Origin of the sequence: Kribbella sp. NPDC003557 (genome assembly GCF_040610805.1) — a bacterium.
GTDB lineage: Bacteria > Actinomycetota > Actinomycetes > Propionibacteriales > Kribbellaceae > Kribbella.
In genome coordinates this window covers 337723-393397 of sequence record NZ_JBEXMY010000005.1, presented here as the reverse complement: position 1 = coordinate 393397, position 55675 = coordinate 337723, and the positions used below count along the sequence as shown (strand labels likewise).

54 protein-coding genes, 1 pseudogene and 2 riboswitches (2 of these 57 running past the window's edge) are annotated in these 55675 nt (G+C 71.1%); of the genes and pseudogenes, 41 read left to right on the top strand and 14 right to left on the bottom strand.

Going from position 1 to position 55675, the window contains the following annotated elements; genetic code table 11:
- Nucleotides 1-1996, bottom strand: the 5' portion of a protein-coding gene (locus ABZW60_RS22530) for a BTAD domain-containing putative transcriptional regulator (RefSeq protein WP_355479719.1). The gene continues 749 nt to the left of window position 1, outside the view; the window shows 1996 of its 2745 coding nt (coding positions 1-1996); the start codon lies at nt 1994-1996; its stop codon lies beyond the left edge, outside the window.
- An 86-nt stretch (nt 1997-2082) separates the two neighbouring features.
- Between ABZW60_RS22530 and coaE the strand changes: the two genes are divergently transcribed.
- From coaE to uvrB, 6 genes are all read left to right on the top strand, one after another.
- On the top strand, nt 2083-2712 hold the full coding sequence (gene coaE / locus ABZW60_RS22525; RefSeq protein WP_355479717.1) for a dephospho-CoA kinase: 630 nt from the start codon (nt 2083-2085) through the stop codon (nt 2710-2712).
- 201 nt (nt 2713-2913) lie between these two features.
- Nucleotides 2914-4050, top strand: coding sequence for a PrsW family glutamic-type intramembrane protease (locus tag ABZW60_RS22520; protein ID WP_355479715.1), 1137 nt, complete (start codon nt 2914-2916; stop codon nt 4048-4050).
- Nucleotides 4047-5144 carry a hypothetical protein gene (locus ABZW60_RS22515; protein WP_355479713.1) on the top strand — a complete coding sequence of 366 codons (1098 nt, stop codon included), beginning with the start codon at nt 4047-4049 and terminating at the stop codon, nt 5142-5144. The genes ABZW60_RS22520 and ABZW60_RS22515 overlap by 4 nt, the downstream gene beginning before the upstream one ends.
- Nucleotides 5141-6103 (top strand): hypothetical protein, encoded by a 963-nt coding sequence (locus ABZW60_RS22510; RefSeq protein ID WP_355479711.1) that lies wholly within the window; start codon nt 5141-5143, stop codon nt 6101-6103. Before ABZW60_RS22515 ends, ABZW60_RS22510 begins: the two co-directional genes overlap by 4 nt.
- Before the next feature lie 31 nt (nt 6104-6134).
- Nucleotides 6135-6968: a hypothetical protein gene (locus ABZW60_RS22505; protein WP_355479709.1), complete on the top strand. Its 834-nt coding sequence runs from the start codon at nt 6135-6137 to the stop codon at nt 6966-6968.
- Nucleotides 6969-7049: 81 nt separating this feature from the next.
- The gene (uvrB, locus tag ABZW60_RS22500; protein WP_355479707.1) at nt 7050-9152 is read left to right on the top strand and encodes an excinuclease ABC subunit UvrB; all 2103 of its coding nucleotides are present in this window, start codon (nt 7050-7052) and stop codon (nt 9150-9152) included.
- Nucleotide 9153: 1 nt separating this feature from the next.
- Here uvrB and ABZW60_RS22495 read toward each other — a convergent pair whose 3' ends face one another.
- Nucleotides 9154-10041: a carbon-nitrogen hydrolase family protein gene (locus tag ABZW60_RS22495; RefSeq protein ID WP_355479705.1), complete on the bottom strand. Its 888-nt coding sequence runs from the start codon at nt 10039-10041 to the stop codon at nt 9154-9156.
- Nucleotides 10042-10086: 45 nt separating this feature from the next.
- Between ABZW60_RS22495 and ABZW60_RS22490 the strand changes: the two genes are divergently transcribed.
- Together ABZW60_RS22490 and ABZW60_RS22485 are read left to right on the top strand one after the other, a co-directional pair.
- Nucleotides 10087-10443, top strand: a complete 357-nt coding sequence (locus tag ABZW60_RS22490) for an MmcQ/YjbR family DNA-binding protein (RefSeq protein ID WP_355479703.1) — start codon at nt 10087-10089, stop codon at nt 10441-10443.
- A 278-nt stretch (nt 10444-10721) separates the two neighbouring features.
- Nucleotides 10722-11867 (top strand): TerC family protein, encoded by a 1146-nt coding sequence (locus tag ABZW60_RS22485; RefSeq protein ID WP_355479702.1) that lies wholly within the window; start codon nt 10722-10724, stop codon nt 11865-11867.
- Nucleotides 11868-11931: 64 nt separating this feature from the next.
- Here the strand turns inward: ABZW60_RS22485 and ABZW60_RS22480 are convergent, their stop codons facing one another.
- Genes ABZW60_RS22480 through ABZW60_RS22470 form a run of 3 tightly spaced genes read right to left on the bottom strand, consistent with a single transcriptional unit; the run spans nt 11932 to nt 14683 of the window.
- Nucleotides 11932-12798, bottom strand: coding sequence for an NlpC/P60 family protein (locus tag ABZW60_RS22480; protein WP_355479700.1), 867 nt, complete (start codon nt 12796-12798; stop codon nt 11932-11934).
- Nucleotides 12795-13859 carry a dipeptide epimerase gene (locus ABZW60_RS22475; protein WP_355479699.1) on the bottom strand — a complete coding sequence of 355 codons (1065 nt, stop codon included), beginning with the start codon at nt 13857-13859 and terminating at the stop codon, nt 12795-12797. Before ABZW60_RS22475 ends, ABZW60_RS22480 begins: the two co-directional genes overlap by 4 nt.
- Nucleotides 13856-14683, bottom strand: a complete 828-nt coding sequence (locus ABZW60_RS22470; protein ID WP_355479697.1) for a serine hydrolase — start codon at nt 14681-14683, stop codon at nt 13856-13858. The genes ABZW60_RS22475 and ABZW60_RS22470 overlap by 4 nt, the downstream gene beginning before the upstream one ends.
- Nucleotides 14684-14727: 44 nt before the next feature.
- Here ABZW60_RS22470 and ABZW60_RS22465 point away from each other — a divergent pair, with 44 nt between their 5' ends.
- The 6 genes from ABZW60_RS22465 (at nt 14728) to ABZW60_RS22440 (ending at nt 22768) form a co-directional block, all read left to right on the top strand.
- A complete protein-coding gene (locus ABZW60_RS22465) occupies nt 14728-15660 on the top strand; it encodes a cobalamin biosynthesis protein (RefSeq protein WP_355479695.1) in 933 nt (310 codons plus the stop codon).
- Nucleotides 15651-16331 carry a phosphoglycerate mutase family protein gene (locus ABZW60_RS22460; RefSeq protein ID WP_355479694.1) on the top strand — a complete coding sequence of 227 codons (681 nt, stop codon included), beginning with the start codon at nt 15651-15653 and terminating at the stop codon, nt 16329-16331. Before ABZW60_RS22465 ends, ABZW60_RS22460 begins: the two co-directional genes overlap by 10 nt.
- Nucleotides 16322-17290: a DUF3500 domain-containing protein gene (locus ABZW60_RS22455; protein WP_355479692.1), complete on the top strand. Its 969-nt coding sequence runs from the start codon at nt 16322-16324 to the stop codon at nt 17288-17290. The genes ABZW60_RS22460 and ABZW60_RS22455 overlap by 10 nt, the downstream gene beginning before the upstream one ends.
- 14 nt (nt 17291-17304) lie before the next feature.
- Nucleotides 17305-17419: riboswitch (cobalamin riboswitch) on the top strand.
- Between the two features lie 25 nt (nt 17420-17444).
- Nucleotides 17445-21146, top strand: coding sequence for a cobaltochelatase subunit CobN (gene cobN / locus ABZW60_RS22450; protein ID WP_355479690.1), 3702 nt, complete (start codon nt 17445-17447; stop codon nt 21144-21146).
- A gap of 12 nt (nt 21147-21158) precedes the next feature.
- Complete coding sequence (gene surE, locus ABZW60_RS22445) at nt 21159-21914, top strand: 5'/3'-nucleotidase SurE (RefSeq protein ID WP_355479689.1); 756 nt, start codon at nt 21159-21161, stop codon at nt 21912-21914.
- Nucleotides 21911-22768 (top strand): alpha/beta hydrolase, encoded by an 858-nt coding sequence (locus tag ABZW60_RS22440; RefSeq protein ID WP_355479687.1) that lies wholly within the window; start codon nt 21911-21913, stop codon nt 22766-22768. The genes surE and ABZW60_RS22440 overlap by 4 nt, the downstream gene beginning before the upstream one ends.
- Here ABZW60_RS22440 and ABZW60_RS22435 read toward each other — a convergent pair.
- Nucleotides 22751-23440 carry a 3-keto-5-aminohexanoate cleavage protein gene (locus ABZW60_RS22435; protein ID WP_355479686.1) on the bottom strand — a complete coding sequence of 230 codons (690 nt, stop codon included), beginning with the start codon at nt 23438-23440 and terminating at the stop codon, nt 22751-22753. The genes ABZW60_RS22440 and ABZW60_RS22435 overlap by 18 nt on opposite strands.
- An 88-nt stretch (nt 23441-23528) precedes the next feature.
- Nucleotides 23529-23608, top strand: a riboswitch (cobalamin riboswitch).
- A 92-nt stretch (nt 23609-23700) separates the two neighbouring features.
- Between ABZW60_RS22435 and ABZW60_RS22430 the strand changes: the two are divergent.
- The 10 genes and pseudogenes from ABZW60_RS22430 to ABZW60_RS22385 all read left to right on the top strand — a co-directional run.
- Nucleotides 23701-24699: pseudogene (locus ABZW60_RS22430) on the top strand (ATP-binding protein); the annotation flags it as partial.
- A gap of 342 nt (nt 24700-25041) precedes the next feature.
- Entirely contained in the window at nt 25042-25860 is an 819-nt protein-coding gene (locus ABZW60_RS22425; protein WP_355480496.1) for a VWA domain-containing protein, read from the top strand.
- A gap of 1 nt (nt 25861) precedes the next feature.
- On the top strand, nt 25862-26476 hold the full coding sequence (gene cobO / locus ABZW60_RS22420) for a cob(I)yrinic acid a,c-diamide adenosyltransferase (protein ID WP_355479685.1): 615 nt from the start codon (nt 25862-25864) through the stop codon (nt 26474-26476).
- Nucleotides 26470-27861, top strand: coding sequence for a cobyrinate a,c-diamide synthase (locus ABZW60_RS22415; RefSeq protein ID WP_355479683.1), 1392 nt, complete (start codon nt 26470-26472; stop codon nt 27859-27861). The genes cobO and ABZW60_RS22415 overlap by 7 nt, the downstream gene beginning before the upstream one ends.
- Complete coding sequence (gene bluB / locus ABZW60_RS22410; RefSeq protein ID WP_355479681.1) at nt 27858-29252, top strand: 5,6-dimethylbenzimidazole synthase; 1395 nt, start codon at nt 27858-27860, stop codon at nt 29250-29252. The genes ABZW60_RS22415 and bluB overlap by 4 nt, the downstream gene beginning before the upstream one ends.
- Complete coding sequence (locus tag ABZW60_RS22405; RefSeq protein WP_355479679.1) at nt 29249-29845, top strand: hypothetical protein; 597 nt, start codon at nt 29249-29251, stop codon at nt 29843-29845. Before bluB ends, ABZW60_RS22405 begins: the two co-directional genes overlap by 4 nt.
- A 169-nt stretch (nt 29846-30014) precedes the next feature.
- The gene (locus ABZW60_RS22400) at nt 30015-31082 is read left to right on the top strand and encodes a hypothetical protein (RefSeq protein WP_355479678.1); all 1068 of its coding nucleotides are present in this window, start codon (nt 30015-30017) and stop codon (nt 31080-31082) included.
- 8 nt (nt 31083-31090) lie between these two features.
- Nucleotides 31091-32026: an ABC transporter ATP-binding protein gene (locus ABZW60_RS22395; RefSeq protein ID WP_355479676.1), complete on the top strand. Its 936-nt coding sequence runs from the start codon at nt 31091-31093 to the stop codon at nt 32024-32026.
- Complete coding sequence (locus tag ABZW60_RS22390; protein WP_355479674.1) at nt 32013-32939, top strand: ABC transporter permease; 927 nt, start codon at nt 32013-32015, stop codon at nt 32937-32939. The genes ABZW60_RS22395 and ABZW60_RS22390 overlap by 14 nt, the downstream gene beginning before the upstream one ends.
- A gap of 4 nt (nt 32940-32943) precedes the next feature.
- Nucleotides 32944-33774 (top strand): putative RNA methyltransferase, encoded by an 831-nt coding sequence (locus tag ABZW60_RS22385; RefSeq protein WP_355479672.1) that lies wholly within the window; start codon nt 32944-32946, stop codon nt 33772-33774.
- Between the two features lie 38 nt (nt 33775-33812).
- Here the strand turns inward: ABZW60_RS22385 and ABZW60_RS22380 are convergent, their stop codons facing one another.
- On the bottom strand, nt 33813-34481 hold the full coding sequence (locus tag ABZW60_RS22380; RefSeq protein WP_355479670.1) for an NAD(P)H-dependent oxidoreductase: 669 nt from the start codon (nt 34479-34481) through the stop codon (nt 33813-33815).
- Between the two features lie 125 nt (nt 34482-34606).
- Here ABZW60_RS22380 and ABZW60_RS22375 point away from each other — a divergent pair, with 125 nt between their 5' ends.
- A complete protein-coding gene (locus ABZW60_RS22375; RefSeq protein ID WP_355479668.1) occupies nt 34607-35155 on the top strand; it encodes a MarR family transcriptional regulator in 549 nt (182 codons plus the stop codon).
- A gap of 668 nt (nt 35156-35823) precedes the next feature.
- On the opposite strand, the gene ABZW60_RS22370 is transcribed toward ABZW60_RS22375, so the two are convergent.
- Entirely contained in the window at nt 35824-36474 is a 651-nt protein-coding gene (locus ABZW60_RS22370) for a response regulator transcription factor (RefSeq protein WP_355479666.1), read from the bottom strand.
- Nucleotide 36475: 1 nt separating this feature from the next.
- On the bottom strand, nt 36476-37768 hold the full coding sequence (locus ABZW60_RS22365) for a histidine kinase (RefSeq protein ID WP_355479664.1): 1293 nt from the start codon (nt 37766-37768) through the stop codon (nt 36476-36478).
- Between the two features lie 385 nt (nt 37769-38153).
- Between ABZW60_RS22365 and ABZW60_RS22360 the strand changes: the two genes are divergently transcribed.
- From ABZW60_RS22360 to ABZW60_RS22300, 13 genes are all read left to right on the top strand, one after another.
- The gene (locus ABZW60_RS22360; protein ID WP_355479662.1) at nt 38154-39179 is read left to right on the top strand and encodes an ABC transporter substrate-binding protein; all 1026 of its coding nucleotides are present in this window, start codon (nt 38154-38156) and stop codon (nt 39177-39179) included.
- Nucleotides 39180-39200: 21 nt separating this feature from the next.
- Nucleotides 39201-40043: an ABC transporter ATP-binding protein gene (locus ABZW60_RS22355; RefSeq protein WP_355479661.1), complete on the top strand. Its 843-nt coding sequence runs from the start codon at nt 39201-39203 to the stop codon at nt 40041-40043.
- Complete coding sequence (locus tag ABZW60_RS22350) at nt 40040-40834, top strand: ABC transporter permease (RefSeq protein ID WP_355479659.1); 795 nt, start codon at nt 40040-40042, stop codon at nt 40832-40834. The genes ABZW60_RS22355 and ABZW60_RS22350 overlap by 4 nt, the downstream gene beginning before the upstream one ends.
- Nucleotides 40831-41919 carry an Ldh family oxidoreductase gene (locus tag ABZW60_RS22345; protein ID WP_355479657.1) on the top strand — a complete coding sequence of 363 codons (1089 nt, stop codon included), beginning with the start codon at nt 40831-40833 and terminating at the stop codon, nt 41917-41919. The genes ABZW60_RS22350 and ABZW60_RS22345 overlap by 4 nt, the downstream gene beginning before the upstream one ends.
- Nucleotides 41919-42314 (top strand): RidA family protein, encoded by a 396-nt coding sequence (locus ABZW60_RS22340; RefSeq protein WP_355479655.1) that lies wholly within the window; start codon nt 41919-41921, stop codon nt 42312-42314. The genes ABZW60_RS22345 and ABZW60_RS22340 overlap by 1 nt, the downstream gene beginning before the upstream one ends.
- Nucleotides 42315-42354: 40 nt before the next feature.
- The gene (locus ABZW60_RS22335) at nt 42355-43188 is read left to right on the top strand and encodes a fumarylacetoacetate hydrolase family protein (RefSeq protein WP_355479654.1); all 834 of its coding nucleotides are present in this window, start codon (nt 42355-42357) and stop codon (nt 43186-43188) included.
- A complete protein-coding gene (locus ABZW60_RS22330) occupies nt 43185-43883 on the top strand; it encodes a GntR family transcriptional regulator (RefSeq protein ID WP_355479652.1) in 699 nt (232 codons plus the stop codon). Before ABZW60_RS22335 ends, ABZW60_RS22330 begins: the two co-directional genes overlap by 4 nt.
- Nucleotides 43880-44602 (top strand): SDR family NAD(P)-dependent oxidoreductase, encoded by a 723-nt coding sequence (locus tag ABZW60_RS22325; RefSeq protein ID WP_355479650.1) that lies wholly within the window; start codon nt 43880-43882, stop codon nt 44600-44602. Before ABZW60_RS22330 ends, ABZW60_RS22325 begins: the two co-directional genes overlap by 4 nt.
- A 15-nt stretch (nt 44603-44617) precedes the next feature.
- Nucleotides 44618-46177, top strand: coding sequence for an FAD-dependent monooxygenase (locus ABZW60_RS22320; protein ID WP_355479648.1), 1560 nt, complete (start codon nt 44618-44620; stop codon nt 46175-46177).
- On the top strand, nt 46174-46563 hold the full coding sequence (locus ABZW60_RS22315) for a cupin domain-containing protein (RefSeq protein WP_355479647.1): 390 nt from the start codon (nt 46174-46176) through the stop codon (nt 46561-46563). The genes ABZW60_RS22320 and ABZW60_RS22315 overlap by 4 nt, the downstream gene beginning before the upstream one ends.
- 1 nt (nt 46564) lies before the next feature.
- The gene (locus ABZW60_RS22310; RefSeq protein WP_355479646.1) at nt 46565-47464 is read left to right on the top strand and encodes an amidohydrolase family protein; all 900 of its coding nucleotides are present in this window, start codon (nt 46565-46567) and stop codon (nt 47462-47464) included.
- A gap of 82 nt (nt 47465-47546) precedes the next feature.
- On the top strand, nt 47547-48464 hold the full coding sequence (locus ABZW60_RS22305; RefSeq protein ID WP_355479645.1) for a zinc-binding alcohol dehydrogenase family protein: 918 nt from the start codon (nt 47547-47549) through the stop codon (nt 48462-48464).
- A 123-nt stretch (nt 48465-48587) separates the two neighbouring features.
- Entirely contained in the window at nt 48588-49277 is a 690-nt protein-coding gene (locus ABZW60_RS22300) for a GntR family transcriptional regulator (RefSeq protein ID WP_355479644.1), read from the top strand.
- Here ABZW60_RS22300 and ABZW60_RS22295 read toward each other — a convergent pair.
- The 3 genes from ABZW60_RS22295 to ABZW60_RS22285 are packed head-to-tail and all read right to left on the bottom strand — an operon-like array spanning nt 49243 to nt 50976.
- A complete protein-coding gene (locus ABZW60_RS22295) occupies nt 49243-49980 on the bottom strand; it encodes a PIG-L family deacetylase (RefSeq protein ID WP_355479642.1) in 738 nt (245 codons plus the stop codon). The two genes, ABZW60_RS22300 and ABZW60_RS22295, sit on opposite strands and share 35 nt — an antisense overlap.
- The gene (locus tag ABZW60_RS22290) at nt 49980-50444 is read right to left on the bottom strand and encodes a PPOX class F420-dependent oxidoreductase (protein WP_355479640.1); all 465 of its coding nucleotides are present in this window, start codon (nt 50442-50444) and stop codon (nt 49980-49982) included. The genes ABZW60_RS22295 and ABZW60_RS22290 overlap by 1 nt, the downstream gene beginning before the upstream one ends.
- Before the next feature lie 4 nt (nt 50445-50448).
- Nucleotides 50449-50976, bottom strand: a complete 528-nt coding sequence (locus tag ABZW60_RS22285) for a hypothetical protein (protein ID WP_355479638.1) — start codon at nt 50974-50976, stop codon at nt 50449-50451.
- Between the two features lie 76 nt (nt 50977-51052).
- Between ABZW60_RS22285 and ABZW60_RS22280 the strand changes: the two genes are divergently transcribed.
- Entirely contained in the window at nt 51053-51871 is an 819-nt protein-coding gene (locus ABZW60_RS22280) for a hypothetical protein (protein WP_355479636.1), read from the top strand.
- Nucleotides 51871-53478 carry a DNA polymerase Y family protein gene (locus tag ABZW60_RS22275; RefSeq protein WP_355479635.1) on the top strand — a complete coding sequence of 536 codons (1608 nt, stop codon included), beginning with the start codon at nt 51871-51873 and terminating at the stop codon, nt 53476-53478. The genes ABZW60_RS22280 and ABZW60_RS22275 overlap by 1 nt, the downstream gene beginning before the upstream one ends.
- A gap of 1 nt (nt 53479) precedes the next feature.
- Here the strand turns inward: ABZW60_RS22275 and ABZW60_RS22270 are convergent, their stop codons facing one another.
- On the bottom strand, nt 53480-54091 hold the full coding sequence (locus ABZW60_RS22270) for a GNAT family N-acetyltransferase (RefSeq protein WP_355479633.1): 612 nt from the start codon (nt 54089-54091) through the stop codon (nt 53480-53482).
- Nucleotides 54092-54150: 59 nt separating this feature from the next.
- On the opposite strand from ABZW60_RS22270, the gene ABZW60_RS22265 reads away from it, so the two are divergent.
- Entirely contained in the window at nt 54151-54537 is a 387-nt protein-coding gene (locus ABZW60_RS22265) for a VOC family protein (protein WP_355479631.1), read from the top strand.
- A gap of 10 nt (nt 54538-54547) precedes the next feature.
- Here the strand turns inward: ABZW60_RS22265 and ABZW60_RS22260 are convergent, their stop codons facing one another.
- Nucleotides 54548-55675: the 3' portion of a glycosyltransferase gene (locus ABZW60_RS22260; protein ID WP_355479629.1), read on the bottom strand. It continues 183 nt past the right edge of the window; only the last 1128 of its 1311 coding nucleotides appear in the window; its start codon lies off the right edge, out of view; the stop codon is at nt 54548-54550.

Genomic DNA, 55675 nt, shown 5'->3' with positions numbered 1-55675 from the left:
GCCCGAGCCGGTACGCCGCGCGGTCGTGCCCCTGCGCGACCGCCGTGCGCATCGCGGCGACCAGACCCTGCCGTTCCGCGGTGAACCAGTCGACGGCCTGTCGCGCGGTGCCGAAAACCATCGGCTCGACACCGGCGGACGGGTGCCCGAAGTCGAGGAGCGGTTCCGACTTCTCCATTGCCACTTTGCCGTTCAGCGCCGAATGCGCGTACCAGTCCAGCAGCCGCCCCCGGGCAGCGCTGACGTCGGCCGGGTCGTCGACCTCGTGGACGAGCCGGCCGGCGTACTCGGCCAGCAGGTCGTGCAACTGGTACCTCTCGCCGGGCTGCTCGAGCAGATGAGCGCCGACCAGCTGGCCCAGGGGCTGCCGGGCCTCTTCACGCGGTACGGCGAGCAGCGCGCCGACGGCCTCCAGGCTCGTGTCCGGACCCGGATGCAGCCCGAGCACACGGAAGGCGCGGGCCGACTGTGCCGAGAGGACGTCGTACGACCAGCCGAAGACCGCTCGCAGCGCGCCATCCGCGTCCTCCCCGACGTCCAGCAGCGCCAGGCGGTCCGGATGTTGCTCGAGCTCCGCGGAGAGCGCGCGGACGGTGCCCTCCGGCTCCCGGGTGAGGCGCTCTGCGGCGATGGCCAATGCCAGCGGCAGATGTCCGCACAGCCGCGTCAGCTCGGCCAGCTCCTCGGCGTCGTGCCGGACGTCGTACGCAGCCAGGGTCTGCTTGAGGTACTCCGCCGCATCGTCCGAGCTGAACGGTTCCAGCGGCACGCGCTGCGCACCGTCCCGGGCAGCCAGCGACCGCAGCTGACTGCGGCTGGTGACCAGGACCAGCCCTGCCGAGCCTGGCATCACCGCACGGACCTGGTCGGCGTCGCGCGCGTTGTCGAGCACGATCAGCACCTCGCGGTCAGCCAGGACGCTGCGGAGCAGAGCTGCCCGTGCTTGCCGGCCGTGGGGGATCTGAGCGCCGGGAACGCCAAGTCCACGCAGCAGCAGATCCAGCGCGGCTTCGGGTTCAAGTGGCCTGTCAGGTCCGTAGCCCTGCAGGTTCAGGTACAGCTGGCCGTCAGGGAACCGGTCAGCTGCCCGGTGCGCCCAGTGCAGAGCCAGAGCCGTCTTGCCCACTCCGCCCGGCCCGTGCACGGCGATGACGGTCGGTCGCGCTGCAGCGCTCAGCCGATCGAGCTGAGCGAGCGCAGTCGCCCGGCCCGTAAACCCGGGCGGAGCCGGTGGCAGCTGACGAGGGACCATGACGGACGACGCCGGACGCGTCTGTGTTGCCGCCAGCAGTTCGGCGTGCAGGGCGCGCAGCTGTGCATCCGGATCGGTCCCCAGCTCGTCGGCGAGCCGACTGCGCAGCTCTTCGTACTGCGTGAGCGCTTCCGCCGGACGGCCGCACTTGTCGAGCACGGTGAGCAGCCGGAGCCAGAGCGACTCCCGCAGCGGATGAGCCGCGGCGAGCTCGCGCAGTTCCGGTAGCGCCTCCTCGTGCCGGCCCGCGGCGACATCGAGGTCGATCCGGCGTTCGACCGCGGTCAGGTACGTCTCGGTCAGCCTGGGAGCTTGGAGCTGGTGCAGCCATTCCGAGTCGACACCGTCGAACGGCTCGCCGCGCCACAGCGCGAGGGCGGCGGTGAGCAGGTCCCGTTGCCCGTCCGCGTCGTCGGTCCGCGCGGCCGCGTCCACGAGCTCCCGGAAGCGCCACGCGTCCACCTGCTCCGGAGCGATCCGCAGGGCGTAGCTGCTGCCGACGTACTCGACGGGTGCCTCCGGGCCGAGCACGCGGCGAAGCCGGAACACCAGCGACTGCACGCTCGGCCGCAGGTTCTCCGGCGGCTCGTCGCCCCAGACACGACGGCCGATGGCATCGGCCGTGACCGGCTCCGGCGCGGCGAGCGCGAGCACCGCCAGCAGGGCCCGCGGGCGCCCGGACAGGCGCGCGACCGGCACACCGTCCCGGATCACCTCGACCGGTCCCAGCAACCGGATCTCCACGCCGCGCTCCCTCGGTAGCCTGCGTTCCGATTGTCCGCCGCCGTGGGCTCACCAGCTGTCCGGAGGCGGGTCGGTAGGCTGCGACGGTGCTGAGAGTGGGACTGACGGGTGGCATCGGCGCCGGGAAGAGTGCGGTGTCGTCGCGGCTGGCCGCGCGCGGCGCCGTGGTGATCGACTCCGACGTGCTCGCGCGCGAGGTCGTCGCGCGCGGGACGGACGGTCTGGACGAGGTGGTCGCGGCGTTCGGCCCCGGCGTACTGACGGCCGATGGTGAGCTGGACCGGCCGGCGCTCGGGACGATCGTGTTCGGCGACGAGGCCGCCCGGCGGAAGCTGGAGGCGATCGTCCATCCCCGGGTCCGGGCGCGGGCCGCGCAGATCGAGGCCGGCGCCGCGGACGACGCGATCGTGGTGCACGACATCCCGCTGCTGGTCGAAACCGGCCAGGCGGGCGGGTTCGACGTGGTGCTCGTCGTCGACGTACCGGTCGAGGTCCAGGTCCGGCGGCTGACCGCGCAGCGCGGAATGGCTGACGAGGAAGCCGAACGGCGGATCGCCAGCCAGGCGTCGCGCGAGGACCGGCTGGCGGTCGCGGACCTGGTGGTCGACAACTCGGGCACGCTCGAGGACCTGGACCGCCGCCTGGACGAGGTGTGGGTCACACTCGAACACCGCCGGGAAGAGCGCTCAGGGCACGGTCCGGACACGAAAAGGTGACCCCCGCGCGGGAAATGATGCTTCCGGGACCGGCTGTACGAGAATCTGTCCCGGTTCGGCCCGGTGGATCCGGGACCGGCCACCGACGGCGCGCCCCGCGCCGGTCCGGACGTCCGAGGTTGGGAGGATGGCGTGGTCTGTCCGCGCTGCAGCTCTGACGTCCCCGAGGTCTCGCACTATTGCCACCACTGTGGCAACGACATGCGTACCGGGGACGCCGAGCGGAAGAACGCGTACGCCGCCAGGCCCGATGAGCCCGTGGCGTCGTTCAAACTGGTCTCGACGATCATGCCGCAGGGATCGGGCAAGCAGCCCTACACCTACAAGGTCGCGCTCGGCATCGCCCTGCTGCTGACCGTGGTGACGGCGGCGCTCGGCGCGCTGCCGGTGGCGATCATGATCGCGGCCTTCGCCGTCCCGATCGTCTACATCATCTACTTGTACGACGTGAACCTCTGGGAGGACGAGCCGATCCCGGTGGTCGCCGCGGCCTTCGTGCTGACCGGCGTCCTCGCGGCCGTCTTCACCTGGCTGTGGAAGGACAAGCTGGCGCTGTCGCTGGACACGATCGGCGCCAACAGCGCCGGGCCGTCCGCGCGCGACCTGCTCATCCTGCTCCTGCTGGTGCCGGTGGTGTCCGAGCTGATCCGTCAGATCGGCCCGCTCTACCTCGCGTCCCGGCCGCGGTACGACGACCTGATGGACGGCTTCACGTTCGGCGTCGTCGCCGGTGTCGGCTACGCCTGCTTCGAGACCCTGGTGCTGCACTGGGGCTGGATCAGCGGTGGCTTCGCCGGTCCGGGTAGCAGCGCCGGCACGTGGATCTCGATCGTGCTGCTGCACGGCTTCATCAAGCCGCTCGTGTACGGCTCGGCCACCGGTCTGGCGGGTGCTGAGTTCTCCGGCCTCGGCGAGGGATACGACGGCTTCACGCCGCGCTGGGTGGCTGCGCTGATCCAGGCGATGGTGGTGAACGCGCTGTTCCAGGGCGGCGTCTACCTGCTCGGCTTCGTCGGTGGTCACGGCTCGACGATCGGCGCGGTCCTCGGTGTGGTCTGGGGCCTGTTGCTGCTCGGCGCGCTGATCATCAGGGTCCGGACGGTGCTCCACAAGGGTCTGCTCGAGGCGGCGCTGGAGTCGGCCGCCCGGGGCGGGTCCAACCACGCGTCCGGTGACCTGGCGTTCTGCTCGCGCTGTGAGATGCCGCTGCTCCCGCATTCCGACTTCTGCTCGGCCTGCGGCAACTCGGTGCGGTCCGTGCCGAAGTCCGCCCGCGGAGTGGCAGCACCGACCGGCGCCAGCGGGTACGAAGCGACGACTGGAGACATGCAGGCATGAGCAACCAGCAGCCGCCCTACGGTGGTGGACAGCAGCCGTACGGTGGACAGCCGGGCCAGCAGCCTGGTCAGCAAGGTCAGCAGCCGGGCCAGCCTGGCTATGGACAACAGCCCGGGTACGGCCAGCAACCGGGTCAGCAGCCGGGGTACGGCCAGCAGCCGGGGCAGCAACCGGGGTACGGCCAGCAGCCGGGGCAGCAGCCCGGTCAGCAGCCCGGGTACGGCCAGCAGTACCCGCAGCAGCCTGGTCAGCAGACGTTCCCCGGCCAGCAGCAGTACCAGCAGCCGCAGCAGGGATACCCCGGCCAGCAGGGCTACCAGGGACAGCAACAGCAGTACGGCGGCGGCCAGCAGCAGTGGGGCGGCCAGTACAGCCCGCAGTCGCCGCGCGGCGGTGGCGGTGGCAGCAAGACGCTGCTGATCGCCGGTGGCGCCTTCGCGGTGGTCGCGATCATCGGTGTGGTCCTGGCACTGGTCTTCAAGGGCGGTGACGACGACAAGGCGGACCCGGACCCGACGACGCCGACGACCTCGCAACCGACCACTGAGCCGAGCTCGGAGCCCAGCAGCGAGCCCAGCAGTGAGCCGAGCACGAGCCCGAGTACGAGCAACGAGCCGTCGAACGGTGGCGGCGACGAGGGCATCGAGGTCGCCGAGGGCGTGTACGTGAAGCCCCAGCCGGGCTACGTCCGCAAGAGCATCGACGGCTTCAGCGGCGTGTACCTGCTGAAGCAGGGCGAGGCGTACTTCATGGTGGGCACCTGGAAGGCCGGGGCCGGAGAGAACACCGACACGGTGCTGCCCAAGCTGCTGACGGCCGAGACGAAGCAGCTGTCGTCGGTGCAGAAGGGCACGCCGAAGGTCACCAAGCCCGGTCCGGACGACGACACCCCGGTGAAGGTCGTCACCACCCAGAGCTTCAACGGCGTCGCGACCACCCAGAACGGCAGCATGCCGGTGGTCGGCTTCGTCGGCGTGGTCGAGCGCAACGACGGCGTGATCACGATCATCCGGGTGTACGGACGCAAGGACAAGCTGTCCTCGATCCAGACCGACTCCACGGCGATGCTGCGGTCGGTGGTCAAGAGTCAGTGAGCGGAAAGCGTGACAAGGGCCCCGGCGGCAACCCCTGGGTGAACAAGCCCGGACCGGAGCCGGACGGGGCCGACGAGCAGGAGGACCAGCTCCCGCCGTCGCCGTGGGACCTGGAGGTGCCACCGCCGCCGTCGCCGTGGGGCGACGGCGGCATGCCCGGTGCCGGCCCCGGCGTCGGTCCTGGTGTCGGTCCTGGTGTCGGTCCTGGCGCGGGGCCCGGCCCTGGCTCCGGTCCGGCGACGCAGACGTCGTCGGCGTGGGGCGACAAGGTCGGGCCGCCGTCGCTGCGCCGGCCGCCGCCGGAGAAGAAGCGGCCCGCGATCCCGCCGCTGCTGATCCCGATCGGCGCCGGACTGCTGGTGGTCGCGCTGGTCGCGGTCGTGCTGGTGGCGCTGTCCGGCGGCGACAAGAAGGCCGATCCGGGTCAGTCGCCGAGTCCGCCGCCCGCGACGCCGACCGCGCCGCAGTCGTCGTACCAGCCACCGCCGAACGCGCTCGCGGTCGGCTTCGGGGTCTCGATGGTCCCGGTCCAGGGCTGGACGGTGGTCACCTGGGAGAAGAGCGGAAAGCAGGTGGCGATCTTCCCGCCGGGCACGACGCCGGGGCCGAACGCCAATGCACGCACGTTCTTCTGGGTGCGGCAGAAGCAGAACGTCACCGCGAACGCCTACCTGCTCGGCATCGTCGAGGGCGAGGTCGACAAGGAGATCGCGCAGCTCGGCAACGTACGGAACCTGCCGTGCCCGAAGGACGTCTTGGTGGAGTGCGTCGCGATCGACTACACCTCGAGCTACAAGGCCGCCGACGGCACGGAGTCCAAGATCAAGGGGTATGTCGAGGCGTACCGGCGCAAGGACAACGTGGTCACCGCACTGGACTTCCGGACGATGGCCGACTTCGCCCCGAAGGCCGAGGCGGACGCGGCGACGATGAAGAAGTCCGTGATCGACAGCCTGTGACGGATCCCCGGAACTACCACGAGGAACAACTATGAGTCAGCAGTACGGTCCACCGCCGGGCCCGCCGCCGGCACCCGCTCCCGGCGGTTGGGGCACCGGGCCGCAGGCACCCCAGGGGCCGCAGGGTCCGCACGGGCCGCAGGGCGGTCCCGCTGCCGGCGGTTGGGGTCCCGGACCGAAGCGGCCGAACCACCCGCAGCGGTCGAGCAAGACACCGTGGATCATCATGGCCGGGGCGATCGTGGCGGTGCTGCTGGTCGCGGTCGGCGTGGTGCTGCTGGTGAACGGCCAGGACAAGGGCGACCAGCCCGTCGCGGGGCCGTCGTCGTCCGGCGTGGGCCGCACCATGTACACGCCGTCGCCGACACCGACCCCGAACGACTCCAAGGGCCCGAACGACGTCGGCGTCGAGGTCGGCTGGGGCGTCTGGTTCACGCCGTCCAAGGGCTGGCTGCCGGACCCGGACAAGTCCCGCAGCGGTAAGAACTACATCCTGCAGCAGTTCAACGCGCGCGGTCTGATCGACGGGTACTACTGGGTCCGGCAGACCGAGCTGTACGACGCGAAGGGCTTCGCCGAGCACCTGGTCGACGTCGAGTCGAACGGCATGCAGGGCGTCCGGATCGGCAAGGGCACACCGTGCAAGCCGGCGAACCCGAACATCAAGGCGTGCTACGCGGTGACCTACACCGGTGTCTGGGTCGCGAAGAACGGCAAGAAGATCGCGATGCAGGGCTTCGTCACCGCCTACCAGGACCAGTTCGACCGGACGACGGCCACCGACGCGGCGCTCGAGACCCGGGTCTACGCCCGGCGGGTGAACGAGCTCATCTACATGAACAACAGCGTCATCAAGAGCTTCTGACCTGGGGTTTTGGAAACCGCCTGACCGGGGCGGAGGGGCGGGGACGGGAAATTGTCCGTGGGCGGCCGTACGGTGGAGGGCATGAGACAGGTCTCGGATCTCCAGCGGATGGTCGCCCCGCTGAAAGTGGTGTCGGACTTCGAGCCGGCGGGTGACCAGCCGGCGGCGATCGCGGACCTGGAGCGGCGGATCAACGCCGGCGAGCAGGACGTCGTCCTGCTCGGCGCGACCGGCACGGGTAAGACCGCGACCGTCGCGTGGCTGGCCGAGCGCGTGCAGCGCCCGATGCTGATCCTGCAGCCGAACAAGACCCTCGCCGCCCAGTTCGCGAACGAGTTGCGCCAGTTCTTCCCCGACAACGCCGTCGAGTACTTCGTGTCGTACTACGACTACTACCAGCCCGAGGCGTATGTCCCGCAGACGGACACCTACATCGAGAAGGACTCCTCGATCAACGAGGAGGTCGAGCGGCTGCGGCACTCGGCGACCTGGTCGCTGCTGACCCGCCGCGACGTGATCGTGGTCGCGACCGTCTCGTGCATCTACGGCCTGGGCTCCGCCGACGAGTACCTGAACCGCATGATCCACGTGAAGGTCGGCACCGAGATGGACCGCGACGGGCTGCTCCGCAAGCTCGTCGGCGTGCAGTACGCGCGCAATGACCTGGCCGGCACCCGCGGCACGTTCCGGGTCCGTGGCGACACGCTCGAGGTGTTCCCGGTCTACCAGGAGCTCGCCGTCCGGGTGGAGTTCTTCGGCGACGAGATCGAGCGGGTGATGACCCTGCACCCCCTGACCGGTGAGGTGCTGTCCGAGGAGGACGAGGTCTACATCGGTGCGGCGACGCACTACGTGACCGCGCCGGAGAAGATGGAGCGGGCGATCACCTCGATCGAGGCCGAGCTGGCGGAGCGGCTGACCGAGCTCGAGCGCAACGGGCAGCTGCTGGAGGCCCAGCGGCTGCGGATGCGGACGACGTACGACATCGAGATGATGCGGCAGATCGGGACCTGCTCCGGCATCGAGAACTACTCGCGCCACACCGACGGCCGGGAGCCGGGGTCGGCGCCACACTGTCTGCTGGACTACTTCCCCGAGGACTTCGTGCTCGTCATCGACGAGTCGCACGTCACCGTCCCGCAGATCGGCGGGATGTACGAGGGCGACATGTCGCGGAAGCGGACGCTGGTCGAGCACGGCTTCCGGCTGCCGTCGGCGATGGACAACCGGCCGCTGCGCTGGGAGGAGTTCCTGGAGCGGATCGGGCAGACGGTCTACCTGTCCGCGACCCCGGGGCAGTACGAGCAGGACAAGTCGGACGGGTTCGTCGAGCAGCTGATCCGGCCGACCGGTCTGGTCGACCCCGAGGTGATCGTGAAGCCGACCAAGGGCCAGATCGACGACCTGATCCACGAGATCCGGCTCCGGGTCGAGCGCGACGAGCGGGTGCTGGTCACGACGCTGACCAAGAAGATGTCCGAGGACCTGACCGACTACCTGCTGGAGATGGGCATCCGGACCAGGTATCTGCACAGCGAGGTCGACACGCTCCGCCGGGTCGAGCTGCTGCGCGAGCTGCGGATGGGGGAGTACGACGTCCTCGTCGGTATCAACCTGCTCCGTGAGGGTCTGGACCTGCCCGAGGTGTCGCTGGTCGCGATCCTGGACGCGGACAAGGAAGGCTTCCTGCGGTCCGGCCGTTCGCTGATCCAGACCATCGGCCGCGCGGCGCGGAACGTGTCCGGCCAGGTGTTCATGTACGCCGACAAGATCACCCCGTCGATGGAGCAGGCGATCGACGAGACGAACCGGCGGCGCGCCAAGCAGACGGCGTACAACCTGGAGAACGGCATCGACCCGCAGCCGCTGCGGAAGAAGATCGCCGACATCACCGACATGCTGGCCCGTGAGGACGCGGACACCGCGGAGCTGCTCGGCTCCGGCCGCACGCAGTCCCGCGGCAAGGCGCCGGTTCCCGGTGGCGGCAAGAAGGCAGGGGAGAAGGCGAAGGAGCTGGCCGGTGGCCTGCCGTCGTCGGACCTGGCCGACCTGATCCAGCAGCTGACCGACCAGATGCACAACGCGGCCGCCGAGCTGCAGTTCGAGGTCGCCGCCCGCTTCCGCGACGAGATCTCCGAGCTGAAGAAGGAGCTCCGCCAGATGACGAACGCCGGCGCCAAGTAGGTCAGCCGCGGCGTACGACGGTTCGGTGCGGCGACTCGTCGACGGACAGGGTGAAGACGTCCGGGCGCGCGTAGTGGCCGACCGAGTCGAAGTCGAAGTATCCGCGGTCGAGCTCGGCGAGGTCGAGTTCGGCGCGCAGGATGCCCTCGCCGGTGCGCAACGGGCCGGCGAGGATCTCGCCGAGCGGGGAGATGATCGTGCTGCCGCCGTTGATCAGTACGGTGCCGTCCTGGGTGAAGTACTGGTTCGCGCTGATCACGAAGCAGCGGCCCTCGAGCGCGATGTGCCGCATCGTCGCCTGCCACTGGTCGCGGTCGTCGACGGTCGGCGCACACCACACCTGCACGCCCTTCGCGTACATCGTCTGCCGGAACAGCGGCATGTAGTTCTCCCAGCAGATCGCGGCGCCCAGCACCCCGACGTCGGTCCGGACCGCGGGCATCGTCGACCCGTCGCCCTGACCCCACAGGTACCGCTCGGCGGCGGTCGGCATCAGCTTGCGGTGGTGGGCGACCAGCCCGGCGCGTGGGTCGACGAAGACCGCCGTGCAGTACAGCGTCCCGCCGTCGCGCTCGATCACCCCGGCGACGAGGTGGATGTCGAGCTCGGCCGCGAGCTCGGCCAGCCGCGCGACCTCCGGGCCGTCCAGCTCGACGGCGGCCTCCCGGTACCGCCGGAACAGCTCGCGGCCTTCCGGCGACCGCGACCCGACCGTGATGCCGAAGTCGAACCCCTTCGGGTAGCCGCCGAGAAACGCCTCCGGCAGCACCACCAACCGCGCCCCGTCCGCCGCCGCCTCGCGGATCCACTGCTCCGCTTTCACGAGCGTCGCGGCCGTGTCGAACAGGACGGACCCAGCCTGCACCGCAGCCACCACAACAGAATCCATGGCGAGCAGCGTAGTTCTGTCCGGCCCGCGGTCTAGTCTCCTGCCATGAAGCGGCTGACCGACGGCGATCTGCTCGGGTACTGCCTGGGCAAGCCCGGGGCGTGGCAGGACGAGCCGTGGGACGGGGACGTGGTGGCGAAGGTGGGGCCGAAGATCTTCGCGTTCCTCGGCGGTGCCGGCGTCGGGCTGAAGTGCGGGGCGAACCGCGACGAGGCCGACGAGCTGGTGAACGCCTACCCGGACGACGTCAGCACGATGGCCTACATCGGGCGCTCCGGGTGGAACACCGTGCGGCTCGGCGGAGCGGTGCCGGACGACGAGATCCTGGAGCTGGTCGACGCGTCGTACGAGACCGTGGTGGCGAAGCTGCCCAAGCGGCAGCGACCGCCCGCGGGGGATTGATCGGCAGGCAATAGATCACGGGCTGCAACTATTCCCTGACGGGGCTGTGACGATTTCGACAGGCGGACACGGCGTCCTGGATTTGGAGTCTCGGACATCCAGCCGTCAGAATGGTTCCCGAGAAGGGGAGTATTCCTTTCGCGGCGGCATCGTCATCACGGTCAGGGCTCGTCCCGGACCCGGTGCCTCCGGCGTCACCCAGGATCACACGTGATCACACAGGGTGACGCGGAAGAGACCTTCGGAGTCGGTTTTTCGTCTGAGCTCCGGAGGATTCTGTGCACGTTGCTGACTATGTCTGGTACATCACCGTCGGCCTGCTGCTGGCACTGCTGGCGTTCGACGTCTTCGTGATCGGCCGCCGGCCGCACGAGCCGAGCACCCGCGAATCGGCCACGGCGATCGCGTTCTACATCGGCCTCGCGGTGATCTTCGGCCTCGGGGTCTGGTACTTCTCCGGCGGGCGGTATGCCGGGGAGTTCTTCGCCGGCTGGCTCACCGAGTACAGCCTGAGCGTCGACAACCTGTTCATCTTCCTGATCATCATGGCCAGGTTCGGTGTCCCCAGGAAGTACCAGCAGACCGCTTTGCTGGTCGGCATCATCCTGGCGCTGGTGTTCCGCGGCGTCTTCATCGCGGTCGGCGCGGCGGCGATCAACCAGTTCTCCTGGATCTTCTACCTGTTCGGCGCGTTCCTGGTCTACACGGCGATCCACCTCGCCAAGCAGGGCGAGAACGATGACGACGACTACAAGGAGAACGCGGTCATCCGGTTCGCGAAGCGCCGGCTGAACGCGACCGACGAGTACAACGGCGTCAAGCTGACCGTGAAGAAGAACGGCAAGCGACTCGTCACCCCGATGGCGATCGTGATCATCGCGCTCGGCACCACCGACCTGCTGTTCGCGCTCGACTCGATCCCGGCGATCTACGGCCTGACCCAGGAGCCGTTCCTGGTCTTCACCGCGAACGTCTTCGCGCTGATGGGCCTGCGGCAGCTGTACTTCCTGCTCGGTGACCTGCTCCGCCGCCTGGTGTACCTGTCGCTCGGCCTGTCGGTGGTGCTCGCGTTCATCGGCGTGAAGCTGGTGCTGCACGCGATGCACGTCAACGAGCTGCCGTTCATCAACGGCGGTCACCACATCGAGTGGGCGCCGGAGATCCCGATCTGGTTCTCGCTGGGCTTCATCATCATCACCCTCGGCATCACCACGGTCGCCAGCCTGCACAAGTCCCGCACGATGCAGTCGGCGGACGAGTCGGCCGCCCTGGAGACCGCGGACTCCACCGGGGCGACCGAGGCTGAGGCTGCCGAGGCGAACGGCCGGACCCGGCCGGTCGACCAGGGTGATCGACCCCAGGACGCCGTTGAGGACGAGCAGGCCGACGAGCCGGCGCCTGAGTTGCACCACCGCAAGTCCTGACACCAAGCGAATCGCCCCGGACCGCCAACGCGGTCCGGGGCGATTGCCGTGTGTCCTGCTGTGTTCAGAAGCGGGCGGCCGTGACCAGCGTGGCGCGGCGCTCGTCGGACAACGCCTCGTTCTCCAGGCGCTTGCCGGTCTCGGACGCGTGCAGCATCCCGGCCGCGGACACGAACCCGACGTGGTGCACCGGCTTCCCGTCCCGCGCGAAGAAGTACAGGTCACCCGGCCGCGCGTCGTCGACCGGGATGTTCGGCAGGGTGTCCGCCTGGTCGTGGGCGTCCCGCGGCGTCCGCAGGCCGAGCACCCGGCTGACGGCGTGGATCAGCCCGGAGCAGTCCAGCCCGTACGCCGACGTACCGCCCCACAGGTACTCCAGGCCGAGGAACTGCTCGCCGAGACGGAGCCGGTCGTCGGGGCCGGCCGGCTCGGACACGGACCGCAGGACGGCGTCCGCCAGCCAGCCGGATCCGCCGTCGGGGGTCGCCACCCGGGTGTGCCCGTCGGCGTGCTCGTCGGAGGCCAGCACGGTGCCGAACGACAGCTCGGCGAGCGGACGGCCGCCCGGCTCGGCGAGCAGCGCCGCCGTCGGGACGGCGATCGCGACCGGGTCGTCGGCGCTCTGCGGCAGTTCTCCCAGGTGACTGGACGGGACCCAGCCCGGGTACCCGAGCTCGTCCTCGGACGACGGCTGCCAGGGCGCGAGGATCTCGGACCAGCCGTCGCGCTCCGAGCGCACCAGGACGGGCTCGGCGAACAGGAGTTGGGTGAGGGTCCGGCCGTGCAGGCCGAGCCGGGTGTCGGTGTCCATCGACTTCGCCCAGGAGGCGACGTCGGGTTGAGCGGCGGTTGCCGGGGCGTCGATGTCGCGCGGCGCGTCCGGCGAGGTCCAGACCGTGCTGACCGGAACCTTGGTGGCGGCTAACTTCATGCCGTCAAGCCTGTCACGCCGAGTCCGGGAGCAGAAGGCAGGTGGATCAGCGCGCCGTCGTACCGGATCCCGCCGGTCACCGGCGGCTCCCGCAGCCACCAGGCCGCGTCCAGGTCGTTGACCGCCGTCGTCGGGTACGCCGAGACCAGCGCGGCCGCCGCGCCGACGCCGACGTGGCTCTCCATCATGCAGCCGACGATCGCGCCGAGCCCGTGCTCGCGGGCGAGTTCGAGCAGCGTCCGCGCCGGCGCCAGCCCGCCGCATTTCGCGAGCTTCACGTTCACCAGGTCGGCCGCGCCCTGACGGATCACCGCGACCAGGTCGCGGACGCCGTACACGGACTCGTCGGCGAGGATCGGCGTGCCGACCCGGTCGGTCACCCAGGCCATGCCGTCGAGGTCGGCCGCGGCGACCGGCTGCTCGACGAGCTCGATCGCACAGCCGGCGTCCTCCAGCGCCCGGATCACCGTGACGGCGTCGCGCCGCGTCCAGCCCTGGTTCGCATCCAGCCGCAGGCGCGGCTCCGGGCCGATCGCCGAGCGGACCCGGCGGACGCGCTCGATGTCGCCGGTCGCGTCGGTGCCGACCTTGATCTTGAGCACGTCGAAGCCGTCCGCGACCCGCGCCTTCCCGGCGTCGGCCAGCGCGTCCGCGTCGCCGACCGACAACGTCACGTCGGTCCGGACGACGTCGGTGGTCGACCCGAGGAACCCGTGCAGCGTCTGCCCGCGCCGCCGGGCCGCGAGGTCGTGCAGTGCGACGTCGACGGCGTCCTTCGCCCCGAAGTTGCCGACCGCGGCACCTTGCACGCGACGCAGCGCTTCGGTGAGGTCGTCGGGGCCGAGGCCTTCGAGCGCGGTGCTGATGGGGCCGTCGATGCAGGCCCGCGATCCGGCGAGCGAGTCGCCGGTCACCTTCCAGACCTGGGGTGCCTCGCCCCAGCCGCTGAGTTCGCCGTCGCTCACCTCGACCAGCAGCGACTCGACGTGGGTCGCCGTCCGCAGGGCCGTGACGAACGGCGTGTGCAGCGGGGCCGAGACCAGGTGGGTGGTGATCTTCACCGCACTGCCTCCAGGTCGTGCCGGTGGTTCCAGGCCTCGAGGGCGATCGACGCGATCAGGTGCTGCGCCTCGCTGTCCGGCAGGTCGGACGTCGTGCACACGACCAGTACGAACGGGTCGGCGTCCTCGGGACGGACGATGCCGCCGTCGTGCCGGATCCGGGTGTCCCAGCCGTTCTTGTGCTCGACGCGGGCGCCCGTCGGCAGCAGCGCGGGGATCTCGCCGTTCCACTGGTTGCCGGCCAGCAGGTCCCGCAGGTACTCGCCGGACTCGCCCTGCTGGTTGCCCACCGCAACGAGAACGCCGGCCATCCCGGCCGGGCTCATCAGGTTGCTGATCCCGGCGCGGGCGGCGGGGACGTCGTCGATCCCGCGCTGGATCCTGGACTCGGGCGCGGGCGAGCCGGGCAGCGTCGCCCCGGCCAGCGCGGCGTGCGCGGCGGCGATCCCGACCTGCTCGAGCACGAGGTCGGTCGCGAGGTTGCTGGACAGGGTGATCATCTCGGTCGCCAGCCAGTCGAGCGGCACCTTCTTGCCGAGCTGCTCCCAGGTCTTCGGCGCCTCGTCGTCCTCCGGGTTCACCCCGAACCGGCCGCCGGCGGCGGACGCGAAGTCGTTGTGCACGGCCACCGGCTGGGAGAGCGACAGCTCACCCGCGTCGACCTTGCGCAGCATCGCCATCGCCACCGGCAGCTTCATCGTGCTCGCGGAGTAGTGCGCCCGCTCCGCCTCGTGCACGAACACCGGCGTACCGTCCAGGCGCCCCAGCCAGACCCCGAAGTCCCCGCTCCCGTCGACCTGCCGAAGCAGCTCCGCGATTCCCATGCCGCTCACCCAATCACAGCCAGGGACCTGGCAGACTGCCGAGGGTGTCACGGGCTCTGGGACTTGTGCTTGGCTTCGCGGCGGACCGTCTTTTCGGCGATCCGCGCCGGTATCACCCGGTCGCCGGGTTCGGTCGTGCTGCCGCCCGGGTGGAGAAGCAGTTGTACGGCGACTCGCGTCGTCGTGGCACGGGCTACACGGCCGTACTCGTAGGTGGCACCGCCGTGCTGGGTCTCGCGGTCGAGCGGGTTACCCGGAACCACCCGATCCTGCACACCGCGGCCACGGCGGCAGCCACCTGGACCGTCCTCGGTGCCCGCAGTCTGGAGCGCGAAGCCGAGACGATGGCCGGTTTGCTGGAGGAGAAGGACATCCCGGGCGCCCGCGACCGCCTCAGCCACCTGTGCGCCCGGGACGCGACCGACCTGGAAGCCGACGAGCTGGCCCGCGCGACCGTGGAGTCGATCGCCGAGAACACCTCGGACGCGTGTGTGGCCCCGCTGCTGTGGGGCGGCGTGCTCGGCATCCCCGGCCTGCTCGGGTACCGCGCGGTCAACACGCTCGACGCGATGGTCGGCTACAAGTCGCCGAAGTACCTGAACTTCGGGTGGGCCTCGGCGCGGCTGGACGACGTCCTCAACCTCGTCCCGGCGCGGGTGTGCGCGGCGCTGACCGGGCTCGCGGCCGGACGGGTCGACGACACCGTCCGGGTCTGGCGGCGGGATGCCGCGAAGCATCCGAGCCCGAACGCCGGGCCGGTCGAGGCGGCGTTCGCGGGAGCGCTCGGGCTGACGCTCGGCGGCACGAACAGCTACGGCAGCTACGCGGAGGATCGCGGCACGCTGGGTGACGGCCCGGCGCCGGCGGTCGCCGACGTCCGTCGTACGGCGGACCTCGCGCGACGGGTCGGGATCGCCGCGGTGGGTGTGGCAGCGGTGCTGGGGACGGTGCTGGGGAAGGGGAAGCGATGGATCTGAGTCGCCGGCCGTTGCGGATCGCGCTGATCCGGCACGGCGAGTCCGAGGCGAACCTGGACAAGACGGTCTACGAGCGCACGCCCGACCACGCGGTCCCGCTGACGCCGCTGGGGCACGAGCAGGCGGCCAAGGCGGGGCGGGAGCTGCGGGAGCTGTTCGAGAACCAGCCCGTCCGCGTGTACGTCTCGCCGTACCTGCGCGCCCGGCAGACGCTGGACTCGCTCGGCCTGGACGACCTGATCGAGCTGCCGCGCGAGGAACCGCGGTTGCGCGAACAGGACTGGGCCAATCTCCAGGACACCGAGGACATCGAGCGGCAGGAGCAGCTCCGCGACTCGTTCGGGCACTTCTTCTACCGGTTCACCCACGGCGAGTCGGGGTCGGACGTGTACGACCGGGTGTCGACGTTCCTGGAGACGATGCACCGCGACTTCGACAGCCCGGACGCCCCGCGCAACGTCCTGCTGGTCTCGCACGGGCTGACCATGCGGCTGTTCTGCATGCGGTGGTTCCATTGGTCCGTGCGGTTCTTCGAGTCGCTGCGGAATCCGGGGAACGGCGAAACACGCGTCCTGCTGCGGCAGCCGGATTTCCGGTACAAGCTGGACCGGCCGTTCGAACAGTGGACCACCTACGAACCGACGGAACGGGAGCGATCGGCATGGTTGTAGCGCAGACGCGGGACACGGTGCTCGAGCTGCTGGCGAGCCTGACACCGGACCAGGCCGGCAAGATCCGTGCACCCTTCGACACCCCGGACCACAAGCAGTGGACGTACCTGCCGGGCCCTGTACCGGGCCTCGCCCTGACCGAGCTCACACCGGCGCAGCAGCAGCTCGTGGAGCGGCTGGTCGCGACCGGTTGCAGCGAGCGCGGCACGGCCGACGTCTGGGCGGTCCTGGACGCTGAGGTCGTCGTCCGCGGGCTGCCGGACCTGCCGCCGTCGGGGGAGTGGGAGGGCGCGACCGTCGCCGACCGGTACTTCCTGCGCGTGCTGGGTGACCCGAACGGCACCGAGCCGTGGGCCTGGCGGCTGAACGGGCACCACCTGGCGCTGCACGTGACTGTCGTCGACGGTGCGATCGCGTTCACGCCACAGTTCCTCGGGTCGAACCCGGCCGAGGTGCTGAGCGGTCCGCAGGCAGGACGGCGCTTCCTGGCCGCGGAGCAGGACCTGGGCTTCCAGTTGCTGCACGCACTGGAGCCGGGGCAGTTGGAGGTCGCACTGGTCTCACCGGACGCGCCCGACGACATCCTGACCCGCCACGACCCGGTCGCCGACGCGTCGCTCCTGCACCGCGGCCTCGGGTACGGCGACATGACCGAGGACCAGCGCCAGATCCTCAGCCTCCTGATCGGGCAGTACGTCGGCCGCGCCGCCGGACCGATCGGCCTGCAGACCTGGCAGGACATCACCGAGCACGGCATCGAACGCCTGACGTTCGCCTGGGCCGGTGAGACCCAGCCCGGCGTCGGCCGGCGCCACTACTACTCGATCGCGGGCCCGACGTTCCTCGCCGAGTACGACAACACCCAGGACAACGCGAACCACATCCACTCGGTCTGGCGTGATCTTCGCAACGACTGGGGGACCGACCTGCTCGCCGCGCACTACGCCATGCACCGCTAGAGTCAGCCAACAGAGTCAGTCAAGTCATCCGACGGCATCAGCAGGAACCCGGTGAGAGTCCGGGGCGGTCCCGCCACTGTGACCCCGTGCAGGGGAAGTCAGGAACTGCCGCCGTCGTACCTGGAGCTGGGGCGTGGACACCCCGGGAAGGACCATGCGCGTGCCTGCGAATCTTCTGCTGCTGTCGACCGCCGATACCGACCTGCTGGCTGCCGCGGAGGCAGGCGCCGGATGGGCGGTCGCCAATCCGGCCCGGCTCGAGCTGGGTCAGCTGGGTGGCCTGCTCGACGGCGCCGAGATCGTCGTCGTCCGGCTGCTCGGTGGGCGCCGGGCGTGGGAGGACGGCCTCGACGCGGTCCTCGCGTCCGGGAAGCCCACCGTCGTCGTCAGCGGTGAGGCCGCGCCGGACGCCGAGTTGATGTCGCTGTCGACCGTCCCGGCGGGCGCGGTCACCGAGGCGCTCGCCTACCTTCGCGATGGCGGCGCGGACAACCTCCGCAACCTGGCCGGCTTCCTGCGGGACACGCTGCTGCTGACCGGCGACGAGTTCGAACCGCCGCGCGCGCTCCCGGCGTACGGCGTCCGTGGGACGTACGTCGAGGACGGGCGTCCGGTCGTCGGCATCGTGTACTACCGAGCGCATGAGATCTCCGGGAACACCGCGTTCGTCGACGCGCTCGCGGCCGCGGTCGACGAGGCGGGCGCACAGCCGCTGCCCGTGTACTGCGGGACGCTGCGCGGGCTCGACCCGACGTCGCCCGACAATGCGGGGCTGTTCGAGCTGCTGGGCAAGTGCGACGTACTCGTGACGACGCTGCTCGCGGCCGGCGGATCGGTCGCGGCCAACGCCAGCGCGGGCGGCGCGGACGACGCGTGGGACGCCGGTGCGCTGGCCTCGCTCGACATCCCGCTGATCCAGGGCCTGGCGCTGACCTCGACCCGCGAGCAGTGGGTGGACAGCGACGCGGCCGTCAGCCCGCTGGACGCGGCGACCCAGGTGGCGATCCCGGAGTTCGACGGCCGGCTGATCACGATCCCGTTCTCGTTCAAGTCGTACGACGCCGACGGCCTGGCCCGATACGCGCCGGACGCGGAGCGGTGCGCGCGGCTGGCCGGTATCGCGGTCGCGCACGCGCGGCTGCGGCACGTCCCGCCGGCCGAGAAGCGGATCGCGCTGGTGCTGTCGTCGTACCCGACCAAGCACGCCCGGATCGGGAACGCGGTCGGGCTGGACACGCCGGCGTCGGCGGTCGTGCTGCTCGGGCAGCTGCAGGAGGCCGGGTACGACCTCGGTGACCTCGACGTCGGCGAGCTCGAAGGTGACGGCCTGATCCACCGGCTGATCGCGGCGGGCGGCCACGACGTCGACTGGCTGACCGACGAGCAGCTGGCCAACGCGGTCGCCAAGGTCCCGCTGCCGACGTACGCCCGCTGGTTCGGCGGCGTGCCCGAGTCGTTGCGTACGGCAATGACCGAGGCGTGGGGCGAGGCGCCCGGGGAGCTGTACGTCGACACCTCGGGTGACGAGCCCGCGATCGCGCTGGCCGCGTTGCGGTTCGGGAACGTCGTGCTGATGATCCAGCCGCCGCGGGGGTTCGGCGAGAACCCGGTGGCGATCTACCACGATCCGGACATGGCGCCGTCGCACCACTACCTCGCGGCGTACCGCTGGCTGGAGGCGTCGCCGGAAGAGGGCGGCTTCGGCGCGCAGGCCGTCGTCCACCTCGGTAAGCACGGCACGCTGGAGTGGCTGCCGGGCAAGGGGATCGGGATGGCGGCCGACTGCGCACCCGACGCGGTGCTCGGGAACCTGCCGATGATCTACCCTTTCATCGTCAACGACCCCGGCGAGGGCACGCAGGCGAAGCGCCGGGCGCACGCGACCGTCGTCGACCACCTGGTGCCGCCGATGGCGCGGGCCGAGACGTACGGCGACATGGCGAAGCTGGAGTACCTGCTCGACGAGTACGCGACCGTGTCGGCGCTGGACCCGGAGAAGGTGCCGACGCTGCGGGCGCAGATCTGGACGCTGATCCAGGCGGCGCAGTTGCACCACGACCTGCACACGGCGGAGAAGCCGGAGGACGACGACTTCGACGAGTTCGTGCTGCATCTGGACGGGTATCTGTGCGAGATCAAGGACGTGCAGATCCGCGACGGGCTGCATGTGCTGGGTGGGGCGCCGGCCGGTGAGGCCAGGGTCAACCTGGTGCTCGCCGTACTGCGGGCGCGGCAGTTGTGGGGTGGGTCGTACTCGATCCCGGGGCTGCGGGCGGCGCTCGGCGAGACGTTCGGCGTGGACGAGGCAGAGCTGCTGGCCAACCCGGGCGCGGCGGCCGACCTGGCCGACCTGGCGGCGCTCGCCGACCTGCCGGCGGTGAGCGGCGCCGACGGGGTCGACCTCCTGGAAGCGGTGGCGCGGAAGCTCGTCGTCGGGATGGAGACGCTGGGCTGGGACGAGGCGAAGGTCCCGGTGGTCATCGGCGAGGTGCTCGGCCGGAACTCCGACGAGGTCGAGCGGTCGCTCAGGTTCGCGGCGACCGAGGTCGTGCCGCGGCTGGCACGGACCGGCGACGAGCTGGCCAACGTCCTGCGGGCTCTGGACGGCCGGTTCGTGGAGGCCGGGCCCTCGGGGTCGCCGACGCGCGGGCTGGTCAACGTGCTGCCGACCGGGCGGAACTTCTACGCGGTGGACCCGAAGGCGATCCCGAGCCGGAACGCGTGGGACGTCGGTGTCGCGCTGGCCGACTCGCTGCTGGCCCGGCACCGGGCGGAGACGGGGGAGTGGCCGCGATCGGTCGGGCTGACCGTCTGGGGTACGTCGGCGATGCGCACCCAGGGTGACGACCTCGCCGAGGTGCTGTGGCTGCTCGGCTGCCGGCCGGTCTGGGACGACGCGTCCCGGCGCGTCACGAGCTTCGAGGTGGTCGGCCTGGACGAGCTGGCCCGGCCGCGGATCGACGTGACGATCCGGATCTCCGGCTTCTTCCGGGACGCGTTCCCGCACGTGGTCGCGCTGCTCGACGAGGCGGTGCGCACGGTCGCGGACCTGGACGAGTCGCCGGACGACAACTACCTGCGCGCGCACGTCCGGCAGGACGTTGCGGCCGGCAACGACGTACGGCAGGCGACGGCCCGGGTGTTCGGCTCCAAGCCGGGCTCGTACGGCGCCGGTCTGCTGCCGCTCGTCGACGCCCGGAACTGGCGCACCGACGCCGAGCTCGCCGAGGTGTACGCCGTCTGGGGCGGGTACGCGTACGGCAAGGACCTGGACGGCGCCGAGGCCCGCGGCTCGATGGAACGCGCCTACGCCCGGATCCAGGTGGCGGCGAAGAACGCGGACACCCGCGAGCACGACATCATGGACTCCGACGACTACTTCCAGTACCACGGCGGCATGATCGCGATGGTCCGGCACCTCACCGGCGTGAACCCGAAGGCGTACGTCGGCGACTCCGCGGTGCCGGCGCAGGTGAAGACCCGGACGCTCGAGGAGGAGGCCAAGCGGGTCTTCCGGGCCCGCGTGGTGAACCCGCGGTGGATGGCCGCGATGCGCCGGCACGGGTACAAGGGCGCGTTCGAGATGGCCGCGACCGTGGACTACCTGTTCGGGTACGACGCGACCGCGGGCGTGGTCGACGACTGGATGTACGAGTCACTGACCACGCAGTACGTCGCCGATCCGGAGATGGCCGAGTTCTTCCGGACGTCGAACCCGTGGGCCCGGCACGGCATCGCCGAACGCCTCCTCGAGGCCGCCCAGCGCGGCCTGTGGGCGGAGCCGTCGGCCGAGGCACTCGAGACGCTGCGCAACGCGGTCCTCGAGACGGAAGGTGACATCGAGGACCGCGCCTGATTGGGTAGACGCATGCCGCGAGTCCTGATCACGAACGACGACGGTTACCGCGCACCAGGCATCCGGGCGCTCGCGCCGGCGATCGCCGAGCTCGGGTACGACGTGCTCGTGGTCGCGCCGATGCTCGATGAGAGCGGTGTCGGCTCCGCCCGGGCCGGGATGGTCGGGCGGCCGATCCGGACCGCGTCCGACGTGGAGAACGGCGTGACGTTCACCGGGATCGAGGGCACTCCGGCGCAGGCAGTGACGATGGCACAGGCCGGCTCGTTCGGCCCGGCGCCGGACCTGGTGCTGTCCGGGATCAACCGCGGGCTGAACATCGGCGTGTCGATCTTCCACTCGGGCACCGTCGCGGCGGCGCTGACCGCGGCCGAGACCGGTACGTCGGCCGTCGCCGTCAGCATCGACTCCGACGACCCCGCGCACTGGCCGACCGCGGCGACGATCGCCGGCGAGGCGCTCGGGTGGATCGCGGACGAGCCGGGCGGGACGGTGCTGACGATCAACGTCCCGGACCGGCCGCTCGACCAGCTCGCCGGTGTCCGGCACGCGTCGCTGGCCGTGCCCCGTCGTACCCGGCTGGTCGGCGCGACGGCTCCCACGGGCGAGCCGATGATCGTCGTCGAGCGCACGCAGGCCACCCCGGTCGCGGGCACGGACGAGGCGTTCCTCGCCGAGGGGTTCGTCACCGTCACGCCGATCGTCGGCATCCGTGAGGTCAGGGACGACGCGGCCGCGACCGCGCTCGCCAAACGCCTGACGCGATGAAGCTGTACGTCGCCGAGTACGGCGCCGGTGGACCGGCGCTGCTGTTCGTTCACGGACACGGCGGCGGGTACCACTGGCAGCGGTGCCAGGGCGAGCTGCTCGGGAGCTCGCTGCGGGTGATCGCGCCGGACCAGCGCGGCGTCCTGCGGTCCGGTCCGCTGCCGGAGGGCGAGGTCGTCGACCTCGACGTGCTGCTCGCGGACTTCGAGCAGCTGCGCGCGGAGCTGGGGATCTCGCGCTGGGCGATCCTCGGGCATTCGGCGGGCGGGAACTACGCGGTCGAGTACGCGATCCGGTACCCGGACGCGGTCAGTGCGCTGATCTTCGACTGCCCGTGCTGGGACTTCGACGCGAACGACCGCCACCGATCGCCGATCTTCGCCCGGATCTACGAGGAGCTCGGCGACACCGTCAGCGCGGACCGGTGCCGGGCGCTCGCGTCGCTCGATCGCCGGCTGACCGCGGACGACAGGACGTACGAGCTCGCGTTCGGTCTCGGCGACCGCTTCCAGGACCTGTCGTTCCACGACCCGGCACGCCGCGCCGACTTCCTCCGCCTCGGGACGGAGGCAGGCTTCACCGACGAGATGTGGGCGTACGGCAACAGCCACATGTCGACGCTGGCCGACCTCTACGACTCGAAGCTCGACCGCCTCCGGCTGATGCCGCAACCGACCCTGCTGATCGAGGGTGTCGACGACCTGGCCACCGACCCCGTCTCGGTCCGCACCTACCGCGACACCGTCCCCACCGGCCGGGTCGTCACCTTCGAACGATCGGGCCACTTCCCCCACTTCGAAGAACCCACCCGCTACGCCGACACCGTCCGCACCTTCCTACACGAAGCGCAGTAGTTCGGCGTTCGACGCCACGACCTGGCCCTCCGGCCCGGTGAGCACGTCCTCGAGCCCGATCCGTAGGTCGTAGCCGCGGCTCCGAGCCCACGCCAGGACCGGCCAGGCCCACTCGTTCTCACCGTGCACCAGCACGTCGTCCGTCGTTGGCAGCTCGCTCAGGACTGCCGTAGCTGCTTCCGCTCCGTCGACCCCGGGCGAGATTCCGGGGATCGCCTCCACCAGTACCCGTGTGACCGGCCCCTGCCACGCCAGGTATCTCCGGGCCGCGGACGGCGTGAACAGCCCCGCCTCGACACCGATCCCGCGCTCCACCAGCAGATCCGCCACTCGCTCGGCACCCGCCTCGTGGAAGTTCACGCTCGCGAAGTCCGGCCCCGGCTTCCAGGACCCGATCAGGAGCAGGCGGTCGTCCAGGTCCGGCACGATCCCCTCGCGGGTCGAGACACCGACGGGCACCGACGGACAGCCGCGCCGTACGGCGGTCAGCGCCGCGTGGATGTCGGCGTACCCGAGGGTCTCGAGCCCGTCGGCGCCCCGGGGGTGGATGTGCAGTGCGTCGGCTCCCGCGGCGACGGCGGCCGCGCCTGCCCGGGCCAGCTCGTCGGGGGTGACCGGCACGCCTGGATGGTCGGCGCGCGACCTGTCGCCGTTGAGGCAGGCCTTGATCATTCCCACACCGTACGTGGTGAGGGCCACGTGACCGGGGTGCGTTGCGGGGGTGGCCGGGTGTGCCATGATCGGGCCGACGAGTGTGGAGGAACACCGGTGACCAGCGTGCTGGGAGTCCGGGGCGGTCCCGCCACTGTGACCAGGGGGAGATCCCTGGAAGCCAGGACATCCGCGGTCGTCCGCCGGCCTGCAGTCACCCGAGCCGGCGTACCAGTGCCGTGGCGGGCGTGGACACCCGCTCGACGAAAGGGACACCGCCGATGCGGGCTGCGCATTCACCCGGGCTGCCGGACTCGTTCCCGTTCACCGCGATCGTCGGGATGGACGATCTCCAGCTCGCGCTGATCCTGGCGGCGGTCTCGCCGGCGATCGGCGGGGTGCTGATCCGCGGCGAGAAGGGGACGGCGAAGTCGACCGCGGTCCGCGCGCTCACCGAGATCCTGCCGCCCGTGGACGTCGTCCCCGGCTGCCGGTTCTCGTGCGATCCCGACCACCCGGATCCCGCCTGCCCGGACGGTCCGCACACCGGGGAGCGGTCCGTGCGGGCGGCGCGGCTGGTCGAGCTGCCGGTCGGCGCGACCGAGGACCGGGTGCTGGGCTCGCTGCACCTGGAGAAGGCGCTGGCCGAGGGCGTCACGGCGTACGAGCCCGGGCTGCTCGCCGCGGCGCACCGGGGGCTGCTGTACGTCGACGAGGTCAACCTGCTGCACGACCATCTGGTCGACGTGCTCCTCGACGCTGCCGCGATGGGCCGGGCGACCGTCGAGCGGGACGGCGTCTCGGTCACGCACCCGGCGCGGTTCGTGCTGGTCGGCACGATGAACCCGGAGGAGGGCGAGCTCCGGCCGCAGTTGCTCGACCGGTTCGGGCTGACCGTCGACGTGGTCGCCAGCCGCGATCCCGCCGTCCGGGTGGAGGTGATGCGCGCCCGGCTCACGTACGAGGCGGATCCGCAGAGCTTCGCGGCCCGGTACGACGGCCCGCAGCGCGAGCTCGCCGAACGTATCGTGAAGGCGCGCGACCTGCTGCCCGAGGTGATTCTGACCGACTCCGCGCTCCGCCAGATCGCCGAGATCTGCGCGTCGTTCGACGTCGACGGGATGCGCGCCGACCTGGTCACCGCCCGCACTGCGGTCGCCCACGCCGCGTGGTCCGGCCGGACCGTCGTCGAGGTCGACGACGTCCGCGCCGCCGCCAAACTCGCCCTGCCACACCGCCGCCGCCGCAATCCCTTCGACGCCCCCGGCCTGGACGACCAGCAGTTGGAAGAGGCCATCAACAACAGCACCCCACCACCCGACCCCGATGACGACCCGGACGATCCGGGCGGGCCGGGCTCGGGTGGGCCAGGCTCAGGCGGCCAGGGAGCGCCCGACCGAGCCGACGCGCGCGACGGCGCCGACGGGGCCGACGGTCCAGGTGGGCCGAGGCCGGACGGCGGTCCGGACGGCGTGGGTCCGGCCGACCGGGCCGACCAGGCTGACCAGACCAACCAGACCAACCAGGCCCAGGCGGACCCGGCTCGCCGTGACGGTGCGCCCTTGGGCGCACCTTCGGATGGTGAGGACGCGGTTGCCGGTCCGGCGCCGAGTGGTGAGGTTGTGGGTAGCTCGGAGCCGTACAAGGCTCGGCTGTTGAGTGTGCAGAGCGCCGGGGTCGGGGTTGCCGGCCGACGGGGGCGGGCTGTTACCGAGGTAGGCCGTGTGGTGGGGGACCGCGCCCGGGTGGGCCGGGAGCCGGGGCGCCCGCATGTGCTGGGAACCGTACGGAACGCGGCGCCGCACCAGAAGGTCCGCGGCCGGACTGGTCCCGGGCTGGTGGTGCGGGCAGCGGACGTGCGCCTGGCGGTACGCGAAGGGCGTGAGGGGAACCTCGTGCTGTTCTGCGTCGACGCTTCCGGCTCGATGGGGACGAAGAAACGGATGGCCGAGGTGAAGACCGCGATCGTGTCGCTGCTCCTCGACGCGTACCAGCGCCGCGACACCGTCGGCCTGGTCACGTTCGCCGGCGCCACGTCGACGGTCGCGCTCCCGCCGACGGGCAGCGTCGAGACCGCCGTACGACGGCTCGAATCCCTCCCGACCGGCGGCCGGACACCGCTCGCCGAAGGGCTGCTGCAGGCGGCCGACGTGCTGCGCATCGCCGCGATCCGCGACCCGCGCCGGCGTCCGCTGCTGGTGCTCGTCACCGACGGCCGCGCCACCCACGGCGACAACGCGTTCGCCCGCGCCCGCCAGGCCGCCGGATGGCTCGCGCAGCGCGGTGTCGCCACCGTCGTGGTCGACTGCGAGCCGCACCGCGGGGTCCGCCTCGGACTCGCCGCGGAGCTCGCGTCGGACCTCCGCGCCGAGTACCTCGACCTCGGGGACGTTGCCGCCGGCAACCTAGTCCGCGCGGTCACCGAACGGAAGGCGGCCTGACATGCCGAAGGGGCAACCGGTCGCCGTACCGGCCGACGGCCTGACCACCCGGCAGCGCCGCAACCGGCCGCTGCTGATGGTGCACACCGGGGAGATGAAGGGCAAGTCGACGGCGGCGTTCGGGATGGCGCTGCGGGCCTGGAACCAGGGCTGGAACATCGGGGTCTTCCAGTTCGTGAAGAGCGCGAAGTGGAAGGTCGGCGAGGAGAGTGCGTTCAAGGCGCTCGGCCGGCTACACGCGTCGACCGGCGAGGGCGGGCCGGTCGAGTGGCACAAGATGGGCGAGGGCTGGAGCTGGTCCCGCAAGGCCGGCACCGAGGAGGACCACGCCGCCGACGCGCTCGAGGGCTGGCGTGAGATCCAGCGCCGGCTGGCCGCCGAGGCGCACGACCTGTACGTGCTCGACGAGTTCACCTACCCGCTGAAGTGGGGCTGGGTGGACGTGGACGAGGTCGTCGACACGCTCGTCCACCGGCCCGGTCACCAGTACGTCGTGATCACCGGCCGGGACGCGGACCCGAAGCTGCTCGAGGCCGCCGACCTGGCCGCGCGGATGACGAAGCTCAAGCACCCGATGGACGCCGGGCAGAAGGGCCAGAAGGGTATCGAGTGGTGATCCCGCGCGTGGTGGTGGCGGCGCCGTCGTCCGGAGCGGGGAAGACGACCGTGGCCGTCGGGCTGATGGCCGCGCTGCGCCGGGCCGGGCAGGTGGTCGCGGGGTTCAAGGTCGGGCCCGACTACATCGATCCCGGCTTCCACGCCGTCGCGACCGGGCGGCCGGGGCGCAACCTCGACCCGATGCTGTCGGGGGAGGAGCGCGTCGGACCACTCTTCGCGCACGGCGCGGTGGGTGCCGACGTCGCCGTCGTCGAGGGCGTGATGGGCCTGTACGACGGTGCGCTCGGAACGGAAGGCTTCTCGTCGACCGCGCATGTCGCGAAGTTGCTGAAGGCACCGGTCGTGCTGGTGGTGGACGCGTCGGCGGCCGGCCGGAGCGTCGGGGCGGTCGTGCAGGGCTTCGTCGCGTTCGACACCGAGGTGCGGATCGTCGGGGTGATCCTGAACAAGGTCGGCACTGACCGGCACGAGGCCGAGGTCCGGGCGGGAGTCGCGCCGACCGGCGTACCGGTCCTCGGGGTGCTGCGGCGGGACACGCGCCTGACCGTTCCCAGCCGTCATCTCGGCCTCGTCCCCGCCGACGAACAACGCGACCAGGCCGAACGCGCTGTCGACGCCGCGGCCGAACTGGTCCGCAACGGCGTCGACCTCGAGGCCTTCGTCACCACCGCAAAAGCTGCGCCCCCACACGACGCGACGCCTTGGGATCCCACGACCGAGATCGCGTCGGCGAGCGACGGAGCGCCTCTGGGTCCTGGGGCGGCGGTTGCGTCGGCGGGCGGTGTCCGGCCGGTGGTTGCTGTTGCGGGTGGGCCTGTTTTTTCTTTCCGGTACACCGAGACCACCGAGCTGCTCACCGCGGCGGGTGCCGACGTCGTCACCTTCGATCCGCTCACCGATACGTTGCCCGAGGCAACCGCGGCGCTGTATCTCGGCGGCGGTTTCCCGGAGCTGCACGCCGAGGCGCTCGCCGCCAACGTCGAGCTCCGCCGCCAGGTCGCCGCCGAGGTCGCGGCCGGCCTGCCGACGGTCGCCGAATGCGCCGGCCTGCTGTACCTCTGCCGCGAGCTCGACGGTCACCCGATGACCGGCGTACTCCCGGCGACCGGCCGCATGACCGGCCGCCTCACGCTCGGCTACCGCACGGCGGTCGCCGCCAGCACCACACGGTTCTTCGACGAGGGACGCCGGGTGCGCGGGCACGAGTTCCACCGCACGACACTCGACCTCGACACCGACGTACGCCCGGCCTGGCATCTCCCAGGCGGCGTGGAGGGCATCACGCTGCCGCACGTCCACGCGTCGTACCTGCACCTGCACTGGACCGCCACCCCGGACGTAGCCTCCCGCCTCGTCGCCGCCGCGCGCGAGCGTGCGCGATGAGCCTGGTCCTCGGCGTCGGCCTTCGCTCCGGTACGTCGTACGCGGAGCTGCATGACCTGGTAGCCACGGTCCTGCGAGACCAGTCGGATGCGATCCAACTGGTCGTCACTGTCGACGGCAAGCAACGGGAGCCGGCACTGCGGCAGCTGGTGAACGAGCTGGACGCCGAGCTCCGAACCTTCTCGAAGGACGAGCTCGCCGCCCAGCCGGTCCCGTCCCCGAGCGAGCAGGTCGAGCAGCTCACCGGAACCGCGAGCGTCGCGGAGGCCGCGGTTCTGGCCGCCGGCGCACAGCTCCTGCTCGGAAAGCACCGAACCTCCAACGCCACCGCCGCCCTCGGCCGCCCGACAGCCGCGCCCTACCCGGCCGGGGTCTCCGCGGTGGTCAGGGCGGCCGGGTACGGGGTGGGGGAGCGGGAGGCTGTTTACCGGGTGATTGCCGAGCGGCGGGACGTACGGCGGGGGTTCCTGGACGAGCCGGTTGACGACCTGACCCTGGGCCGTGTGCTGGAGGCGGCGCACCGGGCGCCGAGTGTGGGGCTCAGTCAGCCGTGGGACTTCCTGGTGATTCGTGACGTCGCGACCCGGCGCAAGGTGCACGAGCTCGCGACGGCGCAGCGGGACGCGTTCGCGGCGTCGCTGCCGGAGGATCGGCGGGCCGCGTTCGACGGGCTCAAGATCGAGGCCATCCTCGACGCCCCGCTGAACATCGCCGTGACCTGCGACCCCGGCCGCGGCGGCCGGCACGTCCTCGGGCGGCACGCGGACCCACGGACGACCATGTTCTCCGCCGCGATCGCGATCCAGAACCTGTGGCTCGCCGCCCGCACCGAAGGCCTGGGCGTCGGCTGGGTCTCGTTCTTCGAACCGGGCGAGGTCGCGGCGGTCCTCGACCTGCCCCGGCACATCGAGCTGATCGGCTACCTCTGCGTCGGGTACGTCGACGAGTTCGCACCCGCGCCCGAGCTCGTCCGATCCGGCTGGGCCAAGCGCCGCCCGTTGTCCTGGGCGGTCCACCACGAGGAGTGGGGCCGCCGGAACACCTCGATCGTCGGCGACGCCGAGCAGGCCGCGCGGAACGTCGTACCGGCGGCCGGTCAGTGTGTGCGTGTGGTCGTCGGCGGCGACGCGGCGCATCTCGACGACGCGGAGGCATTGGTGGTCGACCTGGGAACGGACCGGCCGGCCGATGATTTCGGGGTGTTGTGGCGGGCGGCCCGAACGCCCGCGGAGGCCGTGGAGTTCGGCGTCGAGATCGCCAGGGACCTGGCCCTGCAGGGCGTCGGACAGCTTGTCGTGCAGGTCGTCGAGGACTCCGAGCGGGCCGAGGCACTCGCTCGCGGTCTGCAGGTCGGTGCGTCGGCCTGTGGTCTGACACACTCCTCCGCATGAATGCCGCGATGTATGTCCCCGCCTTCTCGATGAAGCAACGCGTCACGATGATGGCGAACAAGTACGAGCTGATCGCCACCAACCCGGACGGGAGCGACGGCCCGCTGCTCGCGTTCGCGCAGCAGAAGCGGATGGCGTTCAAGGAGCAGGTGACGTTCTACAGCGACGACACCAAGACCCGGCCGGTGTTCTCGTTCAAGGCCCGCAAGACCATCGACCTCGGGTCCGGGTACGACGTGTCCGACGCCGACGGGCAGGTGATCGGGTGGTTCAAGAAGGAGTTCGGCAAGAGCCTGCTCCGGTCGAGCTGGCAGCTCAGCGCGCCGGGTGTCGAGGCGGACGGCACCGAGCGCAACCAGACCGTCGCGATCGTCCGGCGGGTCTGGGACTTCGTGCCGTTCATCGGCGAGATCCCGCTGCCGTTCATCTTCCACTTCGACTTCATCGACCGCTCGACCGGGCAGCCGGTGCTGTCGGTGGAGCGGAAGATGTCGGTCCGGGACCGCTACCGGATCACCGTCCAGGACGAGCGGCTGGACTTCCGCGTCGCGGCCGCGATGACCGTGGCGCTCGACGCGCTGCAGTCCCGCTGAGCTCCCCGGCGTACGACCACGGTCGTACGCCGGGCTCACTCTTTCGGGTGAACCTACCCCGAGTGCACTTGGATCCGCCCCGGCCCGGTGCGAGGCTGTATCCATGGGCGTAGCACAGCGCAGTCGACGGTGGTTGGTTCCGGTCACGGCAGTCGCGGTGGTGGCGGGGGTGGGAACACTCGGTCCGGTGGTCGCGGATGCCTCGCCGAAGCTGCCCGGGATCACCGCGCAGGACCTGCTCGCGAAGGTGCAGACGGCGAAGGTCGACGGGCTGAGCGGCACCGTCCGCTCGGACGCGGACCTCGGCCTGCCGGCGATTCCCGGGATGGCGCCCGGCACCCAGCAGTTGACCGACCTGCTCAGCGGCGAGCACACCGCGCGGGTCGCGTACGCCGGCCCGGACAAGGCACGGGTCTCGATCATCTACAACCAGGCCGAGCGCGTGTGGACGACCGACGGCACGTCCGCCTGGGCGTACGACTCGTCCAAGCGTGAGGCCGTGAAGCTGACCGTGCCCGAGCACAAGACCGCCAAGCCGGAGAAGGCGGTGCCGTCGTACGACCCGCAGGCGGTCGCCAAGCAGTTCCTCGACGCGATCGACCCGACCACCAAGGTCGACGTCAGCGGTACCGAGAAGGTCGCCGGCCGGGACGCGTACAAGCTGCGTCTGGTGCCGAAGTCCGACCGGACCACCGTCGGGTCGGTGACGCTGGCGATCGACTCCAAGACCTGGGTCCCGCTGGACGTGACGGTGATGCCGCGCACCGGCAACGACCCGGCGCTGGAGCTGGGCTTCAGCTCGGTGTCGTTCGACGTACCGGCCGCGTCCACGTTCACCTTCACCCCGCCGAAGGGCGTGAAGGTCACGGACAAGAAGGTGCCGTCGACGGCCGGTCCGAAGCGGGTCGCCCCGAAGCAGACCGAGCCGAAGCAGATCGAGCCGAAGCAGATCGAGCCGAAGAAGCCCGGCGCGCCGACCGACGACAAGCCGACCGTGATCGGGGAGGGCTGGGACAGCGTCGCGATGATCCGCGGTGCGCAGACCTCCGGCCTGACCGGGAACGGCATGCTCGCGCAGTTGCTCGCCAAGGCGCCGACGGTGCAGGGCACGTGGGGCAAGGGCAAGGTGGTCACCAGCAAGATGGTGAGCGCGCTGATCACCGACGACGGCCGGGTCTTCGTCGGCCTGGTCACCCCGGACACTCTGCAGGCCGCCGCGGCGAAGGCCCCCCGCTGAACAGCCACATGACGGGCATGCCGGTCGTCACCCGCGGGCTGACCAAACGGTTCCGCGGCGGGCAGGTCGCGGTGGACGCGGTCGACCTGGAGGTGCCGGCCGGCAGCGTGTTCGGCTTCCTCGGGCCGAACGGGTCGGGCAAGACCACGACGATCCGGATGCTGCTCGGACTGATCGCACCGACGGCCGGCGAGGTCGAGCTGCTCGGCGAGCCGATGCCGAAGGCGCACCTGCGGGTGCTGCCCCGGGTCGGCGCGCTGGTCGAGGGGCCCGCGTTCTATCCGTTCTGGACCGGCCAGGCGAACCTGCTGCGGTTCGACGCCGCCGACCGCACCGCCGACCCGAAGACCCGCAAGGCGCGCGCCGGTGAGGCGCTCGAACGGGTCGGGTTGTCGAACGCGGCCGGCAAGAAGGTCCGCGCGTACTCGCTCGGGATGCGTCAGCGGCTCGCGATCGCGGTCGCGCTGATGCAGCGCCGCGAGCTGCTCGTGCTGGACGAGCCGACGAACGGCCTCGACCCGCAGGGCACGCGCGAGGTCCGGCACCTGATCCAGGAGCTGGCGAAAGACGGTACGACGGTGTTCACCTCGACGCATCTGCTCGCCGAGGTGGAGCAGGTCTGCACGCACGCGGCGGTGATGAGCCGCGGCAAGCTGCTCCGGCAGTCCACGGTGGCCGACCTGCGCGCCGAGCTCCGCCCCCGGCTGGTCGTCCGTACGCCGGACCTCACCCAGGCGGCCGAGACGCTGCAGGGGCTGGGCGTCACCGAGCTGAAGACCACCGGCGAGACGGTCGAGGGCGATCCCGGCGAACTCCCGATCGAGAAGTTCGCCGCCGCGCTGGTCGCGGCGGACGTCCGCATCCACGGCTTCGGTCTCGAACGCCCCAGTCTCGAAGACGCCTTCGTCGCACTCACCGGGGAGGGTTTCGATGTCGCCGAGTGAGACCACAGGCCGGACCGCCGACGTGCCGGCCGGCCCGGGCGCTGGGGCGCCGGCCGCGCCGGGGACGGGGACGGGGACTGTGGCCAGGCAGGAGCCGGGTGCTGGGCGGCATACGCTCGCGCTGTTCGTCTCGGAGCTGCGGCTGGTGTTCGGGCGGGCCCGGACGCAGGTGGGCCTGGGAGTCCTGGCGGCCGTGCCGTTGGTGATCGGGATCGCGATCAAGATCGCCGGCTCGGACCCCGGGGCCGAAGGCTTCATCGGTCAGGTCGCGGGCAACGGCCTGTTCCTGATCGTCGCCAGTCTCGGCCTGAGCCTGCCGTTCTTCCTGCCGACCGCGGTGACAGTCATCTCGGGGGAGTCGCTGGCCGGCGAGGCCAGCCTCGGGACGCTGCGCAACCTGCTGACCGCGCCGGCCGGCCGCTCCCGCCTGCTGGCCGCGAAGATGGTCGCCCTGGTCGTGTTCTGCTTCGCCGCGACGATGACGATCTGGATCTCCGGCCTGATCGTCGGCTTCGTGCTGTTCCCGGTCGGCGACGTCCTGCTGCTGTCCGGCTCGACCGTCTCGCTCGGCGAAGGCCTGCTCCGGGCGCTCGGCATCGCCGTCGTCATCTCACTGTCGCTGCTCGGGCTGGCCGGCATCGGCCTGTTCATCTCGTCGCTGACCTCGACCCCGCTGGCCGCGATGGCGGCCACGTTCGGCACGTTCATCGTGCTCGGGATCCTGACCGCGATCCCGCAGCTGCACGCGATCCACCCGTGGCTGCTGATGTTCCGCTGGCAGTCGTTCGCGGACCTGCTCCGCGACCCGCCGTACTGGCACGAGATCGGCCGCAACCTGCTGCTCCAGGGCGGCTACCTCGCGGTGTTCTACGCGGCCGCCTGGGCGCGGATCACGAGCCGCGACATAACCTAGGGCGGTGGAAGGCGACCTCGTCAGAGTCCTGCGCTGCCCGGTCTGTGCGGACCGGCTGGCGCTCGACGACCGTACGGCGCGCTGCCCGCACGGGCACGCGTTCGACCTGGCCAAGCAGGGCTACCTGAACTTGTTGCCCTCGGCGTCGACCGGGATCGAGGGCGACTCGGCCGCGATGGTCGGTGCCCGCACGGTCTTCCTCGGCACCGGCCACTACGCCCCGATCCGGGACGCGCTGATCCTGCGGGCCGAGCTGGGCGAGGACGACCTGGTCGTCGAGGTCGGCGCCGGCACCGCCTACTACCTGTCCGGCGTGCTGGGCCTGTCCCCGGACCGCCGCGGGATCGCCCTGGACGTCTCGAAGTACGCCGCTCGCCGCGCCGCGCGGGTGGACCGGCGGATCGCGTCGGTGGTGTGCGACGCATGGCGGGAGCTGCCGTTGCTGGACGACTCGGTCCACCTGCTGCTGAACGTGTTCGCCCCGCGCAACGCCACCGAGATGGCGCGCATCCTGGCGCCCGACGGCAAGCTGCTCGTGGTCACCCCGAACCAGCCGCATCTGGCCGAGCTCGTCGACGTGCTCGGCATGGTCAGCGTCGACGACCAGAAGGAACGCCGGCTGGAGGAGTCGCTCGCGGGGGAGTTCGAGCGCGTCGGCAACGAACTGGTCGAGGAGACGATGCGGCTCGACCGGTCGGCCGTGGAGCAGTTGGTGCTGATGACGCCGAGCGCCCGGCACCTCAACTACCGCGAGCTGTTGCAGCGGATCGCGGTCCTGCCGGAGCCGGCGATCGTGACCCTGTCGGTGACGCTGTCGGTCTGGAGGCCCCGGTGATGCCGGCTCGAGCTCGGCACCACTGAGAAGCCCGAAGATCAGGCCGCGTTGCCGATCAGTTCGCGGGCGACGACGGTGCCGTGGGTCTCGGCCTCCACGTGGGCCTCGGACTCCGAGACCTTGGAGGCGTCGATCAGCTCCTCCATCCCGGGGGTGACCGGGGCCAGGGTGAGCTCGGCGGCGGCGGTCCGCAGGTTCATCCCGAAGATGTCGCCGAAGATGCGCTCGAGGTACGGCGTGGCGTGGTCCCAGCCGTGCTTCGGCGACCCCGGCCCGTAGCCGCCGCCGCGGGCGAGGGCGAAGATCGCCGGCCGTCCGGCGAGCGGGCGCGAGCCGAAGCCGAAGTCGCGCTCCATCAGCAGCAGGTCGATCCAGGTCTTCACGTGCTGGGCGATGCCGTAGTTGTACAGCGGCACGGCGAGCAGGACGGCGTCCGCGTCCCGGATCTCGGCCGCGAGCCCGGCGGCGATCGCCTGGGCCTCCGCGAGCGGCATCCGGTCGGAGTCGGCGACCGGCTCCTGACCCACCTGGGCGGCGGCCAGCGTCGGCCACACGGTCGCGGGCAGCGGGTGCTGCCCGAGGTCACGACGTACGACGACACCGTCGGGGTGCTCGGCCTTCCAGGCGGCCTCCGCGCTGTCCGCCAGGGCGCGCGACACCGAGCCTTCCAGCCGGATGCTGGCGTCGACGCGTAGCAGGGTGCTCATTCGTTCTGTCTCCATCGAGTTGAGGGGGCGAGCTCGTGTTGAGCTGTCTCGAAGATAATCTGTGGGACAGAACATATTCAAGTCAGATCGTATTCCGGGTGGCGTACACCACGTACGATGGGGACATGTCCAGTACTTCGCCCGAGCTCGCCGCCCGTTCCGCGCGCGGGGTCGCGCCGTCGGTGGCCGACGGCGCGCCGGTGGAGGCTGACCTCGGCTGGGCGCTCGGCGTGGTCTTCCGGCGGTACGCGAAGGCGGCCGCGGCGGCGCTGGAGGGGTTGCCCGGCGGGCCGCGGGGCTACCAGGTGCTCGCCACGACGAACGCCGAGGGCCCGAAGCGGCAGCTCGACCTGGCCGCCCAGCTCGGCGTCGACCGGACCGTGATGACCTACCTGCTGGACGACCTCGAGAAGGCGGGGCTGGTGCAGCGCCGGCCCGACCCGGCCGACCGGCGGGCGCGGCTGATCGCGCCGACCGAGGACGGGGTCGCGACGCTCTGCGACCTGGAGCGGCGGCTCCGCGCCGGCGAGGACGAGGTGCTCGGCATCCTCGACGAGTCGGAGCGCTCGAGCTTCCGGATGCTCCTGCAGCGCCTGGCGATGAAGGCGAACACCGTCGACCCGCTCCACAACGCCTGCACCCTGGCGGAGGCCGAGGACCCGGCCAACACCTGAGCGGCTGGTGCTGCATCAAGAAACGTTCGGGTCGTATCGGCGCACGGACACCTTGGGGAGGATCGTGTCCCGGGCCGGGCAGAAGATCCTCCCCACCCGCCGGCCTGGCACGCCGCACCCGCCGGCCTGGCGTGCCCCATGCGCCGGCCTGGCACCCGCGCCGGCGGTTGGAGGTCCGCCGTCTCGCGGGCGATCGCTGTCCTCGCATCTGAGGGGTTGACCCCTGAGATGGTGGGTTCTCACCTCGTATGACGGTGGTAAACCCAGCATTTCAGCGGTTATCCCCAACGCCATTCGGTTGACCGGCTTGCGGGGTTGTCAAGGTCCGGCGGCGGCTGGTCGGGGGCGGGACCGGTCGTGCGGGGATGCTGGCGCGCCGAATCGAGTGAGATCTGAAGGGTTGCCCACTGAGGTGGTGGCTTGCCCCGCCGGATTCTGTGTGGGCAACCCTCCATCTCGACGGGCAACCTCTCGAATCGGCACATCCGCGGAGGCCGGCGTTGACAGCCACCATCACGGCCTAACCGAACGGCGTTGAGGTTAACCCCTGAAATGTCGTGCTCCTGATTCAACCCGGGATGGTTTGCGGGTCGCCGCGTTGAACTGGCCAGGCAGGACGAGTACGTGTCGCGGTTCAGATCGGGCTACAACCCAAACATTTCTGGACACTAGTGCAGCGGCACGAAGCCTGACTCGTAGGCGCGGATCACGGCCTGGGTGCGGTCCCGCGCGTTGAGCTTGGCCAGCACGTTGGCGACGTGGGTCTTCACCGTCTGCAGGCCGAGGAACAGTTCCGCGGCGATCTCCGCGTTCGACAGCCCGCGAGCCATCAGCCGGAGCACCTCCTGCTCGCGCTCGGTCAGCTGGTACCGGTCGAGTCCGCTCGCCGCCGGTGCACCGGCATGGGCGAGCGCGAGCGACCGGATCGCCTCCGGGAACAGCAGCGACTCGCTCTTCGCGACCGTGCGGATCGCCGCGATGATGTCGTCCGGCGGGGTTCGTTTGAGCAGGAACCCGGACGCGCCCGCGCGCAGCGCGTCGTACACGTAGTCGTCGTTCTCGAACGTCGTCACGACCAGGACCCGGGGCGCCGGGTCGAGGCTCTCGAGCAGCAGCCGGGTCGCCTGGATGCCGTCCACCGCGGGCATCCGGACGTCCATCAGCACGATGTCCGCGCCGGTCCGCCGGACCAGCGGCAGCACCTCGGCGCCGTCACCGGCCTCACCGACGACCGTGAGGTCCGCCTCGGCGTTGATGATGGCGCGCAGGCCACTCCGGATCAGCGGCTCGTCGTCGACCACGACCACCGAGAGGTTCATCTCATCCCTTCGTCACGCTGACCGGCAGCCGCACCGCGAGCTGCCACCCCGGCTCGTCCGGCCGGGTGACCGGACCGGCCTCCACGGTTCCCCGCAGTACGGCGACTCTTTCACGGATACCGGCCAGCCCACGCCCGCCGCCGGAGTGATCGGACGTGCCGCTGACCGGGTTCGTCACCGCGAGCCGCAGCCCGGACCCGTCCAGGCAGATCGACAGGTGCACGGCCAGCTCACCGGCCGGCCGGCCCGCGTGCCGGATCGCGTTGGTCAGGCCCTCCTGCACGATCCGGTACGCCTCCCGGGACACCGCGGCCGGCAGTTGGTCCAGATCGCCGGACCGCTCGACCTCGACCGTGATGCCGCCGGCCCGGGTGGCCTCGACCAGCCGGTCAAGACCGCCCAGCGTGGCCTGCGGCGTGGTCCGGGCCCCCGGCCGCCTGTCGTCGCGGAGCAGCCCGAGCACGTGGTCGAGATCGGCCAGCGCCGCCCGGGCGGAGGTCTCCATCGCGGCCAGCGCGGTCTCGGCGAACTCCGGATCGCTGGCCAGCACCCGCCGCGCGGCCGCCGCCTGCAGCGTGACCAGGCTCAGCGCGTGCCCGACGCTGTCGTGCAGCTCGCGGGCGAGTCGGTTGCGCTCGGCAAGTGTCGCGGTCTGCTTCTCGAGCAGCTCGATCCGCTCCGCGGCGGTCGGGCCGAGCACCCGCGGCGCCAGGTACGCGAGCAGCGCCCCGGTCGCGGCCGACAGCAGGAACAGCCCCGCGAGACCGCCGATCGCCGCGGCCGGCATCCACAGGTCGCTCCAGCCGCCGCGGATCTCGTACGACCAGCCCGGGACGATGTCGTGCGTCCCGGGGGAGCGGAACGGGGCCGCCAGCCAGATCGCGCCGAGGCCGAACACGATCGTGCTGAGGATGCCGACGACGCCGCCGGCCAGCAGGTGCAGGCAGAACCACAGGCTGGTCCGCCGCCGCTGCGCCCAGGTCCGCGCCGGGCCGAGCGGCCGCTCCTCGAACCGGACCGCGAGCAGGGACTCGACCGCGATCCCCTGGACCTCCCGGACGGCCGGCAGCAGGCCGAGCGCGATCGGGGGCAGCAGCGCGAGCAGGACCCAGATGATGCCGGTGGCAACCTTGGGCGGGCCCAGGTCGGAGACCACGGCGCCGAGCGCGCTGTCGACCAGGATGAACGCCAGCACCAGCGCCGCGCCGAGCAACAGGTACACCCAGCGCAGGTACGTCGACGGGCGCCACAGGCACCCGATCGCCCGCCATGCCTGCCGCGTCACCCGTCCCACCGTCACATCCTGTCAAACGCCGGGGCGGCTCACCTCCCTCCCCGGAGTGAGCGCGGGGAACCCCTCGATTCCGGGCGGACGGCGTGGGCTGGGTCACGAAGAAGTTGAGGGTTTACGCAAATTTGACGGAGTGCGAGCGGGTTCGGTCCTCGCGGGCGTCGCGATCTGCTGCTCAGGCAGGTACGGTCTGTGGTCGGGGCGGGTGCCCGTCCGGTGACAGCATGTGTTTCCGGACAGGTAAGGGGAACGGCTCCAGGACGGGTGGCAGGCTGGTCTGCGAGGACCGGGAACGGCGGACGTTAAGTCCCCGTGAAGACCCCGCGGACGGATTGACCGCCCTTCAATATTTGATGTTTGATCAAATATCGGGACGAGAGAGGTCGATATGAGGTTGAGGCGTTCCGTCATCGCCCTGATGGCGGTCCTGGGGCTCGCCCTGGTGAGTGCGTGCAACAGCGGTGACGACAGCGGCAAGGCCGCTGACAACGGGTTGCAGAAGGTCAGCTACCTGACGTCGTTCAACACCTTCGGACGCGAGGCGTACGCGTACGTCGCGCTCGAGAAGGGGTACTTCAAGGACGCGGGATTCGACGTCAAGATCACGCCCGGCAGCGGCACCGTCGACGTGATGAAGCTGGTCGCCGGCGGTCAGGCCGACTACGGCATCGGCGACTTCACCGCCACCGTCATCACCCTCGCCAAGCAGAAGCTCCCGGTGACCACCGTCGGCATGGTCCATCAGCGGTCGATGGCCGCGATCATGTCGCTGGAGGGCCTGGGTATCAACAGCCCGCAGGACCTGCCCGGCAAGACCATCGGCGACCAGCCGGGGTCCACCAACACCGTGATGTTCCCGGTCTACGCCAAGGCGGTCGGCATCGACCCGAAGTCGGTCACCTTCCTCCCGTCGCCGCCGCCGGGCCTGCCCAAACTGCTGGCGTCCGGCAAGGTGCAGGGCATCGGCCAGTTCGTCGTCGGTGAGCCGCTGATCGCGAACGCCGACAAGGAGAAGCACCGCAAGGTGATCACGCTGCCCTACGGCAAGGCGCTCCCGGACCTGTACGGCAACGCGATCATCACCCGCACCGACATGGCCAAGGACCACCCGGACCAGGTGAAGAAGTTCACCGGTGCGCTGCTCAAGGGCCTCCAGGACACGTACGACGACCCGGCCGCGGCGGCCGCGACGCTGAAGAAGTACGTGCCCGACACCGATCTCGCGGTGGCCACCAAGGAACTCGAGATCATGAAGGAGTACATCAAGCCGGAGGGCTTCAACGGCCCGCTCGGGGATGTCACGCAGGAGCGGGTGCAGAAGGTCATCTCGCTGCTCGAGGAGTCGGACGCGATCGGCAAGGGTGCGGTCAAGCCCGAGGACGTCGTGACGCTCAGCCTCGCGCCCAAGAGCTGACGTTAGGAGTACTGGAACCGGATGATTCGCCTGGACGGCGTGGGTCAGGTCTTCGACGGTCGCGAGGGCCGGGTGACCGCCCTGGAGAAGATCGACCTGCACGTTCGCGGCGGTGAATTCGTCACGCTGATCGGCCGGTCCGGCTGTGGCAAGTCCACACTGCTCCGGCTGATCGCGGGACTGCTGCCTCCGACGTCCGGAGCGGTCCAGGTGGCGGGGGAGCCCGTCACCGGACCGCGCCGGGACGTCTCGTTCATGTTCCAGCGCCCGGCCCTGCTGCCGTGGCGTTCGGTGCTGTCGAACGTGATGCTCCCGGTCGAGATCGACAAGGGCCCCGGGAAGTCGTCCAGGAACAAGGCGGCGTACCGGGACCGTGCCCACCAGTTGCTCGAGCTGGTCGGCCTGCAGGGATTCGAGCGCCGGCTGCCGCACGAGCTGTCCGGCGGTATGCAGCAGCGGGTGTCGCTGTGCCGGTCGCTGATCCGCGACCCGCAGGTGATGCTGATGGACGAGCCGTTCTCCGCGCTCGACGCGCTGACCCGGACCGAGCTGTCCGCGGAGCTGCAGCGGATCAAGATGGAGTTGTCCACCACGATCGTGTTCGTCACGCACTCGATCGAGGAGGCCGTCGTGCTGGCCGACCGGGTGGTCGTGCTGACGCCGCGGCCGGGCCGGATGCGGGAGGTCGTCGACATCGACATCCCGCGGCCGCGCAGCCTCGGCCAGAACGCGCACCTCACCGAGGTCGCCGCGATCAGCGGCCGGTTGCACGAGTTGCTCGCCGAGAAGGACGTCCCGGTGGACGAGGCGGCCGGGAACGCGGCCGCGGCGCAGGACGCCGTCGACGAGGTGCGGCCGCGGTGACCGGGCGGACGATGCCGAAGCGCAGCTGGCTGACCGACTCGCCGGTGGCTGCCGTGATCCTGCCGGTCGTCGGCCTGGCCGCCGCGATCGGATTGTGGTGGGGCGCGACGGTCGTGTTCTCGATCGAGTCCTACCTGCTGCCGAGCCCGTGGGACGTGGTGGTCAAGTTCTTCGACCAGCCCGGCGCGCTGCTGCAGCAGACCGGGACGTCGCTGCTGGAGACCGTCGAGGGCTTCGGGCTGGCGATCGTGATCGGCATACCGATCGCGCTGGTGATCGTCCGGTCGGTGGTCCTCGAGCGGCTGGTGTACCCGCTGCTGCTGATGGTGAACTCGATCCCGAAGGTGGCGATCGCGCCGCTGCTGGTGATCTGGATGGGCTTCGGGCAGTGGCCGAAGGTCGTGATGGTGCTGCTGATGTGCTTCTTCCCGATCGTCATCTCGACCGCGCAGGGGATGAAGTCGACGCCCGCCGAGCTGGTCGAGCTGATGCGGTCGCTGAACGCGGGCCGGGCGCAGGAGTTCTTCAAGCTCCGGCTGCGGTACGCGATGCCGCAGATCTTCACCGGGTTCAAGGTGGCGATCTCGCTGGCGGTGATCGGCTCGGTGATCGCCGAGTTCGTCGGCGCCACCAAGGGGCTCGGGTACGTCATCCAGCAGTCCGGCGCGAGCGCGGACACGACCCTCGCGTTCGCCGCGATCGCGTTGCTCAGCATCATGAGCATCGTCTTGTTCTACGGCCTGGTCCTGCTCGAGCACGTCCTGCTGCCGTGGGCCCGGGAAACCCGATGACCGCTCAGGCGTCGGACGCGGACCGGCGGGTGCTGGTCCGGCCCGAGTGGCTGGAGGCCACCGTGGCCGGGGTGTTCACCGCGCTCGGTTTCGAGTCCGCGGACGCGACCGAGATCGCCACCGCGCTCGTCGAGGCCGACCTGCGCGGCGTCAGCTCGCACGGCGTGATGCTGGTGCCGATGTACGTCGAGCGCCTGAACGCCGGCGGCGTGACCCGGGAACGCGAGCTGGACGTCCTGTTCGACGCCGGGGCGGCGATGGTGGTCGACGCCCGCGGCGGGATGGGGCAGCTGTCCAGCCCGCAGGCGATGCGGCATGCGATCGAGCGGGCCGGCCGGTACGGCATCGGCATCGTCTCGGTGCGTAACGCGCACCACTTCGGCGCGGCTAGCCGCTGGGCGATGCAGGCCGGCGAGGCCGGGTGTATCGGTATCGCAATGTCGAACACCACGCCGCTGATGCCCGCTCCCGGCGGCGCCGAGCGGCTGGTGGGCAACAACCCGCTGGCGATCGCGGTGCCGACCACGGCCGGTGTGGAGATCGTGCTGGACATGGCGCTGTCGGCCGTTGCCCTCGGCAAGATCCGGCTGGCGGCGTCGGCCGGGCGGCCGATCCCGGACACCTGGGCGACCGATCCGTCCGGCACGCCGACCACGGACCCGGACGAGGCGGTGCTCGGCATGCTGCTGCCGGCCGCGGGCCACAAGGGCTTCGGGCTGGCGTTGATGATCGACGTGCTCACCGGCGTACTGAGCGGCGGCGGGTGGGGCGACGAGGTCCGCCCGCTGTACCGGGAGCCGGACCGGCCGAACGACTGCGCACACCTGTTCCTGGCGATCGACCCGGAGCTGATGGGCGGCGTCGAGGACTTCAAGCGGCGCTCGTCCGGGCTGGCCGCGCGGGTCCGCGGCAGCGCGACGGCGCCGGGTGTGAACCGGCTGTACCTGCCGGGTGAGATCGAGGCCGAGCGCGCGGCGCAGCAGCGCCGGCACGGTGTACGGATCGAGAGGTCGGGACTCGACGGGCTGCTGGCGACCGCACGCGCGGTCGGCGCCGTCGTCCCGGCGGGAGGGGTGCTGGGCTGATGCCGAAGACACAGGTGACCACCGCCGCGCTGCGGAGCCCGAACGGGGTGTTCTCGCAGGCGACCACGGTCGAGGCGACCGGGCGGCTGGTGTTCGTCTCCGGGATGACCGCACGCCGGCCGGACGGCAGCATCGCCGGCGCCGGGGACGTCCGGGAACAGACCCGGCAGGTGTGCGAGAACGTGAAGTCGGCGGTCGAGGCGGCCGGCGGCACGCTGGCCGACGTCTGCCGGGTGGACGTGTACGTGCGCAACATGGAGGACTTCGCGAAGATCCACGAGATCCGCGCGCAGTACTTCACCGAGCCGCTGCCGGCCTCGACGATGGTCGAGGTCAGCAAGCTCGCGCATCCCGACTACCTGATCGAGATCAACGCGATCGCCGTGATCGCATGACCGGGGGTGAATTCTGTGCGTGGCGTCGAGTGGACCTGACATGAAGTACGTGACGGTGGAGTACGACGGCCGGGAACGGCCCGGCGTACTCGACGGCGACACGGTCCAGTTGCTGTCGGCAACGGACCTGACCGGGGTGATCACCGGCGGCGCCTCGGTCGTGGGCGAGATCCCGTACCGGGCGGAGCTGCTGCGGGCGCCGCTGCGGCGGTTCCGGCGGGACATCCTCTGCACCGGGTGGAACTACTGGGACCACTTCGAGGAGAGCAAGGGCAAGCGCGAGGGCCAGGACGTGGACCGCCCCGAGCACCCGACGTTCTTCACCAAGGGCCCGGACGTGGTGATCGGTCCGTACGACGACATCGCCTGGGACCCGGCGATCTCCGCCAGGTGGGACTACGAGGCCGAGGTCGCGCTGGTGATCGGCAAGACCGGCAAGAACATCGCGGTCGGCGACGCGCTCGACCACGTCTGGGGCTACACGCTGGCGAACGACGTGTCGCAGCGGGATCTGCAGCGGGCGCACGGCGGGCAGTGGCTGAAGGGCAAGAGCATCGACGACACGATGCCGCTCGGCCCGTGGATCGTCACCGCCGACGAGGTCGGCGACCCGCAGGACATCCACCTGCAGTGCCTGGTGAACGACGAGGTCCGCCAGGACGCGTCGACGCGGCAGATGGCGTTCGACGTCGCCACCCTGATCAGTGAGCTGTCTTTCGGTATGACGCTGCGCCCGGGCGACCTGCTGCTCACCGGGACGCCGGCCGGTATCGGCAACGCCCGCGAGCCGCAGGTGTTCCTACAGGACGGCGACGTGGTCGTCACGCGTTCGGACAAGCTGGGCGAGCTGCGCAACAAAGTGGTGCGCGCATGAGCGGCCCGTTGGAGCTGCTGCCGGGTGGCGGCAAGGGAGGCCGCCGTACCCTCGCCGAGCACGCGGCCGCCGAGCTGCACCAGCTGATCCTGTCCGGCGAGTTGCCCAGCGGTACGCCGCTGCGCCTGGTGGAGCTGGCCAGCCGGCTGGAGATGAGCCAGATGCCGGTCCGTGAGGGCCTGCGGCGGCTCGAGGCACTCGGCCTGGTCGAGATCATCCCGCACCGCGGCGCGTGGGTGCGTGACCTGTCGTTGTCGGACCTGCGGGACACGCACGAGACCCGGCTGGCGCTGGAGAGTCTCGCCGTCCGTGCGGCGGCCGCCCGCTTCGGCGAGGAGGACCTGACCAAGGCCGCGGCTGCCCTGGCCGAGCACCTCCGGCTGTCGCGGGCGGAGGACTCCGCGGGTGCCCGCCAGGCCCACGCGGACTTCCACTTCGCCATCTACCGGGCCAGCGGCTCGCAGTGGTTGCCGCGAGCGATCGAGCCGGTCTGGCAGAACAGCGAGCGGTACCGGTTCGGCAGCCGGCCGACGGCGTTCCTCATCGAGCGGAGCCGGCAGGAGCACCAGGCGATCCTGGACGCGTGCGTGGCCCAGGACCCGGACGCGGCGGAGCAGGCGTTGCGCAGTCACCTGGCCGGCGCGTTCCAGCGCATCACCGAGACCATGACGTCGAAGCAGAAGGACACGTCATGAGGGTGCGCTTCGACGCGACCGGTGAGGTCGTCGTGATCACTGGTGGCGCGCAAGGCATCGGTGCGGCTTTGGCTGCCGCCGTGAACGCTGCCGGCGGTACGGCGGTGGTCTTTGACGTGACTGCACCGGCTGATGGCGTAGAGCACGTCCGGGTGGATGTGTCGGACCGGTCTGCCGTCGAGACCGCGGTAGCGAGTGTGCTGGAGCGGTACGGGCGCATCGACGGTCTGGTGGCCGGTGCGGCGGTGCAGCCGCGGTCGCCGGTGCTGGAGATGGACCCGGCGTCGTGGAGCCGGACCTTGCAGGTGAACCTGGACGGTGTGGTGTGGGCGTGCCAGGCCGTCGTGCCGCACATGGTGGCGCGACGCTCCGGCTCAGTGGTGGTGTTCACGTCCGGTATGGCGTCGACCGGGTACGCGGGCGCCGCGGCGTACGCGGCGAGCAAGGCGGCGCTGGTGGCGTTCGCCAAGACGCTGGCGGTGGAGGTGGCCGGCGACCGGGTCCGGGTGAACGTGGTCGCGCCGGGGGTGATCGACACCGAGCAGTTCCGCGGTGCGAACGCCGGTGCGGACCGCGAGCACTGGCAGGACACCATAGGTATCGGCGACCCCGAGGACGTGGTCGGCCCGTTGCTGTTCCTGCTGTCCGACGCGGCCGCGATGACCGGGTCGGTGCTGACCAGGGAACGTGCCTTTGCCAAGCTCACGAGCTTCATCTAGCTGCCGGAGTGATTTGTGACTGAACAGCTGCCCGTTGCCGTGGTGGGTGCCGGACCGATCGGTCTGACCACCGCGCTGGGTCTGGCGCACTACGGGATCCCGTACGTGCTGCTGGAGGAGGACGCCGTCCTGTCGTCGGACACCAAGGCCGGTACGACGCTGAGCCGGACGCTGGAGATCTGGAACCGGTACGGCGCGGTCGACCGCATCCTCGGCGCCGCGCTGCGGATCGACGAGATCGGCGACATCGACCGGGCCACCAACACCCCGCGCGCCTCGGTGCAGCTGGCCGAGCTCGTGAACGACACGCAGTTCCCGTTCGTCATCAACCTGCCGCAGCAGAAGATGGAGCCGCTGCTGGCCGCGGCGCTGCCGGAGCCCGTCCGGACGCAGCACCGGCTGACGTCGTTCGAGGTGCTGGACGACCGGGTGGTACTGCAGCTGGAGACGCCGGACGGCCCGCAGCAGCTGGAGGCGTCGCACCTGCTGGCCTGCGACGGCGGCCGCAGCAAGATCCGGGACGCGCTCGGTGTGAAGGTGGTGGGGGAGACCCTGCCCGAGCGGTACATGCTGATCGACGTCGTGGTCGACCTGGACGTCGACAACGCCAGGGACTACCCGTACCTGGCGTACTTCGCCGACAAGTCCGAGTGGATGGTGCTGATCCGGCAGCCGGACAACTGGCGGTTCCTGTTCCCGCTGGCGCCCGGCGCCGACGCACCGGACGACGAGGACCTGCTGGTGAAGGTGAAGCAGTTCATCGGCGAGGTGGACCGGATCGAGCTGCTCGGCTCGGTCGTCTACAACGTGCACCACCGGGTCGCCGAGCAATGGACCAAGGACCGCAGGGTCTTCCTGATGGGCGACGCGGCGCACCTGATCACGCCGATGTGGGCTCTCGGCCTGAACACGGGGGCCTTGGACGCGTCCAACCTGCCGTGGCGGCTGGCCTGGGTGCTGCGAGGCTGGGCGGACCCGTCGTTGCTGGACGGCTACGAGCGGGAGCAGCGTCCGGTGGCGATCGAGGGCTCCGGCGAGATGGCCGAGGCGGCCCGCAAGTACATGTCGTTCCAGCGGGGCGCTGTCACCGAGGCGACGGGTCCATGGGCCACGGCGTACAACCGGACGCTGCTGAGCGTGCGGCTCGATGTCGAGGGTGTCGGGGACTGGTCGATGGTGGCCACGTCCGCAGCGCCGCCCGCCGTCCGGGCGGGTGACCGGGCGCCGGACCTGGTGCTGCAGAGTCCGACCGGTCGGACGTCGATCCATGACCTGTGCCGCGACTCGTTCGTCGCGCTCTACTTCACCGACGTACGGCGGCGGCCCGCGATCCCGGTCAACGGCTCGCCCGCGTTGCGGCACTACGCGGTGTCGCGCTGGGACGCGCCGCACGACTCCGGTCTGCGCGACAGGGCACTGTTCGACCCGGGCAGCGTCGCGACCAAGCGGTACGACGTACCGGCGGAGAGCGTCGTCCTGATCCGGCCGGACGGTCACATCGCGGCCGTGGCTCCGATGGGTCCGGGCGTGGCCGAGGAGCTGTACACGCGGGTCACCGGCCGGGAGGTGCCATGAGTTTCGACGAGCCGTTGCGGGAGATCCTGCTGCAGACGGACGACCTGGAGTGGGTGGAGAAGTCGCTGGCCGGCCTGTCCCACAAGATGCTGTGGCGTGACCCGGTGACCGAGGCGTCGATCGCCCTGGTGCGCTTCGAGAAGGGCTCGGGCATCCCGTCGGAGCACAAGCACGCGTCGAACCAGTTCATGTTCTGCCTGTCCGGCCGGTACGTGTACCTGCCGACCGGGACGACGCTGACCAAGGGCAGCTTCTACTGGAACCCCAAGGGCGTCGTCCACGGACCGACGCGTGCGGAGGAGACGTCCGTGCTGCTCGAGGTGTACGACGGCCCGCACTACCCGGAACGTCCGGACTTCTACGACAACGACGAGGACGCCCGCTGACATGGCCGGCTGGGACGTCCACACGCACCTGATCCCGCCGACCGTGCTGTCGGCGGCGCATCGGGGTGACTTCGGGCTGTCCGTCGACGACGGCGCACTGCTGGTCGACGGAGAGCGGCTCCCGCTGGGCCGGCTCGCCGACCCGGCCGCACTGCTGCACTGGATCTCCGAGCAGGACCTCGACGGTGCCGTGGTGTCGGTGCCGCCGGCGCTCTTCCGGTACGACGCCGGCGTCGAGTGGGCCGAGCTGGTGAACCAGGGTCTCCGCGAGCTCGCCACACCGCAACTACGGGTGCTGGCGCACCTGCCGCTGCTCGACCCGGCCGCGCCCGCGGTGGCTGCCGGGCTGGCCGGCGAGGGTGTCTTCGGCGGTTTCGCCCTCGGCACGCCGAGCTATGCCGGGCTGGATCCGGTGTGGCGCGTGCTGGACGCGTTGGAGGCGTTCACGCTCATCCACCCCGGACACAGTGACGACAAGCGGCTCGATTCGTTTTATCTGTCGAACCTGTTGGGGAATCCGTACGAGACCGGACTCGCGGCGGCCTCGCTCGTCTTCGCGGACGTACCGGGGCGGTTCCCGGGGATCCGGTTCTGTCTGTGCCATGGGGGTGGTGTGACGGCGGCCGTCGCCGGACGGTGGCAGCGCGGGATCGACCAGGCCCGGCCGGGCATCGGGCCGGTGTCCCTGCCGGTGGCCGAGGCGTTGCGGCGGTTCTACGTCGACGACCTGGTCCACGACGACGCCGTACTGGAACTGCTGACGAGGACGTTCGGGCCCGAGCGGGTGCTGGCCGGGAGCGACTGGCCGTTCCCGATGGGCAGCGACGAGGTCTCCAGCGCGCGGTCCGCCGCGGCCGAGGTGCTGACCCGGCCGCTGGCGAAGGAGGTCGCCGAGTGGTGAGACGGGTCTTGCGTCTGGTCGTGGTTGTGATCAGATATCAAATCGTGGGGAACGGGGTAGAGGCGTGAGTACACGGGGGACTGTGTTGCACAGTCATGGGCCGGGTGAGCAGCTGAAGGCCGAAGAGGTCGAGCTGACCGCCGGGCCGGGTGAAACGTTGGTGGAGATGCGGCTGGCCTCGGTCACGCCGCTGGACCGGTCGACGCTGGCCGGCCGGCAGCCGACGGCGCCGTTCGTTCCCGGCTCCGAGGGGGCCGGTGTGGTGGTGAGCTCGGACGTCATCGAAGCGGGGACGCCGGTCGTCGTCCGCGGCGAAGGGGTCGGAGTGACGCGAGCGGGCGTCTGGGGCCGGTACGCCGTCGTGCCGAATGCCGCCGTCCACCGGCTGCCATCGGCACTGGAAGCCGGTACGGCGCTCGCGTTGATGACGCCGGCGTTGACGGCGCACACCGCCGTACGTCGCGTGGCCGATGTCCAGGAGGGTGAGACCGTCGTGGTCACGGGAGTGACCGGTCTGGTCGGCTGTATGTGTGCCGCGATCGCACGGTCGGCGGGCGCGGCCCGGGTGATCGGCCTGGTGTCGATGGACGACCGTGCCGACGACGCGAGCGGGCTGGTCGATCAGCTCGTCCGCGTCGACGGTCTCGGGCAGGTCGGCCGGGAGCTGCCGTGGTGCGACGCAGTGATCGACACCATGGGCGGACCGGTGGCCGGTGGGGTACTCGGCCACATCTCTCCCGGCGGGCGGATCGCCGTGCTGGGGTACAAGGCCGGTGAGTTCACCACGATCGACCTGCACCAGCTGATCGGCCGGGACCTGCGGGTGCTGCCGGTGAACCTGCAGCGGACCGTGCTCGCGCCGGACGCGGTCGGACAAGCGCTCGCCGGCATCGCCGGGACGTCCTGGCGGGCCGACTACGACGTCATGACCGCGGACCGGATCGGCGAGGTACTGGACCGGCCGGCGGGCCGGGTCCTGCTGGATCTGACGACGCTCTGAGGAATCACGGGTGGGCTAGACCACTTGTATTTATTGAGCAATCCGTCGCCGAAGGGCGCCGGATACCCGGTCGGCGGCTACGGTACCTCCAGAGCTGAACAGGAGAGAGGCTGCCCGCTACTGATGATCCGACGACTCGAGCTCACGCCCGGTGGACCGACCGGGCGTCGTACGCTCGCCGAGGAAGCCGCCGCCGAGCTGCACGAACTCATCCTGTCCGGCGAACTCCCCAGCGGTACGGCGCTCCGGCTCGAGGAGCTCGCCAAGCGGCTGGACATGAGCCAGATGCCGATCCGGGAAGGGCTACGGCGGATGGCGGCGCTCGGACTGGTCGAGATCGTCCCGCACAAGGGCGCCTGGGTGCGTGAGCTGTCGATGGAGGACCTGCGCGACACCCACGAGACCCGGCTGGCGCTGGAGTCGCTGGCCGTGCGTGCCGCCGCGACGCAGTTCTCCGACTCGGACGCGTCGACGGCCCGGACCGCGCTGGCCGAGCATGTCCGGTTGTCGAAGCTGGGCGACAACATCGCGTCCCGGCAGGCACATACCGAGTTCCACTTCGCGATCTACCGGGCCGGCGGTTCGCGGTGGCTGCCCCGCGCCATCGAGCCGGTCTGGCAGAACAGCGAGCGCTACCGGTTCGGCTCGCGGCAGACCAAGGCCCGGATCGAGCAGACCCGCCGCGAACACCAGGCGATCCTCGACGCCTGTGTGGCGCACGACGAGGAGGGCGCGGAGGCAGCGCTGCGCGAACACCTGGAAGGCGCCATGCAGCGCATCACCGCGACGATGGAGCGCCGGACCAAGCAGTGAGCTCCTCGAAGCGGTCCTGCTGCCAGCCGGTCGCGTCGAAGACCGCACGCAGCAGCAGGCCGTCGCTGCTGGCTCTGTGGACGCCGAGGAGTTCCTCGAGCGGCTTGCTGCCCAGCCCCTCGTAGTACGCGTCCAGCGCCTGCCGCCGTCGCTGCTCGGACGCACCGCCGATCTCCTCCAGCGGCACATCGCAGCCCTTGACGTTGCCCGAGCCGACACGCTCGCCCGGTGCGAGCTGCTGGATCAGCTGCTCGCCCGCCCGCACGTCCTGCGCTCTGACTCGTGCACCCAGTGCACGGCAGTCAAGGTTCGTGAGCGCTCGCTGGACCCCTTGTGAGATGGCGATGTGGTCCGGGTGACCTGTCAGTCCGTCACTGCCGACCGTGAGGATGAGCTCTGGCTCGACCACGGCGGCCGCGACCTCGATCGCTTCGGCCAGGGCGTCCGGCGACGCCGCGGCCGGCGAGCGTGGTCCGCCGCGGCCGCCGTCGTCGACCCACTGGTCGACCTCTCCCAGCCAGTCCCACTCCTTGATCCCGAGCAGTGCGCAGGAGACGCCCAAGTGGTCGAGGGCTCCGTGCATACCGCCGGTAGCAACCCGCAGTACGACATGCCAGCCCTGCTCGCTCAGCACGGACGTCGCAGCACCCGTGGCGAACACCTCGTCGTCCGGATGCGCATGGACGACCAGGGCCGTCCGCATCAGTCGGCCAGACGCGCTGGGAACCCGCCGGTCGCGATCGGGCTCCAGCGCTTCGGGGTGATGCGGATCAGGCACTTGCCCTGCTTCACCATCGCCTCGCGGTACTCGTCCCAGTCCGGGTGCTCACCGGAGATGGAGCGGTAGTAGTCGACCAGCGCCTCCACCGCCTCCGGCAGCTCGATCACCTCGCCGCTGCCGTCCACCTGCACCCAGGCGCCGTTCCAGTCGTCCGACAGCACGAGCACACTGGCCTTCCCGGACCGCTTCACGTTCGTGCTCTTGGCCCGCTCCGGGTACGACGAGATGACGATCCGTCCCTCGGTGTCCACCCCGCCCGAGACCGGCGACGCCTGCACCGTCCCATCGGCCCGGGTGGTCATCAGCAGCATGTGGTGCCGCGGCCGCACGAACTCCAGCAGACCGTCGAGCTCGACCTTGGTGTTGGTGGCAATAGTCCTTGGCATGCCTTCACCCTATGTCCGCCGGGCTGAGCAGGTGCTCCACCTCGTCGTCGGTGAGCTGGTTGATGCGGTGCTTGAGCCGCTGGGCCTCCGGCGTCGTCGGAAGCGCTCCGTCCAGCAGGTCGGGCAGCAACAGCTCGTAGCCCGCCCGGGCGCGTGGCGAGTAGCGGTGGCGGGTGCGGGCGACCGCGGAGGAGACGCGGATCGCGTGCTCGTTTCCTGGCGGTACGCCGGGGCGGTCGGTCTCGCGGGCCGCGAACCGGAAGCCGTTCGCCTTGTCACAGCCCGGGCACCCGGAGTCGCCGGCGCCGAGGGTGCAGCCGCAGTCCGGGCAGGTCAGCTGGTTCAGTGCGCCGTCGACGATCCGCCAGTCGAACTCGGAGGTGTCCTGCAGGACGACCTCGGCCAGCTCGCGCGCTTCCGCCGTCCCGGGGGCGACGCCGGAGTCGGCGCGGAAACTGTCCCAGGCGGCCTCGATACTGTCCTCGACCCGCCGTAGCGCGGTGGTGAACCGAGGGTGTTCGACGCGTCGCATGCCCCGGACTTTAGCCAGCTGCGGGCCTGTGGACGACCGGATTGACTTGTTCGAACAGGTGTTCGAACATGGAGTCATGACGGGGAGCGAGACAGCGGAAGGCCGGGTCACGGCGCTCGACCACGCCCGCCTGCTCCTCGCCAGGGCCAACGCCCAGAAGAAGGCGCAGAGGGGTGAAGCCGACGAGGAGGAGACACGGCTCACCGCGGCCGGGGCCGCGGGCCGGGTGCCTTCGGTGGCCCGGGTGCAGCAGGCGCTGGACACGGCGGGAGTGGACCGGGAGCTGCCGACGCATCCGGCGGTGAGCGGGTTGCTGGCCGGGGCGAGCCTGCGCGGCGGTTCGGTGTATTCGGTGCGGGGGAGTGCCGCGCTGGTGATGGCGCTGATGGCCGGCCCGTCCGCGGAGGGCGCCTGGTGCGGCGTGGTCGGCGTGCCGTCGTTCGGGGCCGAGGCGGCGCGCGGGCTCGGGGTGGACCTGGAGCGTCTCGTGCTCGTCCCGGATCCGGGGCGGGAGTGGCTGAGCGTCGTGGCCGCGCTGGTCGACGCGCTGACCGTGGTCGTCGTCCGTCCGCCCGGCGAGGTGACGCCGGGGGAGGCGTCCCGGCTGGCCGCGCGGCTCCGCACCCGCGGCGCGATGCTGGTCGCGTACGGGTCGTGGCCGGGCAGCGAGGCCCGGTTCGAGATCGAGAGCAACACCTGGACCGGCCTCGGTGACGGCGAAGGTCTGCTCACCGCCCGCCGGGCGACCGTCGCGGTGACCGGCCGGCGCGCCGCCGTGCGGGCCCGCCACGACCTCTGGCTGCCCGGTCCCGACGGCACGATCCGCTCGGCCGAGCCTGCCGAAGCTTCCGGCTGGCAGCAGGAGTGGGCGGACCAGATCGGTGCGGTGGGCTGATGGGCGGGCTGATCCGGACGATGGTGATCTGGGTGCCGGACTGGCCGGTGACGGCGGCCGCGGCGGCGACCGGGCGGTCACCGGACGAGCCGATCGCCGTGCTGGAGAAGGGGAAGGTGCTCGCCACTTCCGCCGCCGCCCGCGCCGACGGGGTGCGCCGCGGGCAGCGGGCCCGGGACGCGCAGTCGCGCTGCCCGGAGCTGGTCGTGCTGAAGTACGACGCGGTCGTCGACGCGCGGGCGTTCGACCCGGTGATCTCGTGCCTGGAGGCGATCACGCCGGGCGTGCAGGTGATCCGTCCGGGGATGTGCGCGTTGAAGGCGCGTGGCCCGGCCCGGTTCTACGGCGGCGAGGAGGCGGCCGCGGAGAAGCTGCTCGACCGGCTGGAGACGTTCGACGTGCCCGGCAGCCGGATCGGGATCGCCGACGGCCCGTTCGCCGCCGAGCAGGCGGCCCGGGCGAGTTCCGCGCGGACCCGGGTGCACGTGGTGCCGCCGGGCGGTTCACCGGAGTTCCTCGCGCCGCTGTCGGTCGACCTGCTCGAGCAGCCGGCGCTCACGGATCTGCTGCGCCGGCTGGGGTTGCGGTCGCTCGGTGCGTTCGCGCGGCTGCCCGGCACCGAGGTGCTGACCCGGTTCGGCCCGGACGGCGCGTTCGCCCACCGGCTCGCCCAGGGGTTCGACGACCGCCCGGTGACCGGCCGGGAGATCCCGCCGGAGCTGACCCGCAAGCTCGACTTCGAGCCGCCGGTGGATCGCGTCGACCAGGTCGCGTTCGCGGTCCGGGTGGTCGCCGACGAGCTGATCGCCCGGCTGACCGAGCTGGGTCTGGTGTGTACGACGCTACGGGTCGAGGTCGGCACCGAGTCCGGGCGGATCCACGAGCGGGAGTGGCTGCATCCGCGCTGGTTCACCGCGGCGGACGTGGTGGACCGGGTGCGCTGGCAGTTGCAAGGGACCGGGACGGCGACCAGCGAGCTGACGTCACCGGTCGTCCGGGTGCGGCTGATCCCGGACCAGGCGGATCCGGTCGGCGCGCATGCCGACGGCCTGTGGGGCGGTGGGCCGGACGAGCGGATCCATCGGGCGTTGTCGCGGGTGCAGAGCATGCTCGGTCACGGCGCGGTCGTGTCGGTGGTGATCGGCGGCGGGCGCGGGTTCGCCGAGCGGCAGACGCTGGTCCCGTGGGGCGACCCGGCGGTGCCGGCCCGGCCGCCGGACCAGCCCTGGCCCGGGGCGATCACCGGCAGCGGGCGCTGGCCGGCCCTGGCGCCGACCACGGTCTTCCCGGAGCCGATCCCCGCGAAGGTGTTCGCCGCGGACGGCACCCAGGTCGCGGTCACCGCCCGCGGCGAGCTGTCCGGCGTCCCGGCCGCGTTCACCCTGCTCCCGGCCGGCACCGCCCGCACCCCCGGCGTCCAAGTTGCCGACAGCAACAAGATCCACCCGATCACCGGCTGGGCCGGCCCCTGGCTCACCGCGGAGCGCTGGTGGGACCCCAGCACCGAGACCCGCCAGGCCCGCTTCCAGTTCCAGACCGCCGACACCCGCGCCTGGCTCTTCACCCTCCACCGCACCACCTGGCAGGCCCAGGCGACCTATGACTGAGTCAGGTGAAGTCGATCCGCATCACGGTGCGGCGCAGGGTCGGGTGGGTGAGTTGGTGGAAACCGGCTTCTTCGAAGGCCTGGTGGGGGCCGACGTGGAGTTCGCCCCAGGTGATGGTCTTGCCGGGCTGGGTGAGCATCGGGTAGGCCTCCAGTGCGCGGGCGCCGCGGTCGCGGGCGTGTGGGATCGCGGCGCGGGCCAGGTGATAGGTGAGGCCGCGGCCGCGGAAGCCCTTCCGGACGGTCATGCACGTGACGGCCCACACGCTCTCGTCGTCCTTGTCCTCGGAGCGGTCCGTCCAGGGGATGCGCGACGTCCGCAGTTTCGGGTAGGCCGTGCGCGGCTCGACGGCGACCCATCCGGCCGGCTCGCCGTCGACGTAGGCGACCAGCCCGGCCGTCGACGGCGCGTCCGGCGTACCGCAGGCCGTCTGGTCCTGCAGCCGCGTCATCCGCTCGTCCAGCGTCGAGTCCCGCCAGATCCAGCCGCGGATCTTGAACCGCTGACACTGGCACTGACCCGCGTCCGCCGTACCGAAGACGGCCTGCAGGTCCTCCCACGGCACCTCGTTCGCGGGCACGACAGTCACCTGCGACTCCTCGAGCGCTTCCATGCGGAGCAGGCTAACCCCGGTTCCGGACGACCCCCGTCCGGAACGTTAGGTTGATCCGCATGCATCGGAGCCGGGTTTCCACGTTCCTGATCGACGTCAACCGCGACGAGGTGGACGCCGCCACCACGTTCTGGTCGAAGGCTCTCGGCGTCCGGACGTCGTCGCCGGACGGGGAGCCGCAGTTCATCTCCCTGCACGACGCGGTCCCGGGGTACGTGACCGCGATCCAGTCCGTCGACGACGAGCCGCGCTACCACCTCGACATCGAGACCGACGACGTACCGGCCGAGGTCACGCGGCTGACCGGGCTCGGCGCGGTGGAGGTCGCGAGCTGGCAAGGCTGCCACACCCTGCGCGCCCCCGGCGGCCACCTGCTCTGCGTCATCCCGGTCCACAGCGATCCGGCGGAGTTCGAGCAGCGCGCGACCGTGTGGGGCGCGGACTGACCCGCAGAGCTCAGGCGACGTGGACGGCGGGAGGCGCGGCGAGCGCGAAAAGCCGGTCGAACACGGCGGCCCGGTCGAACTGCAACGCGTAGTCCCGTGCGCGCCGCTCGGCTTCCGCGCGCTGCTCGCCGGTCCAGTCGCACACGACCTCGTCGAGCACGGATCGCAGCGTGACCGGGTCATGCTGCGGCACCAGCAGGGCCGTGTCACCGACCGCCTCGGGTACGCCGCCGGTCGCGCAGGTGATGACGGGCCCGCCGCCGGCGAGGGCCTTCTCGACCAGCGCGATGCCGAACGTCTCCACGAACTCCGGCTGCTCGCGGGTCGGCAGCACGAACGCCGCGCTCCCGGCCATCAGCGCCGGCTTCTCCGCGTCGTCCACGTCGGTCAGCACCCGCACCCGCTCGCCGAGGCCCGCGGCCGCGACCCGCGCCACCACCTCGTCCTCCTGCGGCCCGCGCCCGGCGAGCACGAGCTGCACCCGCTCGGCCGACCGCGACCCGGCGTACGCGTCGATCAGGTCGTCGACGCCCTTCGCCGAGGCGATCCGTGACAGGAACAGCACGTACCCGTCCCGCGAGAGGCCGCGGCGGGCCAGCGCCTCGGCGATCCGGTCGTCGGTGAGCGACAGATAGGACCAGGAGTCGACCGCCGGGTACGAGATGGCGATCCGCTCACGGCATCGCTGCGCGAACGTCGTCCCGTGCATGCCGTCGAGGGTCGCGGCCGAGGCCACGATCAGGTCCCTGGTGTACTCCGACACCGCCACGCAGTGATCGGCCTCCAGATAGACCGACAGGATGTGCGCGGCCGCCCCGAAGCGCCCGGTGTCCACGCACTCGCGCACCACGTTGGTGATGTCGGAGCCCACCGCCTCGGCGACCGTGATCACCTGTGCGGGACCGATCCGGCGCGCGACCTGGACGGCTTCCTGGACGGCGATCGCGTGCGGGCTCAGGTACAGCGACATCGCCACCGTCGGCACCCCGTCGCTGAACAGCTCGACCAGCCGACCGATGAGCCCGGACAGGTAGCGCCCGTCCGGAACCCGGTAGTCGCCGACGGGCCCGGGCCGCTCCACGGTGATACCAGGGCTGTACGGCAGCACGCGATCGAGCGGTTTCAGCGGCAGCCCGGC

What these genes read in the sequence shown, in the direction of transcription:
- ABZW60_RS22520 (WP_355479715.1), top strand. Translation starts at nt 2,914, where the DNA reads ATGCGTACCGGGGACGCCGAGCGGAAGAACGCGTACGCCGCCAGGCCC.
- ABZW60_RS22515 (WP_355479713.1), top strand. Translation starts at nt 4,047, where the DNA reads ATGAGCAACCAGCAGCCGCCCTACGGTGGTGGACAGCAGCCGTACGGT.
- ABZW60_RS22505 (WP_355479709.1), top strand. Translation starts at nt 6,135, where the DNA reads ATGAGTCAGCAGTACGGTCCACCGCCGGGCCCGCCGCCGGCACCCGCT.
- uvrB (WP_355479707.1), top strand. Translation starts at nt 7,050, where the DNA reads ATGAGACAGGTCTCGGATCTCCAGCGGATGGTCGCCCCGCTGAAAGTG.
- ABZW60_RS22495 (WP_355479705.1), bottom strand. Translation starts at nt 10,041, where the DNA reads ATGGATTCTGTTGTGGTGGCTGCGGTGCAGGCTGGGTCCGTCCTGTTC.
- ABZW60_RS22490 (WP_355479703.1), top strand. Translation starts at nt 10,087, where the DNA reads ATGAAGCGGCTGACCGACGGCGATCTGCTCGGGTACTGCCTGGGCAAG.
- ABZW60_RS22480 (WP_355479700.1), bottom strand. Translation starts at nt 12,798, where the DNA reads ATGAAGTTAGCCGCCACCAAGGTTCCGGTCAGCACGGTCTGGACCTCG.
- ABZW60_RS22470 (WP_355479697.1), bottom strand. Translation starts at nt 14,683, where the DNA reads ATGGGAATCGCGGAGCTGCTTCGGCAGGTCGACGGGAGCGGGGACTTC.
- ABZW60_RS22460 (WP_355479694.1), top strand. Translation starts at nt 15,651, where the DNA reads ATGGATCTGAGTCGCCGGCCGTTGCGGATCGCGCTGATCCGGCACGGC.
- ABZW60_RS22455 (WP_355479692.1), top strand. Translation starts at nt 16,322, where the DNA reads ATGGTTGTAGCGCAGACGCGGGACACGGTGCTCGAGCTGCTGGCGAGC.
- cobN (WP_355479690.1), top strand. Translation starts at nt 17,445, where the DNA reads ATGCGCGTGCCTGCGAATCTTCTGCTGCTGTCGACCGCCGATACCGAC.
- surE (WP_355479689.1), top strand. Translation starts at nt 21,159, where the DNA reads ATGCCGCGAGTCCTGATCACGAACGACGACGGTTACCGCGCACCAGGC.
- ABZW60_RS22440 (WP_355479687.1), top strand. Translation starts at nt 21,911, where the DNA reads ATGAAGCTGTACGTCGCCGAGTACGGCGCCGGTGGACCGGCGCTGCTG.
- ABZW60_RS22435 (WP_355479686.1), bottom strand. Translation starts at nt 23,440, where the DNA reads ATGATCAAGGCCTGCCTCAACGGCGACAGGTCGCGCGCCGACCATCCA.
- cobO (WP_355479685.1), top strand. Translation starts at nt 25,862, where the DNA reads ATGCCGAAGGGGCAACCGGTCGCCGTACCGGCCGACGGCCTGACCACC.
- bluB (WP_355479681.1), top strand. Translation starts at nt 27,858, where the DNA reads ATGAGCCTGGTCCTCGGCGTCGGCCTTCGCTCCGGTACGTCGTACGCG.
- ABZW60_RS22405 (WP_355479679.1), top strand. Translation starts at nt 29,249, where the DNA reads ATGAATGCCGCGATGTATGTCCCCGCCTTCTCGATGAAGCAACGCGTC.
- ABZW60_RS22395 (WP_355479676.1), top strand. Translation starts at nt 31,091, where the DNA reads ATGACGGGCATGCCGGTCGTCACCCGCGGGCTGACCAAACGGTTCCGC.
- ABZW60_RS22390 (WP_355479674.1), top strand. Translation starts at nt 32,013, where the DNA reads ATGTCGCCGAGTGAGACCACAGGCCGGACCGCCGACGTGCCGGCCGGC.
- ABZW60_RS22380 (WP_355479670.1), bottom strand. Translation starts at nt 34,481, where the DNA reads ATGAGCACCCTGCTACGCGTCGACGCCAGCATCCGGCTGGAAGGCTCG.
- ABZW60_RS22375 (WP_355479668.1), top strand. Translation starts at nt 34,607, where the DNA reads ATGTCCAGTACTTCGCCCGAGCTCGCCGCCCGTTCCGCGCGCGGGGTC.
- ABZW60_RS22370 (WP_355479666.1), bottom strand. Translation starts at nt 36,474, where the DNA reads ATGAACCTCTCGGTGGTCGTGGTCGACGACGAGCCGCTGATCCGGAGT.
- ABZW60_RS22360 (WP_355479662.1), top strand. Translation starts at nt 38,154, where the DNA reads ATGAGGTTGAGGCGTTCCGTCATCGCCCTGATGGCGGTCCTGGGGCTC.
- ABZW60_RS22355 (WP_355479661.1), top strand. Translation starts at nt 39,201, where the DNA reads ATGATTCGCCTGGACGGCGTGGGTCAGGTCTTCGACGGTCGCGAGGGC.
- ABZW60_RS22345 (WP_355479657.1), top strand. Translation starts at nt 40,831, where the DNA reads ATGACCGCTCAGGCGTCGGACGCGGACCGGCGGGTGCTGGTCCGGCCC.
- ABZW60_RS22340 (WP_355479655.1), top strand. Translation starts at nt 41,919, where the DNA reads ATGCCGAAGACACAGGTGACCACCGCCGCGCTGCGGAGCCCGAACGGG.
- ABZW60_RS22335 (WP_355479654.1), top strand. Translation starts at nt 42,355, where the DNA reads ATGAAGTACGTGACGGTGGAGTACGACGGCCGGGAACGGCCCGGCGTA.
- ABZW60_RS22330 (WP_355479652.1), top strand. Translation starts at nt 43,185, where the DNA reads ATGAGCGGCCCGTTGGAGCTGCTGCCGGGTGGCGGCAAGGGAGGCCGC.
- ABZW60_RS22325 (WP_355479650.1), top strand. Translation starts at nt 43,880, where the DNA reads ATGAGGGTGCGCTTCGACGCGACCGGTGAGGTCGTCGTGATCACTGGT.
- ABZW60_RS22315 (WP_355479647.1), top strand. Translation starts at nt 46,174, where the DNA reads ATGAGTTTCGACGAGCCGTTGCGGGAGATCCTGCTGCAGACGGACGAC.
- ABZW60_RS22310 (WP_355479646.1), top strand. Translation starts at nt 46,565, where the DNA reads ATGGCCGGCTGGGACGTCCACACGCACCTGATCCCGCCGACCGTGCTG.
- ABZW60_RS22300 (WP_355479644.1), top strand. Translation starts at nt 48,588, where the DNA reads ATGATCCGACGACTCGAGCTCACGCCCGGTGGACCGACCGGGCGTCGT.
- ABZW60_RS22295 (WP_355479642.1), bottom strand. Translation starts at nt 49,980, where the DNA reads ATGCGGACGGCCCTGGTCGTCCATGCGCATCCGGACGACGAGGTGTTC.
- ABZW60_RS22290 (WP_355479640.1), bottom strand. Translation starts at nt 50,444, where the DNA reads ATGCCAAGGACTATTGCCACCAACACCAAGGTCGAGCTCGACGGTCTG.
- ABZW60_RS22285 (WP_355479638.1), bottom strand. Translation starts at nt 50,976, where the DNA reads ATGCGACGCGTCGAACACCCTCGGTTCACCACCGCGCTACGGCGGGTC.
- ABZW60_RS22280 (WP_355479636.1), top strand. Translation starts at nt 51,053, where the DNA reads ATGACGGGGAGCGAGACAGCGGAAGGCCGGGTCACGGCGCTCGACCAC.
- ABZW60_RS22275 (WP_355479635.1), top strand. Translation starts at nt 51,871, where the DNA reads ATGGGCGGGCTGATCCGGACGATGGTGATCTGGGTGCCGGACTGGCCG.
- ABZW60_RS22270 (WP_355479633.1), bottom strand. Translation starts at nt 54,091, where the DNA reads ATGGAAGCGCTCGAGGAGTCGCAGGTGACTGTCGTGCCCGCGAACGAG.
- ABZW60_RS22265 (WP_355479631.1), top strand. Translation starts at nt 54,151, where the DNA reads ATGCATCGGAGCCGGGTTTCCACGTTCCTGATCGACGTCAACCGCGAC.